This window comes from Chryseobacterium joostei, from assembly GCF_003815775.1.
Lineage (GTDB): Bacteria > Bacteroidota > Bacteroidia > Flavobacteriales > Weeksellaceae > Chryseobacterium > Chryseobacterium joostei.
This window is the reverse complement of the sequence record NZ_CP033926.1, coordinates 3,633,299-3,689,083: the sequence shown is the minus strand read 5'-3', so window position 1 is coordinate 3,689,083 and position 55,785 is coordinate 3,633,299. Positions and strand designations below refer to the sequence as shown.

At 35.7% G+C, this 55,785-nt stretch carries 67 protein-coding genes (2 of these 67 only partly in view); 18 read left to right on the top strand and 49 right to left on the bottom strand.

Annotated elements, in window-relative coordinates; all coding sequences use genetic code 11:
- The 30 genes from EG359_RS16820 to EG359_RS16675 form a co-directional block, all read right to left on the bottom strand.
- On the bottom strand, window positions 1–764 hold the 5' portion of the coding sequence (locus EG359_RS16820) for a DNA-directed RNA polymerase subunit alpha (protein WP_076353270.1). It extends 232 nt beyond the left edge of the window; the window shows 764 of its 996 coding nt (coding positions 1–764); it begins with the start codon at window positions 762–764; its stop codon lies off the left edge, out of view.
- 33 nt (window positions 765–797) lie between these two features.
- On the bottom strand, window positions 798–1,406 hold the full coding sequence (gene rpsD / locus EG359_RS16815; protein WP_047096812.1) for a 30S ribosomal protein S4: 609 nt from the start codon (window positions 1,404–1,406) through the stop codon (window positions 798–800).
- 20 nt (window positions 1,407–1,426) lie between these two features.
- The gene (gene rpsK, locus EG359_RS16810; protein WP_034694697.1) at window positions 1,427–1,816 is read right to left on the bottom strand and encodes a 30S ribosomal protein S11; all 390 of its coding nucleotides are present in this window, start codon (window positions 1,814–1,816) and stop codon (window positions 1,427–1,429) included.
- A 12-nt stretch (window positions 1,817–1,828) separates the two neighbouring features.
- On the bottom strand, window positions 1,829–2,206 hold the full coding sequence (rpsM, locus tag EG359_RS16805; RefSeq protein WP_034738759.1) for a 30S ribosomal protein S13: 378 nt from the start codon (window positions 2,204–2,206) through the stop codon (window positions 1,829–1,831).
- A gap of 9 nt (window positions 2,207–2,215) precedes the next feature.
- Window positions 2,216–2,332, bottom strand: a complete 117-nt coding sequence (rpmJ, locus tag EG359_RS16800) for a 50S ribosomal protein L36 (RefSeq protein WP_007839480.1) — start codon at window positions 2,330–2,332, stop codon at window positions 2,216–2,218.
- Between the two features lie 62 nt (window positions 2,333–2,394).
- Complete coding sequence (gene infA, locus EG359_RS16795) at window positions 2,395–2,610, bottom strand: translation initiation factor IF-1 (protein ID WP_034684855.1); 216 nt, start codon at window positions 2,608–2,610, stop codon at window positions 2,395–2,397.
- Between the two features lie 3 nt (window positions 2,611–2,613).
- The gene (gene secY / locus EG359_RS16790) at window positions 2,614–3,993 is read right to left on the bottom strand and encodes a preprotein translocase subunit SecY (protein ID WP_045491124.1); all 1,380 of its coding nucleotides are present in this window, start codon (window positions 3,991–3,993) and stop codon (window positions 2,614–2,616) included.
- A 9-nt stretch (window positions 3,994–4,002) separates the two neighbouring features.
- Window positions 4,003–4,452, bottom strand: coding sequence for a 50S ribosomal protein L15 (gene rplO, locus EG359_RS16785; RefSeq protein ID WP_034694692.1), 450 nt, complete (start codon window positions 4,450–4,452; stop codon window positions 4,003–4,005).
- A gap of 21 nt (window positions 4,453–4,473) precedes the next feature.
- Window positions 4,474–4,650 carry a 50S ribosomal protein L30 gene (rpmD, locus tag EG359_RS16780; RefSeq protein ID WP_027371710.1) on the bottom strand — a complete coding sequence of 59 codons (177 nt, stop codon included), beginning with the start codon at window positions 4,648–4,650 and terminating at the stop codon, window positions 4,474–4,476.
- 10 nt (window positions 4,651–4,660) lie between these two features.
- Window positions 4,661–5,182, bottom strand: a complete 522-nt coding sequence (rpsE, locus tag EG359_RS16775; RefSeq protein ID WP_042721505.1) for a 30S ribosomal protein S5 — start codon at window positions 5,180–5,182, stop codon at window positions 4,661–4,663.
- A 19-nt stretch (window positions 5,183–5,201) separates the two neighbouring features.
- Window positions 5,202–5,555, bottom strand: coding sequence for a 50S ribosomal protein L18 (rplR, locus tag EG359_RS16770; RefSeq protein ID WP_034694689.1), 354 nt, complete (start codon window positions 5,553–5,555; stop codon window positions 5,202–5,204).
- Between the two features lie 15 nt (window positions 5,556–5,570).
- Window positions 5,571–6,116: a 50S ribosomal protein L6 gene (gene rplF, locus EG359_RS16765; RefSeq protein ID WP_076353269.1), complete on the bottom strand. Its 546-nt coding sequence runs from the start codon at window positions 6,114–6,116 to the stop codon at window positions 5,571–5,573.
- 17 nt (window positions 6,117–6,133) lie between these two features.
- Complete coding sequence (rpsH, locus tag EG359_RS16760; RefSeq protein ID WP_076353268.1) at window positions 6,134–6,532, bottom strand: 30S ribosomal protein S8; 399 nt, start codon at window positions 6,530–6,532, stop codon at window positions 6,134–6,136.
- Window positions 6,533–6,676: 144 nt separating this feature from the next.
- Window positions 6,677–6,946, bottom strand: coding sequence for a 30S ribosomal protein S14 (rpsN, locus tag EG359_RS16755; RefSeq protein WP_076353267.1), 270 nt, complete (start codon window positions 6,944–6,946; stop codon window positions 6,677–6,679).
- A 3-nt stretch (window positions 6,947–6,949) separates the two neighbouring features.
- Entirely contained in the window at window positions 6,950–7,501 is a 552-nt protein-coding gene (rplE, locus tag EG359_RS16750; protein WP_076353266.1) for a 50S ribosomal protein L5, read from the bottom strand.
- 13 nt (window positions 7,502–7,514) lie between these two features.
- Window positions 7,515–7,841, bottom strand: coding sequence for a 50S ribosomal protein L24 (gene rplX / locus EG359_RS16745; RefSeq protein ID WP_076353265.1), 327 nt, complete (start codon window positions 7,839–7,841; stop codon window positions 7,515–7,517).
- A 21-nt stretch (window positions 7,842–7,862) separates the two neighbouring features.
- Entirely contained in the window at window positions 7,863–8,231 is a 369-nt protein-coding gene (gene rplN / locus EG359_RS16740; RefSeq protein WP_002983226.1) for a 50S ribosomal protein L14, read from the bottom strand.
- Between the two features lie 2 nt (window positions 8,232–8,233).
- Window positions 8,234–8,488 (bottom strand): 30S ribosomal protein S17, encoded by a 255-nt coding sequence (gene rpsQ, locus EG359_RS16735; RefSeq protein WP_027387210.1) that lies wholly within the window; start codon window positions 8,486–8,488, stop codon window positions 8,234–8,236.
- 12 nt (window positions 8,489–8,500) lie between these two features.
- Entirely contained in the window at window positions 8,501–8,686 is a 186-nt protein-coding gene (gene rpmC, locus EG359_RS16730; RefSeq protein ID WP_027371716.1) for a 50S ribosomal protein L29, read from the bottom strand.
- A 12-nt stretch (window positions 8,687–8,698) separates the two neighbouring features.
- Window positions 8,699–9,124 carry a 50S ribosomal protein L16 gene (rplP, locus tag EG359_RS16725; RefSeq protein ID WP_076353264.1) on the bottom strand — a complete coding sequence of 142 codons (426 nt, stop codon included), beginning with the start codon at window positions 9,122–9,124 and terminating at the stop codon, window positions 8,699–8,701.
- Window positions 9,125–9,222: 98 nt separating this feature from the next.
- The gene (gene rpsC, locus EG359_RS16720) at window positions 9,223–9,972 is read right to left on the bottom strand and encodes a 30S ribosomal protein S3 (protein ID WP_076353263.1); all 750 of its coding nucleotides are present in this window, start codon (window positions 9,970–9,972) and stop codon (window positions 9,223–9,225) included.
- Between the two features lie 7 nt (window positions 9,973–9,979).
- Window positions 9,980–10,378 carry a 50S ribosomal protein L22 gene (rplV, locus tag EG359_RS16715; RefSeq protein WP_034694674.1) on the bottom strand — a complete coding sequence of 133 codons (399 nt, stop codon included), beginning with the start codon at window positions 10,376–10,378 and terminating at the stop codon, window positions 9,980–9,982.
- Window positions 10,379–10,380: 2 nt separating this feature from the next.
- On the bottom strand, window positions 10,381–10,659 hold the full coding sequence (gene rpsS, locus EG359_RS16710) for a 30S ribosomal protein S19 (protein WP_034702850.1): 279 nt from the start codon (window positions 10,657–10,659) through the stop codon (window positions 10,381–10,383).
- Window positions 10,660–10,661: 2 nt separating this feature from the next.
- The gene (gene rplB / locus EG359_RS16705) at window positions 10,662–11,483 is read right to left on the bottom strand and encodes a 50S ribosomal protein L2 (RefSeq protein WP_076353262.1); all 822 of its coding nucleotides are present in this window, start codon (window positions 11,481–11,483) and stop codon (window positions 10,662–10,664) included.
- Between the two features lie 22 nt (window positions 11,484–11,505).
- A complete protein-coding gene (gene rplW, locus EG359_RS16700) occupies window positions 11,506–11,796 on the bottom strand; it encodes a 50S ribosomal protein L23 (protein WP_047380577.1) in 291 nt (96 codons plus the stop codon).
- A 3-nt stretch (window positions 11,797–11,799) separates the two neighbouring features.
- Window positions 11,800–12,429: a 50S ribosomal protein L4 gene (gene rplD / locus EG359_RS16695; protein WP_045491156.1), complete on the bottom strand. Its 630-nt coding sequence runs from the start codon at window positions 12,427–12,429 to the stop codon at window positions 11,800–11,802.
- Entirely contained in the window at window positions 12,420–13,043 is a 624-nt protein-coding gene (rplC, locus tag EG359_RS16690; protein ID WP_076353261.1) for a 50S ribosomal protein L3, read from the bottom strand. Before rplC ends, rplD begins: the two co-directional genes overlap by 10 nt.
- A 347-nt stretch (window positions 13,044–13,390) precedes the next feature.
- Window positions 13,391–14,218, bottom strand: coding sequence for a GLPGLI family protein (locus EG359_RS16685; RefSeq protein WP_076353260.1), 828 nt, complete (start codon window positions 14,216–14,218; stop codon window positions 13,391–13,393).
- A 73-nt stretch (window positions 14,219–14,291) separates the two neighbouring features.
- Complete coding sequence (locus tag EG359_RS16680; protein WP_076353259.1) at window positions 14,292–14,534, bottom strand: hypothetical protein; 243 nt, start codon at window positions 14,532–14,534, stop codon at window positions 14,292–14,294.
- 161 nt (window positions 14,535–14,695) lie between these two features.
- Window positions 14,696–15,457 (bottom strand): DeoR/GlpR family DNA-binding transcription regulator, encoded by a 762-nt coding sequence (locus tag EG359_RS16675; protein ID WP_076353459.1) that lies wholly within the window; start codon window positions 15,455–15,457, stop codon window positions 14,696–14,698.
- Window positions 15,458–15,573: 116 nt separating this feature from the next.
- Between EG359_RS16675 and EG359_RS16670 the strand changes: the two genes are divergently transcribed.
- From EG359_RS16670 to EG359_RS16640, 7 genes are all read left to right on the top strand, one after another.
- Window positions 15,574–17,172, top strand: a complete 1,599-nt coding sequence (locus EG359_RS16670) for a glycerol-3-phosphate dehydrogenase/oxidase (protein WP_076353258.1) — start codon at window positions 15,574–15,576, stop codon at window positions 17,170–17,172.
- Between the two features lie 7 nt (window positions 17,173–17,179).
- On the top strand, window positions 17,180–18,676 hold the full coding sequence (gene glpK / locus EG359_RS16665; RefSeq protein ID WP_076353257.1) for a glycerol kinase GlpK: 1,497 nt from the start codon (window positions 17,180–17,182) through the stop codon (window positions 18,674–18,676).
- 24 nt (window positions 18,677–18,700) lie between these two features.
- A complete protein-coding gene (locus EG359_RS16660; RefSeq protein WP_076353256.1) occupies window positions 18,701–19,432 on the top strand; it encodes an MIP/aquaporin family protein in 732 nt (243 codons plus the stop codon).
- Between the two features lie 12 nt (window positions 19,433–19,444).
- Window positions 19,445–20,251 (top strand): hypothetical protein, encoded by an 807-nt coding sequence (locus EG359_RS16655; protein WP_084180371.1) that lies wholly within the window; start codon window positions 19,445–19,447, stop codon window positions 20,249–20,251.
- Between the two features lie 126 nt (window positions 20,252–20,377).
- Window positions 20,378–20,797 (top strand): hypothetical protein, encoded by a 420-nt coding sequence (locus EG359_RS16650; protein ID WP_076353255.1) that lies wholly within the window; start codon window positions 20,378–20,380, stop codon window positions 20,795–20,797.
- Between the two features lie 52 nt (window positions 20,798–20,849).
- Window positions 20,850–21,821, top strand: a complete 972-nt coding sequence (locus EG359_RS16645) for a hypothetical protein (protein WP_084180370.1) — start codon at window positions 20,850–20,852, stop codon at window positions 21,819–21,821.
- 111 nt (window positions 21,822–21,932) lie between these two features.
- Window positions 21,933–24,665: a hypothetical protein gene (locus tag EG359_RS16640; RefSeq protein WP_076353254.1), complete on the top strand. Its 2,733-nt coding sequence runs from the start codon at window positions 21,933–21,935 to the stop codon at window positions 24,663–24,665.
- A 72-nt stretch (window positions 24,666–24,737) separates the two neighbouring features.
- Here EG359_RS16640 and EG359_RS16635 read toward each other — a convergent pair whose 3' ends face one another.
- The 10 genes from EG359_RS16635 to EG359_RS16590 all read right to left on the bottom strand — a co-directional run bounded on the left by EG359_RS16635 (window position 24,738) and on the right by EG359_RS16590 (window position 35,985).
- Window positions 24,738–25,238, bottom strand: coding sequence for a low affinity iron permease family protein (locus EG359_RS16635; RefSeq protein ID WP_076353253.1), 501 nt, complete (start codon window positions 25,236–25,238; stop codon window positions 24,738–24,740).
- 101 nt (window positions 25,239–25,339) lie between these two features.
- Window positions 25,340–26,536: a PepSY-associated TM helix domain-containing protein gene (locus EG359_RS16630; RefSeq protein ID WP_076353252.1), complete on the bottom strand. Its 1,197-nt coding sequence runs from the start codon at window positions 26,534–26,536 to the stop codon at window positions 25,340–25,342.
- Window positions 26,537–26,667: 131 nt separating this feature from the next.
- Window positions 26,668–27,285 (bottom strand): hypothetical protein, encoded by a 618-nt coding sequence (locus EG359_RS16625; protein ID WP_076353251.1) that lies wholly within the window; start codon window positions 27,283–27,285, stop codon window positions 26,668–26,670.
- A gap of 18 nt (window positions 27,286–27,303) precedes the next feature.
- Window positions 27,304–29,472 carry a TonB-dependent siderophore receptor gene (locus tag EG359_RS16620; protein WP_076353453.1) on the bottom strand — a complete coding sequence of 723 codons (2,169 nt, stop codon included), beginning with the start codon at window positions 29,470–29,472 and terminating at the stop codon, window positions 27,304–27,306.
- A 286-nt stretch (window positions 29,473–29,758) separates the two neighbouring features.
- Window positions 29,759–30,064, bottom strand: coding sequence for a 30S ribosomal protein S10 (rpsJ, locus tag EG359_RS16615; RefSeq protein ID WP_002661363.1), 306 nt, complete (start codon window positions 30,062–30,064; stop codon window positions 29,759–29,761).
- 16 nt (window positions 30,065–30,080) lie between these two features.
- Window positions 30,081–32,198: an elongation factor G gene (fusA, locus tag EG359_RS16610; protein ID WP_076353250.1), complete on the bottom strand. Its 2,118-nt coding sequence runs from the start codon at window positions 32,196–32,198 to the stop codon at window positions 30,081–30,083.
- A 6-nt stretch (window positions 32,199–32,204) separates the two neighbouring features.
- On the bottom strand, window positions 32,205–32,681 hold the full coding sequence (gene rpsG, locus EG359_RS16605) for a 30S ribosomal protein S7 (protein WP_034677991.1): 477 nt from the start codon (window positions 32,679–32,681) through the stop codon (window positions 32,205–32,207).
- Between the two features lie 23 nt (window positions 32,682–32,704).
- On the bottom strand, window positions 32,705–33,118 hold the full coding sequence (gene rpsL / locus EG359_RS16600) for a 30S ribosomal protein S12 (protein ID WP_002983146.1): 414 nt from the start codon (window positions 33,116–33,118) through the stop codon (window positions 32,705–32,707).
- Window positions 33,119–33,299: 181 nt separating this feature from the next.
- Window positions 33,300–34,247 carry an alkaline phosphatase family protein gene (locus EG359_RS16595; RefSeq protein ID WP_076353249.1) on the bottom strand — a complete coding sequence of 316 codons (948 nt, stop codon included), beginning with the start codon at window positions 34,245–34,247 and terminating at the stop codon, window positions 33,300–33,302.
- A gap of 151 nt (window positions 34,248–34,398) precedes the next feature.
- Complete coding sequence (locus EG359_RS16590; protein ID WP_123867426.1) at window positions 34,399–35,985, bottom strand: glycosyltransferase family protein; 1,587 nt, start codon at window positions 35,983–35,985, stop codon at window positions 34,399–34,401.
- Window positions 35,986–36,195: 210 nt separating this feature from the next.
- Here EG359_RS16590 and EG359_RS16585 point away from each other — a divergent pair, with 210 nt between their 5' ends.
- From EG359_RS16585 to EG359_RS16575, 3 genes are all read left to right on the top strand, one after another.
- Window positions 36,196–36,672 (top strand): Dps family protein, encoded by a 477-nt coding sequence (locus tag EG359_RS16585; protein WP_076353247.1) that lies wholly within the window; start codon window positions 36,196–36,198, stop codon window positions 36,670–36,672.
- Between the two features lie 94 nt (window positions 36,673–36,766).
- A complete protein-coding gene (gene pncB, locus EG359_RS16580; RefSeq protein ID WP_076353246.1) occupies window positions 36,767–37,945 on the top strand; it encodes a nicotinate phosphoribosyltransferase in 1,179 nt (392 codons plus the stop codon).
- 128 nt (window positions 37,946–38,073) lie between these two features.
- Window positions 38,074–38,544, top strand: a complete 471-nt coding sequence (locus EG359_RS16575) for a YciI family protein (RefSeq protein ID WP_076353245.1) — start codon at window positions 38,074–38,076, stop codon at window positions 38,542–38,544.
- Window positions 38,545–38,577: 33 nt separating this feature from the next.
- Here EG359_RS16575 and EG359_RS22510 read toward each other — a convergent pair whose 3' ends face one another.
- Window positions 38,578–38,745 (bottom strand): bacteriocin-like protein, encoded by a 168-nt coding sequence (locus tag EG359_RS22510; protein ID WP_164463073.1) that lies wholly within the window; start codon window positions 38,743–38,745, stop codon window positions 38,578–38,580.
- A 261-nt stretch (window positions 38,746–39,006) separates the two neighbouring features.
- On the opposite strand from EG359_RS22510, the gene EG359_RS16570 reads away from it, so the two are divergent.
- A complete protein-coding gene (locus EG359_RS16570) occupies window positions 39,007–39,243 on the top strand; it encodes a hypothetical protein (protein WP_076353244.1) in 237 nt (78 codons plus the stop codon).
- 132 nt (window positions 39,244–39,375) lie between these two features.
- A complete protein-coding gene (locus EG359_RS16565; protein ID WP_076353243.1) occupies window positions 39,376–40,131 on the top strand; it encodes a DUF5995 family protein in 756 nt (251 codons plus the stop codon).
- Between the two features lie 67 nt (window positions 40,132–40,198).
- Here EG359_RS16565 and EG359_RS16560 read toward each other — a convergent pair whose 3' ends face one another.
- From EG359_RS16560 to EG359_RS16540, 5 genes are all read right to left on the bottom strand, one after another.
- The gene (locus tag EG359_RS16560; RefSeq protein WP_076353242.1) at window positions 40,199–43,297 is read right to left on the bottom strand and encodes an efflux RND transporter permease subunit; all 3,099 of its coding nucleotides are present in this window, start codon (window positions 43,295–43,297) and stop codon (window positions 40,199–40,201) included.
- Entirely contained in the window at window positions 43,297–44,409 is a 1,113-nt protein-coding gene (locus tag EG359_RS16555) for an efflux RND transporter periplasmic adaptor subunit (RefSeq protein ID WP_076353241.1), read from the bottom strand. The genes EG359_RS16560 and EG359_RS16555 overlap by 1 nt, the downstream gene beginning before the upstream one ends.
- A gap of 88 nt (window positions 44,410–44,497) precedes the next feature.
- Window positions 44,498–45,772 carry a TolC family protein gene (locus EG359_RS16550; RefSeq protein ID WP_076353240.1) on the bottom strand — a complete coding sequence of 425 codons (1,275 nt, stop codon included), beginning with the start codon at window positions 45,770–45,772 and terminating at the stop codon, window positions 44,498–44,500.
- Window positions 45,773–45,969: 197 nt separating this feature from the next.
- Window positions 45,970–47,331: a HAMP domain-containing sensor histidine kinase gene (locus EG359_RS16545; protein WP_076353239.1), complete on the bottom strand. Its 1,362-nt coding sequence runs from the start codon at window positions 47,329–47,331 to the stop codon at window positions 45,970–45,972.
- Between the two features lies 1 nt (window position 47,332).
- Entirely contained in the window at window positions 47,333–48,007 is a 675-nt protein-coding gene (locus tag EG359_RS16540; protein ID WP_076353451.1) for a response regulator transcription factor, read from the bottom strand.
- Window positions 48,008–48,165: 158 nt separating this feature from the next.
- On the opposite strand from EG359_RS16540, the gene rmuC reads away from it, so the two are divergent.
- The 4 genes from rmuC (at window position 48,166) to EG359_RS16520 (ending at window position 52,231) form a co-directional block, all read left to right on the top strand.
- On the top strand, window positions 48,166–49,659 hold the full coding sequence (gene rmuC / locus EG359_RS16535) for a DNA recombination protein RmuC (RefSeq protein WP_394343621.1): 1,494 nt from the start codon (window positions 48,166–48,168) through the stop codon (window positions 49,657–49,659).
- A gap of 61 nt (window positions 49,660–49,720) precedes the next feature.
- Window positions 49,721–50,560 (top strand): LytTR family DNA-binding domain-containing protein, encoded by an 840-nt coding sequence (locus tag EG359_RS16530; protein ID WP_076353237.1) that lies wholly within the window; start codon window positions 49,721–49,723, stop codon window positions 50,558–50,560.
- 91 nt (window positions 50,561–50,651) lie between these two features.
- A complete protein-coding gene (locus tag EG359_RS16525; protein ID WP_076353236.1) occupies window positions 50,652–51,443 on the top strand; it encodes a CPBP family intramembrane glutamic endopeptidase in 792 nt (263 codons plus the stop codon).
- Window positions 51,444–51,463: 20 nt separating this feature from the next.
- A complete protein-coding gene (locus tag EG359_RS16520; protein WP_076353235.1) occupies window positions 51,464–52,231 on the top strand; it encodes a TrmH family RNA methyltransferase in 768 nt (255 codons plus the stop codon).
- Window positions 52,232–52,363: 132 nt separating this feature from the next.
- On the opposite strand, the gene EG359_RS16515 is transcribed toward EG359_RS16520, so the two are convergent.
- A complete protein-coding gene (locus EG359_RS16515) occupies window positions 52,364–52,705 on the bottom strand; it encodes a hypothetical protein (RefSeq protein WP_076353234.1) in 342 nt (113 codons plus the stop codon).
- A 183-nt stretch (window positions 52,706–52,888) separates the two neighbouring features.
- Between EG359_RS16515 and EG359_RS16510 the strand changes: the two genes are divergently transcribed.
- Both EG359_RS16510 and EG359_RS16505 read left to right on the top strand, forming a co-directional pair.
- Window positions 52,889–54,070 carry a hypothetical protein gene (locus EG359_RS16510; protein ID WP_076353233.1) on the top strand — a complete coding sequence of 394 codons (1,182 nt, stop codon included), beginning with the start codon at window positions 52,889–52,891 and terminating at the stop codon, window positions 54,068–54,070.
- Window positions 54,054–54,635 (top strand): hypothetical protein, encoded by a 582-nt coding sequence (locus EG359_RS16505; RefSeq protein ID WP_076353232.1) that lies wholly within the window; start codon window positions 54,054–54,056, stop codon window positions 54,633–54,635. Before EG359_RS16510 ends, EG359_RS16505 begins: the two co-directional genes overlap by 17 nt.
- On the opposite strand, the gene EG359_RS16500 is transcribed toward EG359_RS16505, so the two are convergent.
- Together EG359_RS16500 and trhO are read right to left on the bottom strand one after the other, a co-directional pair.
- Window positions 54,584–55,159 carry a 5-formyltetrahydrofolate cyclo-ligase gene (locus EG359_RS16500; protein WP_076353449.1) on the bottom strand — a complete coding sequence of 192 codons (576 nt, stop codon included), beginning with the start codon at window positions 55,157–55,159 and terminating at the stop codon, window positions 54,584–54,586. The two genes, EG359_RS16505 and EG359_RS16500, sit on opposite strands and share 52 nt — an antisense overlap.
- Before the next feature lie 4 nt (window positions 55,160–55,163).
- On the bottom strand, window positions 55,164–55,785 hold the 3' portion of the coding sequence (trhO, locus tag EG359_RS16495) for an oxygen-dependent tRNA uridine(34) hydroxylase TrhO (protein ID WP_076353231.1). The gene runs 755 nt beyond the window's last position; only the last 622 of its 1,377 coding nucleotides appear in the window; the start codon falls outside the window, past its right edge — the gene reads right to left on this strand; it ends in the stop codon at window positions 55,164–55,166.

The following is a 55,785-nucleotide window of genomic DNA, read 5'->3' as shown; positions in this document are numbered from 1 at the left end:
TGTCTTGTGTGAAGTGTCTCTTCATCGTATTGGATAGATGCTTTTACTGCTTCAGTTTCAAGCGTTATTCTCTCATCAGAGAATAACATGAAGTGATAAATTAATATCTTAGAAGCTTCTGTTAAAGCATTCTGAGGGCTAATAGACCCATCAGTTTCTATATCTAATACAAGTTTTTCGTAGTCTGTTTTTTGCTCTACACGATAATTTTCAATGCTGTATTGTACTTTCTTGATCGGTGTAAAAATAGAGTCAATAGCAATAGTACCTACAGGTGCATTGTTTGACTTATTTTGTTCCGAAGGAACATACCCTCTACCTTTTTCAATATTGAAAGTAATTTCGAAAGTTACATCACTATTTAGGTTACAAATCACTAAATCCGGGTTTAAGACCTCAAATCCGTTGATCGATTTTCCTAAATCACCAGCAGTAATAATCGTTTGACCTGAAACTTTAGCAACAACCTGCTCGTTAGCCTGGCCTTCTGCTGAAGCTTTTAATCTAACCTGCTTAAGGTTAAGAATAATTTCGGTAACGTCTTCGATTACTCCTGGAATAGTTGAAAATTCGTGCTCTACACCTTCTATTTTGATAGATGAAATAGCGTATCCTTCCAGAGAAGAAAGCAACACTCTTCTCAAAGCATTACCGATTGTAAGCCCGAAACCTGGTTCTAAAGGTCTGAATTCGAATTGACCTTTAAATTCATCAGAGTTAAGTAAAATTACTTTATCGGGTTTTATGAATTGTAAAATTGCCATATTATTGGGTTGAGCAAAAATTTGATTAAAAAATTATTTAGAGTAAAGTTCGACGATAAGGTTCTCCTTAATGTCCTCCGGAATTTGGATTCTTTCAGGAGCAGAAATGAAAGTACCTTCTTTCTTCTCATCGTTGAATTGTAACCACTCATAGTTTGACTTAGAAGCCAATGCGTTGGTAACAACCTCAAGAGACTTAGACTTTTCTCTTACAGTGATTACATCACCAGCTTTTACCAAATAAGAAGGGATGTTAAGGATTTCTCCGTTCACAGTGATGTGTCTGTGAGAAACCAATTGTCTTGCACCAGATCTAGTTTTAGCAAAACCTAATCTATATACAACGTTATCCAATCTTGATTCACAAAGTTGTAATAGAACTTCCCCTGTTACACCTTTACTTCTGTGTGCTTTTTCAAATAAATTAGCAAACTGTCTTTCTAAAATACCGTAAGTATATTTAGCTTTTTGTTTTTCAGCTAACTGAACTGCATATTCTGATTTTTTAGCACCTCTTCTCTTGTTAGGACCGTGTTGTCCTGGCGGTTGGTTTTTTCTCTTTTCGAAGTTTTTATCATCTCCGTAGATTGCAGCACCAAACTTTCTAGCAATCTTAGTTTTAGGTCCAATATATCTTGCCATAATGGGGTAAATTCTAAAAATTAAACTCTTCTTCTTTTTGGTGGTCTACATCCATTGTGCGGCATAGGAGTCACATCAACGATTTCACTTACTTCAATACCTGAATTGTGAATAGATCTGATAGCAGATTCTCTACCTGCACCTGGACCTTTTACAAACACCTTTACTCTTCTTAAACCAGCTTCGTGAGCTACAGCAGAGCAATTTTCAGCTGCCATTTGAGCAGCAAATGGAGTATTCTTTTTAGAACCTCTGAAACCCATTTTACCGGCAGAAGCCCAAGAGATAACCTCTCCGTTTTTATTTGTTAAAGAAATGATGATGTTATTGAAAGAAGCTTGAATATGTGCTTCACCAATAGCTTCAACTTTTACTTTTCTTTTTTTAACTACTTTAGTTTGTTTTGCCATAATTCCTAACGATTATTTACTAGCTTTTTTCTTGTTAGCAACAGTTTTTCTCTTTCCTTTTCGGGTTCTAGAGTTGTTTTTCGTTCTCTGGCCTCTTAAAGGTAATCCTAGTCTGTGACGTATTCCTCGTTGGCATCCTATGTCCATCAATCTCTTGATGTTCAATTGCACTTCAGATCTTAATTCTCCTTCTACTTTTACGTTTTCAGAGATATATGTTCTGATTGCAGCCAATTCATCGTCATTCCATTCGTTGACTTTCTTGTCTTCGCTGATACCGGCAGCTTTAAGGATTTCAGAAGAAGTATTTCTTCCTACTCCATAGATGTAAGTTAAACCGATAACACCTCTTTTGTTTTTTGGTAAATCAATACCTGCAATTCTCGCCATAATTTAATGTTAACCTTGTCTTTGTTTAAATTTTGGGTTCTTCTTGTTGATTACGAACAGTACACCTTTTCTGCGTACAATTTTGCAATCAGCGCTTCTTTTTTTAATTGATGCTCTTACTTTCATTTTGATAGTATTTATTTTTTAACAAATGCCAAATGGAATGTGTATTCCATTTGGCTAGTTGTTTAGTATCTAAATGTGATTCTCCCTTTTGTTAAATCATAGGGAGACATTTCTAATTTTACCTTATCACCAGGTAAAAGTTTAATATAATGCATTCTCATTTTACCGGAAATATGAGCGATAAGTATATGCCCATTCTCCAGCTCTACACGGAACTGGGCGTTCGAAAGTGCTTCCGTAATAACGCCGTCTTGTTCGATATGTTTTTGTTTCGCCATAAATTAATATCCAGTCGTTCTTGATAATTTAGACTGCATTAAGCCATCATAATGATGGTTCAGCAGATATGTATTAATCTGTTGAACTGTATCTAAAATTACACCCACCATGATTAATAGCGACGTTCCCCCGAAAAATAAGGCAAACGCATCTGTCTGAACAAAGCTTCCATGCACAATTGCAGGAAGGACTGCAAAGATAGATAAAAAAATTGCACCTGGCAAGGTAATTTTTGATAAAATATCATCTAAATAATCAGCGGTCTCTTTTCCGGGTCTTACTTTTGGTACTAAACCTCCATTTCTCTTCAAGTCATCAGCCATTTGGTTTACCGGAATTGTAATTGCAGTATAGAAAAATGAGAAGATAATAATTAATAGCGCAAACAATACATTGTATTGCCAGCTAAAAACATTTTTGAAACCTGCAAGAAAGGTATTAGACTCATCGAATTTTGTTAATAATCCTGGTACGAACATCAATGCCTGAGCAAAGATAATCGGCATTACACCAGCAGCATTTACTTTCAATGGAATCCATTGTCTTGCTCCCTGCATAAGATTTTTGTTTACACCTCCTCTTGCTTGAGCTCTGCTTACATACTGAATTGGAATTTTTCTAACAGCCACTGATAAAATCACGGCTAAAAGAACAACTAACATCCAGAATAATACTTCAATAAGGATCATGATAGATCCCATTCCTCCTTTTCCGTTCTGCACGGCCATCTCCTGTACGAATGCCTCAGGTAATCTTGAAAGGATCCCCACCATAATAAGTATAGAGATACCATTTCCGATTCCCTTATCGGTAATCTTTTCACCTAACCACATTGCAAATACTGAACCTCCTACCAAGATAACAATACTTGGTAACCAGAACATAATTGAATTTGGTTCTACAAAATATGCAGATTGGAACTGAGCATATGGTAAGAATAATTGAGTAATAGAAGTTAAGTAAGAAGGTGCCTGTACCAGACAAACTCCAATCGTTAACCATCTTGTAATTTGGTTCAATGTATTTCTACCTGACTCTCCATCTTTCTGAAGCTTCTGAAGATAAGGAATAGCCATCCCCATCAACTGAACAATAATAGAAGCAGAAATATAAGGCATGATACCCAACGCCATTACGGAAGCGTGGCTGAAAGCCCCCCCCGTAAACGACGAAAGCAAGCCAAGGAGACCTGCTCCTTGCTTGTTACCGCCTTGATTTTTATAATGCTCTAAGAGATCTCCCACCTCTGCAAGATTAATTGCGGGAAGTGAGATATAAGATGCGAATCTATACACAAGGATAATACCTAACGTAAAGAGAATTTTATCTCTTAACTCCTTTAGGCTCCATATATTTTTAAGTGTTTGTATAAATTCTTTCATTAGTAAGTATTATAAGGTAATTGCTTTTCCACCTGCCTTAGCAATAAGCTCTTCAGCAGATTTAGTGAACTTGTCAGCAGAGATTGAAACCGCAGATTTCAATTCTCCTCTACCCATAATTTTCACTAATTCGTTTTTAGAAACTATCCCGTTTGCTACTAAAACTTCTTTCGTGATATCTCCAGTGATGGATTTGTTCTCGATTAAAGTTTGAATAGTGTCAAGGTTAACTCCTCTAAACTCTTTTCTGTTTACGTTTTTGAATCCGAATTTAGGTAATCTTCTTTGTAAAGGCATCTGTCCACCTTCGAAACCGATTTTCTGAGAATAACCAGCTCTAGCTTTCTGACCTTTGTGTCCTTTTGTTGAAGTACCTCCTTTTCCGCTACCTTGACCTCTACCAATTCTCTTTGAGTTGAAAGTAGATCCTGCAGCAGGTTGTATGTTATTTAAATTCATTTTAATTTCTCTTTTATAAAATTATTTTTGAACTTCAAGTAAGTGTCCTACTGCAGCGATCATTCCTAAGATAGAAGGAGTCGCTTCATGTTCTACAACTTGGTGAAGTTTTTTTAATCCTAATGCTTCAAGCGTTCTCTTTTGGGTTTTTGTTCTACCAATAGCGCTTCTTACTTGTTTTACTTTAATTGTTGCCATTGTTTTATTATTAACCGTTAAACACTTTACTTAGAGAAACTCCTCTCATTCTAGCGATCTCTTCAGGTCTTCTGATATCCAATAACGCTTTGAAAGTAGCTTTCACCACGTTGTGAGGGTTAGAAGATCCTTTAGATTTTGAAAGGATATCGTGAATACCAGCTGATTCCAATACCGCTCTTACCGCACCACCGGCGATAAGTCCTGTACCGTGAGAAGCAGGTCTTAAGAAGATATCTGCACCACCGTATCTAGCAGTAGTTTGGTGAGGAATAGTGTGGTTCATTACAGGAACTTTCACAAGGTTTTTCTTAGCGTCTTCAACTGCTTTAGCAATTGCAGAAGCAACCTCTTTAGATTTTCCTAAACCGAAACCGATAACACCTTCTTCGTTACCTACTACAACAATAGCAGAAAATCCGAAAGCTCTACCCCCTTTAGTTACTTTTGTTACTCTGTTAACAGCTACGAGACGATCTTTTAATTCTAATCCTCCCGGTTTTACTCTTTCTATATTATCTAGTCCTAACATATTTTCCGAAATTTAATGATTAGAATTTAAGTCCACCTTCTCTCGCACCATCAGCTAAAGCTTTCACTCTACCGTGGTAAACGAAACCGTTTCTGTCAAATACAATACTTTCGATTCCTGCAGCGATAGCTTTGGCAGCAATAGCCTTACCAACAGCAGCGGAAACTTCAGTCTTAGTACCTTTAGCGTCTACACCTTTCTCTCTAGAAGAAGCTGATGCTAAAGTTTTACCATTTTTATCGTCGATTAACTGAGCGTAAATTTCCTTATTACTTTTGTATACAGATAATCTTGGCAATTCAGAAGATCCAGAGATTTTCCCTCTTACTCTTCTTTTGATTCTTATTCTTTTTTCTAATTTACTTAATGCCATAATACTTATAATTTATTAAGCAGATTTACCAGCTTTACGTCTAACAATTTCTCCTACGAATCTTACACCTTTTCCTTTGTATGGCTCAGGCTTTCTGAAAGAACGGATCTTTGCAGTAACCATTCCTAGAAGTTGCTTGTCGTGAGACGCTAAAGTAATAATTGGGTTTTTACCTTTTTCAGTCAATGTATCAATTTTTACTTCATTTGGAAGTTCTAATACAATACCGTGAGAGAATCCTAACGCTAACTCAAGTTTTTGACCTGTGTGAGAAGCTCTGTATCCTACCCCTACTAGTTCTAGTTTCTTTTCGAAACCTTCTGATACACCTACGATCATGTTGGCGATCAACGCTCTGTATAAACCGTGAAGCGCTTTGTGTTGTTTAGAATCAGATGGTCTGTTTACATTAAGTTCACCATCTTTCTGTTCTAAAGTAATTCCTGCTGTAAGCTCCTGAGAAAGTTCTCCTTTAGCTCCTTTTACAGTTACTACACCGTTATTTTCAGTGACTGTAACTCCAGCTGGAATTGTTATAATTGCTTTACCAATTCTTGACATTTTCCTCTGATTAAAAATTAATAAACATAGCAGATTACTTCACCGCCTACTTTCTCTTCTCTAGCTTTCTTGTCAGTCATTACTCCTTTAGAAGTAGAGATGATAGAAATACCCAAACCGTTTAGTACTCTTGGAAGTTCAGTAGAACCTTTGTACTGTCTCAAACCTGGTCTAGAAGCTCTTTGAATAGACTTAATAGCAGGTTTGCTAGTTTGCTTATCGTACTTTAAAGCGATTTTGATCACTCCTTGAACAGCGTTATCTTCAAACTTGTAGTTTAAGATATACCCTTGATCAAATAAGATCTTAGTAATCTCCTTTTTGATTTTCGATGCAGGAATTTCCACCACTTTGTGGCCTGCGCTTTGTGCGTTCCTTACTCTTGTTAGGAAATCTGAAATTGGATCTGTTACCATTTTTCTTTTATAAAATTATTGGTTATAGACAATCAGTATTGTAAAGACTTGAAGAATAAAATATCAGACTTCAGAAATTCTTAGGTCTGATATTTTTATCTTTAGTATCTGAACAACTTAATTGTCCGGATTAATTTGTAATTGTTACCAACTAGCTTTTCTTACACCTGGGATAAGACCGTTGTTTGCCATTTCTCTGAAAGTTACTCTGGAAAGTCCAAACGTTCTCATGTATCCTCTTGGTCTACCTGTTAGTTTACATCTGTTGTGTAATCTTACAGGAGAAGCATTTTTAGGTAATTTTTGAAGTCCTTCGTAATCACCTGCTTCTTTTAAAGCTTTTCTTTTGTCAGCGTATTTAGCAACAAGTGCTTCTCTTTTGCGCTCACGCGCTTTCATTGATTCTTTAGCCATTTCTTAGTTCTTTTTAAATGGTAAACCGAAGTGAGTTAATAATGCTTTAGCTTCTTTATCTGTCTTCGCAGTTGTAACGAAAGTGATGTCCATCCCTTGGATTTTTTTCACTTTGTCAATTACGATTTCAGGGAAGATAATTTGCTCAGTAATACCTAAGTTGTAGTTACCTCTACCATCGAAACCATCTGCTTTGATACCAGAGAAATCTCTGATACGTGGTAAAGCAGAAGAAGTAAGTCTGTCTAAGAACTCATACATTCTCTGAGCTCTCAATGTTACTTTTGCTCCTACAGGCATTCCTTTTCTAAGTTTGAATGCAGCTTCATCTTTCTTAGAGATTGTACCTACTGCTTTCTGACCTGTAATGTTAGTTAATTCTTCTACAGCATAATCAATAATTTTCTTATCTGCAGTAGCATCTCCTAAACCTTGCGAAATAACGATTTTCTCTAATCTAGGTACTTGCATGATTGACTTGTACCCAAATTCTTCCATCATTGCAGGAACAATTTGCTCTTTATATATTTTTTTGGGTCTTGCTATAAATTCCATGTGTTAATTTAAATTATAAAGTTTCACCCGTTTTTTTGTTGATTCTTACTTTCGTATCTCCTTCGATTTTGTAACCGATTTTGATAGCTTTTCCGTCTTTACCAACTAAAGCTACGTTTGAGATATGAATAGAAGCTTCCTTTTCAGTAATTCCTCCTTGAGGATTTGAAGCTGAAGGCTTAACGTGTTTTTTAACGATGTTAAGTCCTGCAACAATTACTCTAGGGTCTCTACCTTCTTTCTTGATCACTTCAATAACTTCACCAGTTTTACCTTTGATATCTTTCTTACCAGTAGTAATGATTACGTTATCTCCTCTTTTTATTTTTAACTTTGACATTTCTTTAAAAAATTTTAAAAATTAAAGTACTTCAGGAGCTAATGAAATGATTTTCATATATTCTTTGTCTCTCAACTCACGAGCAACTGGTCCGAAAACACGAGTTCCTCTCATTTCTCCCGCTGCGTTTAGTAATACACAAGCATTGTCGTCGAACTTGATGTATGAACCATCTTTTCTTCTTACTGCTTTTTTAGTTCTTACTACTACAGCTTTAGATACCTGACCTTTTTTAGCGTTTCCTGATGGTGTAGAATCCTTGATAGTAACAACGATTTTATCACCAACTGAAGCATATCTTCTTCTGGTTCCTCCCAGAACTCTGATAACTAGTACTTCTTTTGCACCTGTGTTATCAGCAACTTTTAATCTTGATTCTGTTTGTAACATTATTACTTAGCTTTTTCAATGATTCTTACTAATCTCCATCTCTTGCTCTTGCTCATAGGTCTAGTTTCTTGGATAAGAACTGTATCACCTTCTGTGCATTCGTTGTTCTCGTCGTGTGCAGTATATTTTTTTGTTTTCAAAACGAATTTACCGTACATCGGGTGCTTTACTCTTGTAGTTTCACTAACAACAATAGTTTTTTCCATTTTATTGCTGGAAACCACTCCGATTCTTTCTTTTCTTAAATTTCTATCCATTGTAAAATGAAATTATTGTTTGTTAGTTAACTCAGTGTTTAGTCTTGCGATTGTTCTTCTCAAATCTTTGATTTGAATCGGGTTTTCAATTGGGCTGATTGCATGAGCCAATTTCAATTTAGAATATTGAGCTTTTGCTTCAGTTAATTGAGCTTGAATATCACCCGCGCTTAAATTTTTAATATCAGCATTTTTCATTGTATTCAAAGATTATAGAGGTTTAACAAAATCGTTAGCAACGATGAATTTAGTAACTACTGGTAATTTTTGTGCAGCAAGTCTTAAAGCTTCCTTAGCGATATCGTAAGATACACCTCCGATTTCGAACATAATTTTACCTGGTTTTACTACAGCCACCCAATATTCAACAGCACCCTTACCTTTACCCATACGTACTTCCGCTGGTTTCTTAGTAATTGGCTTATCTGGGAAGATTTTGATCCATAGTTGACCTTCTCTCTTCATATATCTTGTAGCAGCAATACGAGCTGCTTCAATTTGTCTTGCAGTGATCCAAGCTCCTTCCGTAGCTTTGATCCCAAAAGTTCCGTAAGCAAGTTGACTACCTCTTTGGGCATTCCCCTTCATCTTCATCTTGTGAACTCTACGGAATTTGGTTCTTTTTGGTTGTAACATAATTTCTAAATTTTAGATTTTAGATTTTAGATTTTAGATTTTTTTTAATTTTAAAAAAGTAACGGTAATTTAAAATTCAAAATTTCTAATCTAAAATTTTAATTATTATTGTTATTGTTGTTGTTTTTTCTAGGTCTTCTGTTGTCTCTGTCTCCACCTCTGTTTCCTCTATCTGACTGACCTCCTTTTTTCTGTTGTCCCACTAGTGGAGAAAGTTCTCTTTTACCGTAAACTTCACCTTTCATGATCCAAACTTTTACACCTAGTCTACCGTAAGTAGTGTGAGCTTCTGCCCAGTGATAATCGATATCAGCTCTGAAAGTTGACAATGGAATTCTTCCGTCTTTGAAAGATTCTGATCTTGCCATTTCAGCTCCGTTCAATCTACCAGAGATTTGAACTTTGATACCTTCAGCACCCATTCTCATAGTACTTGCCATTGCCATTTTAACAGCTCTTCTGTAAGAGATTCTGTTTTCAATTTGCTTAGAAATACTATCAGCAACTAGTACAGCATCTAATTCAGGTCTTTTGATTTCGAAAATATTGATTTGAATATCCTTACCTGTAAGTTTCTTCAATTCTTCTTTCAATTTATCAACTTCCTGACCTCCTTTACCGATGATAAGTCCCGGTCTAGCAGTAGTGATTGTAACTGTTACTAATTTTAATGTTCTTTCAATATAAATTTTTGAAATACCACCTTTAGATAATCTAGCCTCAAGGTATCTTCTGATTTTGTAGTCTTCAGCGATTCTGTCTCCATAATCGTTTCCACCAAACCAGTTAGAATCCCATCCTCTGATGATACCTAATCTATTACCAATTGGATTTGTCTTCTGTCCCATACCTTGATTAATTTTCTTTTTTACCTAAGATTAATGTAATGTGGTTTGATCTTTTTCTGATTCTATACCCTCTACCTTGTGGAGCTGGTCTTAGTCTCTTCAATTGTCTTGCACTGTCTACAAAAATTTCTTTAACGATAAGGTTTGCTTCTTCAATATCAGCACCTTCGTTTTTAGTCTGCCAGTTAGCCATTGCTGAAAGCAATACTTTTTCTAACTTGTTAGATGCGTCTTTTTTAGAATATTTTAGAATGTATAAAGCTTTATCTACTTGCTCTCCTCTAATGATATCAGCTACTAATCTCATTTTTCTTGGAGAAGATGGGCAATCATTGTGGATTGCTTTTACTACATCTTGGTTTGTCAATTTACGTGCTAATGCACTTTCTCTTTTTCTTGATCCCATGATTATCTACTTCCTTTGTTTTTGTTACCACCATGACCTCTGAAAGATCTTGTTGGAGAAAATTCGCCTAGCTTGTGACCAACCATGTTTTCTGTAACATAAACAGGGATAAAAGATTTCCCGTTGTGTACTGCAATAGTTTGTCCTACGAAGTCCGGAGAGATCATTGATGCTCTAGACCAAGTTTTGATAACTGTCTTCTTACCAGACTCTATGTTTGTCTGAACCTTCTTATCTAAAGTATGATGAATGAATGGTCCTTTTTTAAGTGATCTTGCCATAATTATTTACGTTTAGATATGATATGACGGTTAGACGCTTTATTTTTCTTTCTGGTTTTGTAACCTTTAGCAGGCATACCATTTCTAGATCTTGGGTGACCTCCTGAAGAACGTCCTTCACCACCTCCCATTGGGTGATCTACTGGGTTCATTACAACTGCTCTTGTTCTTGGTCTTCTACCTAACCATCTGCTTCTACCAGCCTTACCTGATACAGTTAACTGATGATCTGAGTTAGAAACAGATCCAATCATTGCATAACATTCAGTAAGGATCATTCTTGATTCTCCTGAAGGCAATTTGATGATTGCATATTTACCATCTCTAGAAGTTAATTGAGCTGAAGAACCAGCACTTCTTGCTAAAATAGCACCTTGACCAGGCTTCATTTCAACACAAGAAATAACAGTACCTAATGGAATGTTTTTCAATTTCATTGCATTCCCTACATTTGGTTCTACGCTTTCACCAGAAATTACTTTCTGATCAACCTTGATACCGTTTGGAGCGATGATATATCTCTTCTCTCCATCAGCATACTCTAATAAAGCGATAAATGCAGTTCTGTTTGGATCGTACTCTACAGTTTTTACAGTTGCTTCAACGTTTGCTTTGTTTCTTTTGAAGTCAATAATTCTGTATTTCTTTTTGTGTCCACCTCCGGTGTAACGCATGGTCATTTTACCAGTTTGGTTACGTCCACCTGACTTACTAATACCAACTGTTAGAGATTTCTCTGGTTTGTTGGTAGTAATTTCTTCAAAATTGTTTACAATTCTGAATCTCTGTCCCGGGGTGATAGGTTTTAATTTTCTAACAGACATTACTATTATTTATAATTAATAATTAATTTACAGCAAAAATATCGATAACCTCACCTTCAGCAAGTTTGATTACCGCTTTTTTCAATTTGTTTGTCTTTCCTACTTGAAGACCTTTTTTAGTGTATTTTGAAGAAACCTTCGGAGCATAAATCATTGTGTTAACGTCTGCTACTTTTACACCGTAAGCTGCTTCAACAGCTTTTTTAATCTGGATTTTATTCGCCTTAGGTTCAACTAAGAAAGAATAAGAACCTCTTAAATCTGTAAGGTAATTAGCCTTTTCTGAAATAACTGGTTTAATAATAATAGACATGACTTATTTCTTTAAATTTTCCTGGAATTTTTCAACTGCACCTTCGAAGAAAATAATCTCACCTGCGTTTACTAGATCGTAAGAACTAATTTCGTTGAAGTTCATTACTTTAGTTTTAGGTAAGTTTCTTGAAGATAAATACACATTCTTGTTAGCTTCAGGAAGAACGAATAAAGATTTTTTACCGTTAAGTTCCAATGCATTTAATACATTGATGAAATCTTTAGTCTTAGGAGCACCAAAGCTCAAATCTTCTAAAACTTTAATGCTGTTGTCTCTCATTTTCTGAGATAAAACAGATTTCTTAGCTAATCTCTTAAGAGCTTTGTTCAATTTGAATCTGTAGTCTCTTGGTTTTGGTCCAAATACTCTACCTCCACCTCTGAAAGTTGGAGATTTGATATCACCATATCTAGCAGATCCTGATCCTTTTTGCTTCTTAAGCTTTTTAGTAGAAGCTGTAATTTCGCTTCTTTCTTTTGCTTTATGAGTCCCTTGTCTTTGTGCAGCAAGGTACTGTTTAACTTCTAAGTAAACCGCGTGCTGATTTGGCTCAATTCCGAATACTGTTTCGTCTAGAGTTACTTTTCTTCCGGTCTCTTTTCCTGATGTATTTAATACTACTAGTTCCATTTTCTGATAATTACATAAGAATTTTTAGCTCCCGGAACAGCACCTTTTACTACTAAAAGATTTTGTTCTTGATCAACTTTTAACACTTGAAGGTTTTGAACAGTTACCTGCTCACCTCCCATTCTTCCAGCCATTCTCATCCCTTTGAATACTCTTGAAGGGTCTGAACCAGCACCGATAGAACCTGGAGCTCTAAGTCTGTTGTGCTGACCATGAGTTGCCTGCATTACACCTCCAAATCCGTGTCTTTTAACAACACCCTGGAAGCCTTTACCTTTTGAAGTTCCTGTTACGTCAACATATTCACCTTCGATGAATAAATCAACTTTTACTTCTTCTCCTACTTTCGCATCTGAGAACCCATCATGGAATTCTACTAATTTAGCTTTAGGAGCAGAACCAGCCTTTTTAAAATGGCCAGCTAACGCTTTACCAACGTTCTTTTCACTCTTGTCATCGAAACCTAATTGAACAGCTGTATAACCGTCTTTTTCTAAGGTTCTGACCTGTAAAATCGAGCATGGACCAGCTTGAATAACTGTACAAGGAATGTTTTTCCCGTCTTCGTTAAACAAAGAAGTCATACCGATTTTTTTACCAATAATACCTGACATTGTTTATATTATAATAAAATTTATCCTTTATTTATCCCCATTTTTCGGAAGTCTGAAGTAATTTCTACTTTTGATATAGGCATACTACGCTCCTAAAATGAGTGTGCAAATCTACGAATAATTTTATTACTGACAAATATTTTGACTAAAATATTTTGATTTTTAACCATTTACACATTTTTATAAAAATTGCCATTTATTTTTAAGACAAACCCAACCTATCAAGAAATAATAGAGGCATCAAAAAAAATATTTTACAGTAAGCAATATTAAATGTCACCAGATACTAAAAAAAAGCAAAAGCTTTATGAAATCATAAAGCTTTGTATTTCTGACATCCTAATATATTAAGGAATCAATTCTATGGGATTATTTCTTTTTTTCAATTTATCTTTCACTAAACTTTCCGCACCGGCGTCAAGCTTAAATCCACTTTTAGCCATTTCCTGAACCAGGTTCTCCTGACTATTTTTTAATCCTTTATAGAAATCAGCTTTAGGAACTTTTTTTCCATTCATCCTTTTCTCTGAAATCCACAACGGTTTTTCATCAGCAAAATTTTTATAGCTCAATAATTCAAACTTATAATGCTTTTTATCATCTTCCATTTCAACAATCAACCCCGGCAATCCATAAAACTTATACGGGCCATCCGACACAGGAATATCATTAGTAAACCAAGCTTTATAATTACGCCCGGCATAACTAAGAATGGCAGCCTGGCATTTTAAGGTTCCAATATTCTTTTTTTCACTGGTGATCTTCCAATTAAACCCAGGATTCTCTTCATACGAAAAATCCATTCTGATTATTTTATCGTAATAGTCAATTTTGTTTTTGGCAGGATCCTTAATGATTCGGTAAGTAAAATTGGTCTTTGGAATGTTTGTCAAGTCCAATGTTGACGTCCTTACACTATTGTTAACCAAACCAGCAGCAACAGAATCTCTTTTATAAGAGTTCAAACTCATGAATTGTGACTTCTCTTTCCCTCTCTGCAATATAAAGTATTCCTCGCTTTTATTTTCAACATCCAAGGAATCGCGCTGATTGGTCAATAAATAAACATATTGAGATTTCACTACATCTATATCAACATTCTTTTGGCCATAGAACCCATTCCCCATCGTGCATAAAAAGAAAAACAGCACTGACGCTATAAATTGTTTTTGCATAAAAAAGTATCTACATTAAACCATAAAAGAGGATATCAAATCCTCTCTTATAGTTTGTATTGATTAATATTAATTAATTTCCACACAGTATATCATCTGCTATAATAGCGATATCAATTACATCAGCAATCGTTTCTCCACAAGCCATTCCTGTGATTCCACAAGAAAGGGTTGTAGGTACACAGCCATACGCAGCGGCAGCTTCAACTTTAGCCACAGTTGTGTTTTCTTCTAAGATTTCAGTTTCTGATGAAATAGTGTTTGCACTCATTGAACCAGCAACCATAATTGTTGCCATTAAGAATAATTTTTTCATGGTAATATTTTTTGTTTTAGTTTTACTAAGTAATTAAAAAAAAGACAAATAGCCAAATTTTCAACAAAGAAAATCACCAATTAATGAAAAATAAATAAACATTTAACATAAAATATAAATATTTATTTTCAGCAAACATTATTCAATTCCAATATTAATGGTTATTTGATAACATTAACTCCAACTTCTTCCAATTTTATATGTTCTTCAACAGAAATACCATCATCCGTAATCAGATAATCTACCTGATCCAATAATGCAATTTTACCGAATCCTTTCTTATTTAACTTTGATGAATCTGCCAGAATAATAGTCTGATCTGCACATTCCATCATCACCTGATTCAAATGTGCTTCTGCAGCATTGGAAGTACTAATACCAAATTCTACATCTATTCCGTCTACACCCAGAAAAAGTTTATTACAGGAAAACTGCCTAAGAATTCCTTCTGATATTGATCCTACTATTGAGGTAGAGCTTTTCCTAACCTCGCCTCCCAATTGGATAATATTAATGTTAGGATTATTGCAAAGTTCAATAGCTACCCTAAGCGAAGAAGTTAGCACCGTAAGTGGTCCAAAATTCACCAGCATTCTGGCAAGATAGTGCATTGTAGTTCCGGAAGCCAATATGATACAGTCATTTTCCTGAATCAAAGAAAGTGCAGCCTTTGCAATGGCTTGTTTTGCTTCCACATTAATACTTTCTTTTTCCACCACATTTTTTTCATAGGCATACCTTAGCTGTTTGCTGGCACCTCCATGATTTCTGAAAAGAAGCCCTATACTTTCAAGAAAATTCAGATCCTTTCGGATCGTAACCGAAGATACATTCAGTTTTTCACATAGATCCTGAACAAGAACATGCCCTTTTTCATCAAGTTCTTTTAATATTGCATCATGTCTGGGGATTAGCTTCTCCATTTTATTCGTTTGATCAAAAATACCGCTTTTTTTCCACATCTTAAAATTTCATTTATTTTCTTTTTGCTTTCATTTTTAATTTATATATTTGAAAACGAAACATAAACGAAACATTTATGAAACGAAACGAAGAACTTAGTAAATTAACCAATGTAAAAGAATGGGACTTTATTGTCATCGGAGGGGGAGCCAGTGGTTTAGGCTCAGCATTAGATGCAGTAAGCAGAGGATTCAAAACCTTATTGCTTGAATCTCATGATTTTGCGAAAGCAACATCTAGCAGAAGCACCAAGTTGGTACATGGTGGAGTAAGATATTTAGCACAGGGAGATGTCAGATTAGTGAAAGAAGCCTTAAAAGAAAGAGGTCTATTGGCGAAAAATGCAGCACATATTGTAAAAAACCAATCTTTCATTATTCCAAATTATACCTGGTGGGGAGGAATCTATTATAAGATAGGTCTTTCTGTTTATGATTTCCTTGCAGGAAAATTAAGCTTGGGTAAAACGAAATATATCGGTAAGTCTAAAACTGTTGAAAAGCTACCAACTATTGAACAAAACCATTTAGTAAGTGGTGTTGTTTACCAGGACGGACAGTTTGACGACGCCAGACTTGCAGTTAATTTAACCCAAACTATTATAGAGAAAGGCGGAAGTGCAGTGAACTATGTAAAGGTTGTCAATCTTCTAAAAAACGATGCTGACAAAATTATCGGTGTGGTTGCAGAGGATCAATTCTCAAAACAGCAATATCAGATTCACGCAAAAGTTGTCATTAATGCTACAGGTGTGTTCACGAATGACATTCTTAACATGAACAATCCTAAGCATGGTAAACTTGTGGTACCAAGCCAGGGAATTCACCTAGTGTTGGATAAATCTTTCCTGAAAAGTGATGACGCCATCATGATTCCAAAAACATCAGATGGAAGGGTTTTATTTGTTGTGCCTTGGCATGACAGAGCTTTGGTAGGAACTACTGATACGCTTCTAAAGGATGAAAGCTTTGAGCCGCGTGCCTTAGAAGAAGAGATCAACTTTGTATTAAATACAGCAAGACAATATTTGTCTAAAAAACCGACCCGTGAAGATGTAAAATCCGTCTTTGCCGGACTTCGTCCTCTTGCTGCTCCTAAGGATGGTAGCAAAAGTACGAAAGAGGTTTCCCGAAGCCACAAAGTCATTGCATCTGAAACCGGATTAATTTCCATCATTGGAGGAAAGTGGACTACTTACCGTAAAATGGCAGAAGATACTATTGACAAAGCAATACAGGTACATAAACTGTGCAATACCATCTCTAAAACAGAACATATGTCCATCCATGGAAATGTAAAACCTGAACAGGTAGACAGAAGCAATCATTTGTACGTATACGGATCTGACATTCCTGCTATAAAAGCCTTACAGGAAAGCAACCCACGTTTTTTACAAAAAATACACCCTGATCATCCTTTCACAGTTGCGGAGGTAGTATGGGCCGTAAGAAATGAAATGGCAGAAACTATTGAAGACGTTTTAGCAAGAAGAGCACGTTTACTATTCCTTGATGCCAGAGCAGCTATAGACAGCGCACATAACGTTGCAAGAATTATTGCAGAAGAAAAAGGATATTCTGAAGACTGGGCAACGCAGCAGGAAAACGAATTCATCGAACTAGCAAAAGGATATTTATTAACACCTTATTCACCTAAAGTTATCAACCTTAATTAATCATAATATGAATGAAAAATTAATACTCGCTTTAGATCAGGGAACTACTTCCTCCAGAGCGATTCTATTCAATCACAGCGGAGAAATAAAATACGTATCTCAAAAAGATTTCAGACAAATATTTCCTACTCCGGGCTGGGTAGAACATGACCCGAACGAAATCTGGTCTTCACAAATTTCTGTAGCTGCAGAAAGTATTGCCAAGGCTGGTATTTCCGGATTGGAAGTAGCTGCAATTGGTATTACCAACCAACGTGAAACAACTATTGTTTGGGATAAAGAATCCGGCGAACCTATTTATAATGCCATTGTTTGGCAAGATCGAAGAACTTCAAAATACTGCGATGAACTCAAAGAACAGGGGCATGCAGAAATTATAAAAGAAAAAACGGGACTTATTCTTGATGCTTACTTCTCGGCAACTAAGCTGAAATGGATCCTTGATAATGTAGATGGTGCCAGAGAAAAGGCTGAAGCCGGAAAATTATGTTTTGGAACTGTTGATACATGGCTTGTATGGAAGCTAACCCGCGGGAAAATGTTCATCACTGATGTTTCCAATGCCAGCAGAACAATGCTTCTGAATATTCATACTTTGGAATGGGACAATGATTTATTGGAGCTATTCAATATTCCTAGAGCCATTCTTCCTGAGGTAAAACAAAGTAGTGAGGTATACGGAGAAACAGCTACTACTCTATTTTCTACAAAAATTCCGATTGCGGGTATTGCAGGTGACCAGCAGGCAGCCTTGTTTGGACAAATGTGTACTTCTCCCGGAATGGTAAAAAATACATACGGAACAGGATGCTTCTTATTAATGAACACCGGAAAAGAAGCCGTTGCCTCAAAGAACAACCTTTTGACAACCGTTGCATGGAAAATCAATGGAGAAGTCAACTATGCTCTGGAAGGAAGTGTATTTGTAGGAGGAGCAGCTATTCAATGGCTGAGAGACGGGCTTAAGCTTATTCATTCTTCTGAGGAAGTAAATGATCTTGCTGCTTCTGTTGAAGACAATGGTGGAGTTTACTTCGTCCCTGCCCTTACAGGCTTAGGTGCTCCTCATTGGGATCAGTATGCACGTGGAACTATTGTCGGAATTACCCGTGGAACTACTGATGGCCATATCGCAAGAGCTACCCTTGAAGGAATTGCATTTCAGGTATATGATATTGTAAAATCTATGGAAGCTGATTCCGGAAGAGCAAGCCTTGAACTAAGAGTAGATGGCGGAGCTTCAGCAAGCAACCTATTGATGCAGATACAATCTGATCTTTTCGGATTTAAAATTACCAGACCAAAAACTCTGGAAACAACAGCTTTAGGAGCCGCATACCTTGCAGGTCTTGCTGTAGGATTCTGGAAAAACATTGATGAAATTCAGGAACAATGGATTGTAGATAAAGATTTCCACCCTCAATTGGAAAAGGAAAAAGTAGATACCATGATTCACTTTTGGACTAAAGCGGTATCTCGTGCTCAAAGCTGGATAGAAGATTAACTCACTGACCTTAAAAACTCATATATGACTCCATTTATCGCAGAAGTGATCGGAACGATGCTTCTTATATTGTTAGGCAACGGTGTTGTAGCCAATGTTGTCTTGAAAGATACCAAAGGAAATAATTCCGGATGGATTGTTATTACCACTGCTTGGGCGTTAGCCGTTTTTGTCGGGGTAACCGTTGCAGGCCCTGTAAGTGGAGCTCATTTAAATCCAGCGGTAACCATTGGCCTTGCTGCTGCAGGAAAGTTCTCCTGGGATTTAGTACCTTCTTACATCGCTGCTCAAATGATTGGCGGAATGCTGGGTGCATTTCTGGTATGGTTATTCCATAAAGATCATTTTGCCATTACGGAGGATGAGGGAGCAAAGCTGGCTTGTTTCAGTACAGGCCCTGCTATCAGAAAGGTTTCATCCAATCTTATCAGTGAAATTATCGGAACATTTGTACTGGTATTTGTGATTTTCCACTTCTCAGATCCGAGTATAGCTTTACAAGCGGATCCTAATGCAAAAGTTGGACTTGGTACTGTAGGAGCTATTCCCGTTACATTTCTTGTTTGGGTGATAGGACTTTCCTTAGGAGGAACTACAGGATATGCCATCAACCCAGCCAGAGATCTTGCCCCAAGAATTATGCACGCCATTCTTCCGATAAAAGGAAGCAGTGACTGGAGCTATGCATGGATTCCTGTAATAGGCCCTATTATAGGTGCTGTAATTGCCGCTTTACTATTGATGATTTTAAAATAAAAAGTATAAGTGATGAAAATACTAAAAGGAATCTTCCTCCTACTTCTAGGTACAGGAAAATTATTTTCTCAGGAAAGCAGTGATCCTAAGGAAACGAAAGAAAGCAGACTGGATTTTACAGCCAATATTCAAAACAACCATTTATGGAGAGGTTTGATTATTACAGACAAACCGGTTGTAATGGGTAATCTTTCGTACGCTGTGGATGCGGAAAAGAAATGGAAAGTGGGTATTTGGGGAGCTTCTGCACTGGCAGATGACAAAGACAACACCCATTACAAAGAGATCAATTACTATGTTCAATATTCTAACGGACGTTTTTATATTGGATTATGGGATCTTTACAACTCAAGAAACATCAATACAGCCGTTGCTGCCGATGACATCTTTAGTTATTCACAAAGGAGAACAGCTCATATCATCGATTTAAGAACCAATTATACATTCGGACCGTTATTCCCGATTAATATTGAGGCAGATATTATGCTTTATGGAGGCGCCAATGCAGGAGAAGTTATTCTGGAAGCTGACGGAAGCTATAAAAAGAACAGATATTCCACCTACATTCAGGCAAGTTACCCTGTAATAAGCGGACAGAAAGTGAATCTGGATGCTTTTGTAGGAGCCGGATTTTCACTCAATGGAAACACCTTCTTGTACGGAAATGGAAAAAACAATTTTGACATTGTTAATGTAGGAGTAAAAGCAGGAAAAGTATTAAAGATCACAGATCATTATAGTCTTCCCGTTTCTATGATGGCGATGTGGAACCCGTCTAATAAGTATGCGAGAATTCAACTTGCCGCAACAGTTTTTTAATCTAGCTTTAACTAAATTATATAAATACCGCTCCTTTTGGGGCGGTTTTTGTTATCAATAAAAGTCAATATCAGGGTTTTTACGGCTTCCCGGTTTGGTAAATATTCCTAATTTTGAAAAAAAACTATGAAAAAGATTTTCAGTTTAGCCATCTTGTGCATCAGTATGTTCGCTTTAGCACAGACAAAGACCCCATTTACCGGACACAGAAGTTTTGATATTCTAAAAGGATATAGTGGTACCGGCACTCCTCATTATTATGTGGATATGAAAAAAAATGGCGATGTACATTTTGGATACGTCCAGGTGAATCAGGCCAACGGAAAGGAAACCAAAGAGGAAATAAATGCAGGCAAATACGTTCCCAACAAGGTAATGAAAGTTGTATTTAAAAAGTTTGACGAAACCTTTTTTGTAAAGCTTGATAAAAACAAAATTTATCTTACAGATGAAAAAGGAAACATTCAAAACCTTGAGGGTTGTTGTTCCTCCAGCGAAAGCATAGACAAAGAAACCTGCACCTGTGAAAGTGAGCTGTATCAATAACAATCTGACACTCGGCCAAACCATATTGTGATTGCAAGAGTATTTTATATCAATGAAAATTTTAAGAATTTTACTGCTATTCTTTCTGATGGCTTCATGCAGCAAGAAAGAAAATCATCCTTACACGTTTTATTACTGGAAGACCAATTTGAAATTGGATCAGGAGGAGAAAAAAACACTGGATCAGGCTTCTGTCCCCTATTTATATACACGCTTTTTTGATGTTGACAAAGTTGGAGGGAAGTTTCAGCCCGTTGCTGTCATTACAAAAGACAAGAGTTTTGAATCCAATAAACAGATTGTACCGACAGTTTTCATCACCAATCAGACTTTGCTGGGTATTTCTTCGGAGGAAATTAAATTTCTCGCAGAAAGTATTCATCAATTAGTTCAAAAGAAGTCTCAAGAATATCATTTGAAAATCAATAATGAAATTCAGATTGACTGTGACTGGACCGCGGGAACAAGGGATGATTATTTTAAATTTTTAAAAGAACTTAAAAAGGTATCCGGAAAAGAAATCACTTGTACGTTACGCCTTCATCAGGTTAAGGATAAAAAGCAAACCGGAATTCCGCCGGTAGAAAAAGTGTACCTGATGTGCTACTCGACTTCCTCACCATTGGAAAAGTCCGATAAAAACTCAATTCTGGATGTACATATTCTAAAAAGTTATCTTTCAAAAATGGAAGATTATCCCATCAAAAAAATTGAGGTAGCACTGCCTATTTATTCATGGGGGATTGTTACCAATCATCTTGACAAGCACAGACTGATCAATGCCTTATCTAAAAAGGATCTTGAAAACCCTAATTTTAAGAAAATCTCTGATCATGAAGTTGAAATAATGAAAGACGGCTTCTACTTCGGAAACTATCTTAATAAAGGTTTTAAAATAAAGGTGGAAGAAATTTCCAAGGAACAACTGGAAGATGTCACGAATTTCCTTGAGAAAAAAATCCCACATTTTAATATTATTTATTATCAATTAGATAGTAAATTTGTATTAGATCGAAAATTTTAAATCTTTTACAGATTAAGGCAGATCATAAAAAGCCTCATTAAGCTAAATTATTTTCTGCCCGCACCAACACTACAAACAACTATATAAAATTATAAAAACACTACACACCCTATGAAAAAATACATTCTTTCACTTGCGGTTGTATCTCTTTTCTACACGAATTCTGATGCCTGTGCATGGTCGGATCCTGATTATGAATACTTCAATCTTTTTACACAAAGTATTATCAAGGATAAATCTTACCTGCCTTTTCTGCATACCTACTCCAGCAGATTCTTTGGCGGATACAACCCGTCTCTGATTCCTGATGACAATGTTGAAGCATGGAAAAAATTCTTCAACAATCAGCTTACTTATGCGGAGACTCAAAATCTTGTATATAAATTAAGCATGAATGATCTGAATGCTTTAAAGAACGGCACCCCAACCCAACCCCTTTTACAAAAACTGGGAACCGGTTTTTATCAGAAATATAAAGAGGGGATTGATTATCTAATTGAAGCCAAGTACTTGGAGCCTTACATGAGCATCAATTATGTTGAAACCGAAAACTCTTTCTATTCTTATAGCAGAAATGAAAGCAAGAAAGATGCAACTTCTCTTGATTACAATAAAACAATCGCCGCTCTTACATCTTTGTACAATGCTGCCAGAAATCCTGAGATCAAGCAACGTTACGGATACCAGCTTGTACGTTTGAATCATTATACAAGAAACTATGATTCTGCGGTACAAGCTTTCAAAACCTATATAGAACCCATTAAGCTAAAAGGTACGGTTTACTTTATGGCACTGGACCAGCTAGCGGGAGCTCAAAGGGGATTGGAAATGAACGGTGATGCTAACTGGAATTTCTTCCAGGTATTCATGAACAGTAAGGATCGTAAGGAATCTGCATTTATTTCTATGAAGCTTTCGGATACAGCCTCTTTCAGTAATATCATGAAGAGAGCAAATACGAATGAGGAAAAGAACATGGCTTATTTCCTTTTAGGATATGAAGACTTCAATAATCCGATTCCTATCATGGAAAAGATGTTTGACATCAATCCTGATTCTGAGATTCTGAAAGTAATGGCCGTAAGAAGCATTAATGAACTGGAGAGAAGTTATCTTCCTACTTATTACTATACGTCATCCTCTTTGGGGAAGGTATCTGTACACACAGGAAATACTGAAACCAAAACCTCAAAAGATACTCCTGCAGATAAAGCTACAACAGAAGTAAAAGAAGAAAAAATTTCTTTCTGGCAGAAGATTGTTCGATTCTTTAAAAATCTTTTTGGAGGATCATCTTCTGATAAAACAGGTGATGGAAAGAAAGCTGATCAAAGTGATGATGAATTACTAAATAATCCAAATAGAATTCCTTTTTATACAACCGGATATGAAGGTTATGACCAAACGACCAAAGACTATCTGGATGATCTGGAAAAATTCACCGCAAAAACCAAGGAAAAATCAAAAGATGAATATTGGCAGATTGCAGATGCATACCTTAAGTTTTTAAAGAAAGACTATAAGGAAAGTACTGAGATTCTTAACGACATCAAAACTACCAATCCTGAATATCTGGAGGAAATTAAAAGAATGAAAGTTCTTAATGATATTGTTTCCCAGCCTAAAGTAGATGCAGCCTATGAAGATCATTTAATGAAAGATTATGCTGAATATTTTGTGGAAAAAGAAGTAAAAAAGGACACCGCCAATGTTAATGATTATGACTATTATGGAGATGTTCCGTCTACTGCAGACTTCCTTAAGGATGTGATGGCCAACCGCTATTTCCTTCAGGGTGAGGACGGAAAATCTTTCCTGATGAACAACAAACTTTCTGATCTTCAATACAATCCGAATTCTAATCTGGTAAAGAGTGTTGAAGAATTTTACAGAAAACCTAATAAGTCACAGTTTGAACAGCAGATCATCGCCAAGAACATGGACAGTGTAGGAAACATTGACGCTTTCTTTAATACTATTTATGGTGACAGGGCTATGAGACTTGCAGACTTCGACAAGGCTAAATCGTACTATGAAAAAGCTCAGAAATTTGCAGGAATACCAAGAGTAAATTATGACTGGACGGAAAACAACGGACAAACTATTACTCAGAAACAATATACCCCTACCGAGTATAATGGTTTTAATAATATTTCCAATCTGGTTTTCGGGCATAATGTATGGGAAAGCTTCCAAAGTCCGGATGCTGAAAGTATGAAAGCTGAAAATTATGCAGACTTCCCTTTCATTAAAAATACTATGAATAAGCTTGAACTTACCGATGTCCTTATCCAGCTTAAGAAAATAGGAACCGGAAATGATGAAAAAGCAGCAAAAGCTAATCAGCTTATCGGAAACCTATTGTATAACACTTCTATTTTAGGATATTACCGACAACTGTTTGTAATGGATATTGACAACAGCAACGGCGGAAAATACTACTTCTGGAATACGAATAACAGTAACCCGTACAAGTATTATTACAAAAACTTCCTTGATACTTCTTATATTGAACCGGATAACTTTGATTTGGCTATCAATTATTATCAAAAGGCACTTAAGCTTTCAAACAATAAGGAGGAAAAAGCAAGAATACTTTTCCAAATGGCAAGTGCTGAGCAGGGTAAATACTATCAGTACGAAGCAAAAGCACAGAAAGATTTCGATTACTCTGATCCAAAGTGGTCTGAAAAAGAAGATGCTCGCCAGAAAGAAATGGATAATCTTAAAAATCAGAAATACAGAACTTACTTTGCACAGTTAAAAACTCAGTATTCTGATACTGAAGCAGCTAAAAACCTTATGGGAAGCTGTAGTTATTTTAGCTACTTTATGAAAAGATAATGTAAAGAAGTTATATCTGAAATTTCAGGTAAAACTCAAGACAAGTTTATTATATATCAAATAAAAAAGGAATCACTTAGATTCCTTTTTTTGTTCTTGCTTCTTTAGCCATTCTTCATGCTTCTCTCTGAAAAAATCATGCTTATAGTCCTGATTTCTTTTTGCAGCATCAATGGAATGAGACGTATGAATATCAGCATCTTTCCTGGCAAACTGGGCCAGGTTTTCATAATAGCGGTGAAGCTGATCCAATTCTTTTTCTGTAAGCTCTTCAATATCTACAATTCTATTGCTGGCTTTCTCATGAGCAGCAATGAGTTCATTCAGTTTAATCTGTGTGGCTTTTGAATCTTTATTCTGCGCTTTCTGAATAAGAAAAACCATTAAAAAGGTAATGATTGTAGTTCCGGTATTGATAACAAGCTGCCAAGTTTCCGAATAATCAAAAAAAGGCCCGGAAAATGCCCAAGCCACTACGATAGCCATCGCTCCTAAAAAAGCATTGGGGCTTCCGGTAAATCCTACAGCCCAGTTTGAAAATTTTTCAAAAAGATTTTTATTTTGATGGTCCATAATAGGGTTATTTTATATAATAAATGTATAAAATTAACCTGAACGAATGAAAGAAATATTTAAAATCAGGATGTAGGCTCAAATACCAGGTACCTACCCTCCTATTTCATCTTTCGGAATCTATGCCACCAGATCAGAAAACCCGTAATAGGTAAAGAGCAGCCAATAAGAGAGACTATGAAATACAGAATAATACTTGGCAAACCCATAATTTCTCCTGTATGCAGAGGTTTAGCCAATGCCGTGAATTGCTTGTTTAACGGTTTATCAGAAAACAGCTCCTTTGTTTTAAAAACTCCAGTTTTATCAAAGGTTACTTCATCAGGAAGCATCATTCCCAAAAAGTTTTGCCTATTGGTTTTTATCACTACATATCGTGGATTTTCCTTGTTGGGAAGCTCAATACTGGTTGTAGCGGTATATGGAAGGTGCTGGTCTGCTAATTTTAAAATCTTATCGATGGATGCCGATTCTGAGTTTTTAAGGTTTTTCTTTTCATCCTGCTTCTGAAGCATATCTTCTAAAAGTCCTCCGAAAGCATCATCTGCACTGTCTTTATCTTTTGAAATATTATCGATGGATGATCCTCCCAAGCTTACAATAAGACCATTCTTTACCCACGGATAAGTTACATACAACCCAGTAACGGCAATAAAGAAAAGCATCATGAAAGTATAAAATCCGAGTGTGTTATGCAGATCGTAGTTAAGTCTTTGGAATTTTGCCTTGAACATTACAGTTAGTCCTTGCTTCAGGAACTTTAGTTTTTTAGGTAACCAAAGTATTAAACCTGAAATCAGCAGTACACAAAACATCAATATACCAGCTCCCAATATCTGACGCCCCACATTTCCCATCATCAGATTTCTGTGAATATCAAGAACAATTTCAAAGAAACGGCTTGACCCCACATCTGCCTGCCCAAGGATTTCACCTGTATATTGGTTATAATAAGTAGCTTTATCCAATTGCTTTTCTCGGTAACCTACCACGTAGCTTCTTCCCGCATCATCAGGCATCAGTAAGGAGGTTAATTCCTTACCGTCATTTAAAAGTTCAGCCTGAATCTGGTCTGTACTTTTAACCTGTTTGGATGACGAAGTGATATACACCTTATCTCTGTTACTAAAATCAGTAATCTGGTTTTTAAAGGCATAAAGACACCCTGTAAGACATACCACAAAAACAATAATACTTGATAAAAGTCCCAACCAAAGATGGATGATCCACATTACATATTTAATGACCGATTCATTCTTCCGTCTTTTCCTGTAAAGGCTTTTAAACAATGTTTTCATTTTTGTTATAATAGCAAAAACATTAAGACAGTTTTGCCGTCTTAATGTTTTTAAATTGATATGAATAAATTAAAAAGTTAATACGAATTTAAGGAAAGATTACTTCCAGCTTAAACCAGTATTAATATCGGTTATTTTCTTCCTTTAAACTGAACATCTTTTACAATCTCCTCAAATTTTGTAAAGTGTTCCGGAGTTAATGCCTTTTGGATGGCAGCTTTTCTTTGGGCATCAAATTTTTCCCAGTATTTCTTAGCTAGATCATTATTCCCATGATATACATCGTGAGCATCATTGAATGCTTTTTCAAAGGCATCATTCGCAGCATTTACCATCTTGAATTCATCTTCAGAAAGTTGAGCTTCTGCTTTTATTTTCTCTAATAAAGCATTGTCATATCTTGGTCTTTTTCTGGAATTTTCATCAACAAACTTATTGAATTTTTCCATTTGTGGAACATCCAATACTTTAGCCATTTCAATAGCCTGTTGCGCTCTCAGTTCCTCACCTTTAATACCCAAAGCAACACGGTCCATATTCCCACCCTGAGCTTTTGCAGCCTGAAAGTTCTGCTCCTGTAATTGCTGGTACTTTGTCGTAATTTCATCAAAACTTTTTTCCTGCTCGGGAGTAAGCTTTACTTCTGTTTTGAATTGATTATAATCTACACCTTTCTTCTTATCTCCTGAACATGATAGAGTAATTGCTCCAAGAACTAATGCTAAGATTACTGTTTTTACACTTTTCATAATTGATGATTTTGTTGATTAGAATTTATAGTTTACCTGTACAGCAAAGTTTCTAGGCTGAATTTGATCAATATATCCACCTCTGAAGTAAGAGTTATATCCTACTGAATCAAAGATATTATTGAAGAACCCTCTTAATCCTACTCCATTTTTGAATGTATATCCTATCTGAGCATCAACAGTAGTATAGTCAGGCATGTTAAATGGTCTTTCACCAGGTTGTGTTCCGTTCACGTGACCATTATCTAATATTACATCAAGTTTATAATCATCAACAGGTCTGGTTCCTACATAATAAATACCGGCCCCTATGTCAAACCCAGTTAAAGCTCCTGTATTAAATTTATAATTTAACCAGGCATTTGCAGTATGCTTCGGCGTGTTTATCGGCGCTGAACCATTTACAAATGAAGGACTGTCCTGATACTGTGCATCTACATATGCCCATCCTGTCATAACCTGAAGATTAGGTAGTATTTTACCGATTAATTCAACCTCTACTCCTTGTCTTTTCAGTTCTCCGGCAAAAGCATATTTTCCTATCCCCTGACCATTGCTTCCCAAAAGTTCGTATGAAAGGTTATCGGTGTAGATATTAAAGTAAGTAACATTGAATCTTAATCTTTCATTAAGCCAGTCTGATTTGATCCCTGCTTCCCACTGTTTAGTAGTTGATCCACCAACGGTACCTCCTGTAGCTAACTGATTGTTAGAATTTCTTAAAGAAGTAGTGCTTGTATAGGAACCAAAAATATTCATGTTTTCAATTGGAGAAACCATAATTCCAAATGACGGGTTCCAAGCAAAGTCTTTTTCTTTATCAGAACCAATCAATCTGCTGTAACGAAGTCCTAAATGAGCTTTTAAATATTTATTGAAAGTAATAACATCCTGTGCCATTAATCCCATTGTTGGAGCCACCGTATTAACAGAGCTAGCAGTAGATGTTTTTATCTCAACCCCAGTAGGAAGAATATTGTTAATTTCATTTAAAACATTAATTTGATCAACATTTTCGGCTTTATATGAAGTTGTTGTAACGTTAGATTCTTTCCAATCGAAACCTACCTGAAAAGTATGTTTCATAAATCCGGTCATCACATCTGCTCCTATGAAGTCAAATTGAAATACTTTATTCAAATCCTCTCTATCAGACCTGGTTAATGTTCTATTACGGTATTCAGTTGGATTATCTCTCTTTAAAGGAGCTAATGCTGCTCCAACGATTTCAGACTGGTAAGAAGAGCTCATAAAGGCAGCTCTTAATTTTAACTTCTCAGTAAGCTTTCTTGTAGCTGTAGTTGAGAAATTAAATGTTTCAATTTTTGCATTATCTGTAGAAAAACCAAGGAATTTTCTTCCAGGTATTTTATAAATTGCCTCAACATCTCCTTTTGCAAGGTTTATTGTTCCTCTATCCGGAGTGGTATTATTGTGCATATAATCCATCTCCACAACAATTTCAGTTTTATCGTCCGGACGGATTGCAATAGATGGATTTACATAGATACGATCTGTATTAACAAATCTTCTGAAACTATTATTACTTTGGTAAGCAGCATTTAATCTTACTGCTACTTTTCCTTGAGAATCTAATACTCTCTGGAAGTCAACTGTTGGTCTGTAGAAGTCCCAGCTTCCATATCTGAAACCTACATTTGTCTGATTAATAAATTTAGGAACTTTTGTCACTACGTTTATTACCCCACCTGCGGAACCAAGACCATCACCGATACCTTGTGTAACGGCAGCAGATCCTTTTATCACCTGAATACTTTCTACTCCCTGCATATCGGTAAGCATTGCCCCTGTACGGAAGTCAGAATCCATCTGAACTCCGTTTTTCAAAACAGGTACTCCTCTGTATCCTCTAATAGACATACTTTCTCTGATACCACCATAACTACCAAACTGAGTAACTCCCGGAACATTTTTAGCAACATCTGTTACTGTCAGTCCACCCAAATCTTCAATTACTTTATAAGAAATTACGGAGATGCTTTGGATCTGGTCTCTGGGCTTCAATGGGAGTCTTGTAATAGCTTCAAGACCTTCCGGCTGTTTTTTTCTTTCACCAAAAAGTTCTACTTCTTCAATTTTTTTATGCTTGATTGAATCGTTTGTCTTCTGTGCATTGGCAAGAACCCCACCTAATAATAGCAGAGAAAAGGATACTACTTTATTCATCTGATAATTTTTTGCAAATTTATTATTTTTAATAATTCTAAATAAACAAATCAAACTGACATATGTCACTTGAAAAAGAATAATCATTACCAGATTATTAATCATTACATCTTTATTATAAAAATATACCAACAGGATCTATTAATCATTAGGTTATATCTTCATAAGAAAGCATATGATTGTAAAAAATTAAATTAAAAAAGTAAAGTTTCTGATTAATTATATGCATAAAAAATCCGTTCCTAAAAAGGAACGGATTCTATAATTATTGCAAAGTATGCAATTATCACACTTTAATTTCAACGTCTACACCGCTTGGTAACTCTAATTTCATTAGAGCATCAACAGTTTTAGAAGAAGAAGAGTAGATATCCATTAGTCTCTTGTGAGCTGATAATTGGAACTGCTCTCTTGCTTTCTTGTTTACGTGCGGAGATCTCAACACTGTGAAGATTCTCTTGTTCGTTGGCAATGGAATTGGACCGTTTACAACAGCACCAGTAGCCTTTACCGTTTTTACGATTTTCTCAGCAGACTTGTCTACCAAGTTATAATCGTAAGATTTTAGTTTTATTCTGATTCTTTGTGACATTTCTTTAATTTAAAAATTAACCTTTTGCTTTAGCTATGATTTCTTCAGCAACGTTTTGTGGAGTAGCTTGGTACTTCTCTAATTCCATAGAAGAAGTAGCTCTTCCTGATGAAAGTGTTCTTAGAGTAGTAACATAACCAAACATTTCAGAAAGTGGAACTGAACCTTTGATAACAACAGCACCGTTCTTTTCTTCTTGTCCACTGATTGTACCTCTTCTCTTGTTAAGGTCACCAATGATGTTACCCATGTATTCTTCTGGAGTTACAACTTCCAGTTTCATAATAGGCTCCATAATTACTGGCTTAGCAGCACGTCCCGCTTCTTTAAATCCTAATTTAGCAGCCATTTCAAAGGAAAGAGCATCAGAATCCACCGCGTGGAAAGATCCGTCTTTAAGAACAACTTTAATACCTTCAACTTCGAAACCAGCCAAAGGACCGTTTTTCATTGCAGCTTTAAAGCCTTTTTCAATTGCAGGAACAAATTCTCTAGGAACGTTACCACCTTTGATCTCATTGATGAATTCTAAACCAATTTTACCTTCGTCAGCAGGTCCTAGTTCAAATACAATGTCAGCAAATTTACCTTTACCACCAGATTGTTTTTTGTAAACTTCTCTGTGGTTAGCAACTTTTGTTAAGTTTTCTTTGTACTCTACCTGAGGTTGTCCTTGGTTTACTTCAACTTTGAATTCTCTCTTCATACGGTCAACAATGATATCCAAGTGAAGCTCACCCATACCAGAGATAATCGTTTGTCCAGAAGCTTCGTCAGTTCTAACAGTAAACGTAGGATCTTCTTCAGCCAATTTAGCTAAAGCATTACCCATTTTATCTTGGTCAGCTTTAGTTTTAGGCTCAACAGCGATACCAATTACCGGATCAGGGAAAACCATCGATTCAAGAACGATTGGGTTTTTCTCATCACACATAGTATCACCAGTTTTGATAGATTTGAAACCTACCGCTGCACCAATATCACCAGCTTCAATATATTCTACTGGGTTTTGCTTGTTAGCGTGCATCTGATAGATTCTTGAGATTCTTTCTTTATCTCCTGAACGGGTGTTCAAGATATAAGAACCTGCATCTAGTCTTCCAGAGTAAGCTCTAAAGAATGCTAATCTTCCCACGAACGGGTCAGTAGCAATCTTAAATGCTAATGCTGCGAAAGGCTCATCTACAGATGGTTTTCTTGTAATTTCAGCATCAGTTCTTGGGTCAGTACCTTTGATGTCATCTTTATCCAATGGAGAAGGCAAGTATTTACATACTGCATCCAACATAAACTGTACTCCTTTGTTCTTGAATGAAGAACCACAAGTCATTGGGATAATAGATAAATCGATAGTAGCAGCTCTCAATGCAGCATTGATTTCTTCTTCTGTAATTGAATCCGGATCTTCAAAGAATTTCTCCATTAAAGTTTCGTCATACTCAGAAACAGCTTCTACCAATTTCTCTCTGTATTCAAGAACTTCAGCTTTCATGTCTTCAGGAATTGGCACTACCTCGAAAGTAGCTCCTTGTCCTGCTTCATCCCAAATGATAGCTCTGTTTTTAATTAAGTCAACTACACCTTTGAAATCTTCTTCAGCACCGATTGGTAAAACGATTGGAACTGCGTTAGATCCTAACATTTCTTTAACCTGGTTTACCACGTTAAGGAAGTCAGCACCTTGTCTGTCCATTTTGTTTACGAATCCCATTCTCGCTACTTTGTAGTTGTCAGCAAGTCTCCAGTTTGTTTCAGACTGAGGCTCTACTCCATCTACTGCAGAGAATAGGAATACCAATCCATCCAATACTCTAAGAGATCTGTTTACCTCTACTGTAAAGTCAACGTGTCCCGGTGTATCAATGATGTTGAAGTGGTAAGGTTTAGTATCTGCAACAGGTTTTCCTTGATCCGTTGGAAAGTTCCAAGAACAAGTAGTTGCAGCTGAAGTAATGGTAATACCTCTTTCTGCTTCCTGCTCCATCCAGTCCATTGTAGAAGCACCATCGTGAACTTCACCAATTTTGTGGTTAACACCTGTATAGAATAGAATTCTTTCTGTAGTGGTAGTTTTACCTGCATCAATGTGAGCAGCAATACCAATATTTCTTGTGAATTTAAGATCTCTTCCCATTTCAGATTAGAATTTGAAGTGTGAGAAAGCTTTGTTAGCTTCCGCCATTTTGTGAGTATCAGATTTCTTTTTGAAAGCTGCACCTTCTTCTCTTGAAGCTGCTACAACTTCATTAGCTAATTTCAAAGCCATAGACTTATCATTTCTCTTTTTAGAGTAGCTAATTAACCATTTCATTGCCATAGAAATTTTTCTATCAGCTCTGATTGGCATAGGAATCTGGAAGTTAGCTCCACCTACTCTTCTAGAACGTACTTCTACGTGAGGCATAACGTTTGTTAATGCATCTTTCCAGATTTCAAGTGCAGTTTTCTCAGTTTCTCCTTTTTTAGTTTCTACGATATCTAATGCATCATAGAAAATTTTGAATGCGATTGACTTCTTACCGTCAAGCATTAAGTTGTTTACGAATCTCGTTACCAATTGATCATTAAATTTCGGATCTGGTAACAACGGTCTTTTTTTCGCTTTTGTCTTTCTCATTGCTTTTGTACCTTATTTAATGATTATTTTTTCTTTCCTTTTGCAGGAGCAGCAGCTGCTTGTCCTGGTTTAGGTCTCTTAGCTCCGTACTTAGATCTTCTCTGAGTTCTTCCATTTACACCAGCTGTGTCTAAAGCACCTCTTACGATGTGGTAACGTACTCCCGGTAGGTCTTTCACCCTTCCGCCTCTAACCAATACTATCGAGTGCTCTTGAAGATTATGTCCTTCGCCCGGGATATAGGCGTTAACTTCTTTACCGTTAGAAAGTCTTACCCTTGCAACTTTTCTAAGTGCAGAGTTAGGTTTCTTAGGTGTAGTAGTATATACTCTCGTACATACACCACGTCTTTGTGGACAAGAATCAAGGGCAGCCGATTTGCTCTTCTTGGCAAGCGTGGCTCTTCCTTTTCTTACTAATTGTTGAATAGTAGGCATTTAATTGCTTTTTATTTTAGGGTGCAAAAATAATAATATTTTTTTAATTGACAAGCAGTTATGTAATTTTATTTCTTATCTTTTTTTCCTATTTGTTTTCCATAACGATCTGAAACCACGATGAATTTTATATTATTCAATCATTTTTGGATCATGAAAATTGACATTAAAAAATTAAAATTTATTTAAAGGCATCCTTTATTACTTTTCCTTTCATGTATTGTTTAGGTATTCCTAAAAGTTCAGCCATTGTACTGGCAATATCAATCTGTTCGTAATTCCCTGTGCTGATGGTTGTATTCTTTTTAAAATCCGGCCCTATTGCAAAAAACTCAATATGCCTGCATCCTGCACAGTCATCTCCATGTTCTGCAAAACCTCCATTGGCATCCAGATGTCTTCCGTGATCGTTAGAAACAATCAGAGTTGTTTTATCCTTATAGGCAGGAAGCGACTGGATATACTCCCAGATCTCCTTAATGGAAGCATCAGTAGTTTTTATAGCCTTAATATACTCGTTCCAGTTATTAGAATGTCCATAAGAGTCTACATCCTTAAGATTAATCACCATCACATTTGGGCTATACTTCTTCATTACTTCCTTTGTATTAGCTATTGTTACAGCATCAGCTCGATATCCTGAACCATTACCGCTTACTCCACAATCTACACTTGGCTGAAACTTTCCATTCCATTCTTCAAGTTTACAGTTATTTAATACTTCTAACTTATCCTTGGAAGCAATAACCCAAGCCTTTGTCTTTTCTGCTCCGGTATATTTTAGCCATTGTTGCATTACAGATGGAAACCCAGGCAACTCGGTACCGTTATTTTTAATATTTTCATACACTCCCGAACACATGGCACTATGACCCGGATTGGTATTGGTGGTTCCGTTGTTTCTGAAATTACTGATAAAAACACCTTGGCTCAACAAACTTACTCTATTAGGTATATTCTCTTTATTAGCGGCTTCCCATGTTTCTGAAATACGAGGTCCGTCTACAACCAGCAGAACTACATTTTTAGTTTGGTATTTTTCCTCGGTTTTTGTTTGTGCTTCTGTATCATTACTACTGCATGAAAGTATTGAAAACAACAAACTGAAATACAAGAAGATCTTCTTCATAGCTTTTTTACTTTTTTATAGATTTAAAGTGCAAAGCTAGAAAACGGACACTGAGGGTTTATTAATAAATTATTATCTATTCCTTAAGAAATTAAGTTCAGGCCTTAAGAGAGTAGTAAGATTTTCTTAACTGGAAATACCTGTCAAAACATTATTCTATAATGGTAACAGTAACTTTTTTGTTCCAGTTAAAGTTTCTCACCTGCTCTTTTAAAACATTATGAATTTTGGGATTGATGGAGTAAATATACAAATGATCTCTCCCCAGCATGGCACTGCTTCCACTGATTGTTAAAACAGCAACTTTTTTCCAGTTTTTTGGGGTATGTCCCTCCAGCCATTCTTCATATGCTATTGCAAGCTGGTAGTTATTTTTAATTGTATATTCCGTTAAGAATTTTTCAAATTGATCATCTATTCCTATTATTCTTTTTCTAAAAGGCATCACTTCCTTTGATCCCAATCCTTCAAAATCCAATAGATGGATATCGGTAAAATAACAGATCGCGCCGATATCGTTAGCCACCACCTTAGACTCGTTGTAATATTTCTTTAGAAATCTGGCGGACTGCATCTGTTGTTCATAGATATTTCTACTTCCAACCACAATCAGATAACTAACGATTCCTATTTTCAAAAGTAAAGTTAAGCACGATAATAAAACCAATGAAGAAATAACCCTATTTTCCTTTAACAGAAAGCTTCGTTGTTCAAAAACAAACCCAAGCCTCGGAATAATAGCCATGGCAAAGCCTATCAATATATAAGCTTCATATCTGTATATTTTAGTCAACTGGCTGAAAGTCACATGTAGAAATAATGTGATGCACCAAACGATAATAAGAAAATTTTGTTTTATAATTTTTTGAAAGTTCAAACCCTTTTTAATATCCTTTACAATTAAAAATGCAGAAATTAACAATGGCAGTAAACCTGCAAAGTAAAAATAACGATTATTGAAAAATTTATTAAACAATATACTTGCTGCCTGTTTGAAATAATTACCGGAAAAGTCAAACTTGGCACCCTTTACAACAACTGAATTAGGAAAGAAATACCCTGTTTCCTGAAAATTAAAGTATCCAAAAATCAAAATAGGGATAAAGCCAAATGCCAATACCAAGATTATGTGCTTCCATCTTTTCAACAGTAGAAAAGCAAAGGCAATTGACAGAAAATAGAACATACTGTCAAACCTAATCAACCCAAGCAAAACAAGGGTACCATAAAACCAACCCAAATAATAAGAATCTTTGCACGCAGACCTCAGCCATCTTTCAAAGCATAGAACATTTACAACTACTACCAGCACCTGCATCACATGCTCCATTCCCGAGAAAATAAGCAGGGCAACAGAAGTAAAAAGCAACGTGAAAAGACTGCTCAATACGATGAGTTTAGATTTACTGAAGTAATCAGCATAATATTTATTCAGAAAATATATGGTGAAAAAGGCACATACGACATTAAAAGCTAAAGGGATAAGCTCATGATCTCCCAATATATAAATTAGCCCACTTAAAACCACTGTGAAAATAGGTGAAGACGAGGTAGAAGAAAAGGCATACTTCGTTACACCCCACACTCCATGAAAGGCAAGATTTTTTGCTATTGCAAGATGGATATAAGCATCATCCAATAGATAAGTAAAGTAATTCTCAGTTTCCGAAAGCATTAAGAACGTGTATATCATACACATTCCAAAAAATAATACAGTAGTTGTCAGGAAGCTTTTCATTATTTGCAATATTAATACTTCCAAACTATTTTAAAAAATTTTCTTATAGTTATCATCTATCAATAAGCAAGGGAGTTCGGCATGAAATTTCGTAAATTTGAGATATATAAATAATAAGCCCATAAAATTGCTATTATCACAACTTCATACCCAATAACAGGAATGAGGACAGCAATTAGAATGTAACCCATAAAAAATAAATATATACATATGAAAAACGCTAGTATTATTGGCCTTAAAGAAGCCGACTGCAAGAAAATAGCAGAAAAGTTAAATGTACTGTTAGCTAACTACTCTGTATTTTATCAGAATACAAGAGGTTCACACTGGAATATCAAAGGAGATCAGTTCTTTACGCTTCACCCGAAGTTTGAGGAATTGTACAACAGTCTTGTTCTAAAGATTGACGAGATTGCCGAAAGAATACTTACTTTAGGAGCTACCCCGGCACACAACTACTCTGATTATTTAAAAGTAGCAACTATTCAGGAAAGCAAAGAAGTAAGTGATGGAAACAAAAGTGTTGAGCAAATCTTAAATTCATTCAAGGTTGTACTTGATCTTCAGAGAGAGCTTTTAGATATTACAGATGAAGCAGGTGACGAGGGTACAAACTCTCAGATGAGCGACTATATCACGGAGCAGGAGAAAGAAGTTTGGATGTACAATTCCTATTTAGGAAAATAACCGATATAGATCATCGAAATATTTCAAAAAAATCGCCTTACATTTAGGCGATTTTATTTTTTATTTTTATATTTGCGTTAAAATTACACATATTATGAACGACGTAAGACTCAACTCTATTCTAGATAACGATTTCTATAAAATAACCATGCAAAATGCCGTGGTAAAATTATTCCCTGGTTCTATTGTAAAATATGAATTCATCAACAGAGGGAAACATCACTTTCCGGATGGGTTTGATGCAGCCTTAAAAGAGGCAGTCAATAAAATGGCTGAATTGAAGCTGACTAAGGAAGAGAAGAAATTCATGGCAAGAACCTGCCCTTATATTGACCTTCCTTACCTGGATTTTCTGGAGGGCTATCATTATGACCCATCTGAAGTAAAGATTCATCAGGAAGGAGGTGATCTGTCCGTAACCGTTGAAGGGCTTTGGTACAGAACCATCCTTTGGGAAGTTCCTCTATTGGCACTCATCAGTGAGCTTCATTATGAAATGAACCATATGGAAAGGGATTCTAATGAAGTTGTTATGAGCAAAACCATTGAAAAGGCAGAATCTCTGGGCAGACTTGGAGTTACATTTGCAGAATTTGGGACAAGAAGAAGGCATTCCTATAAAGTACAAAATCTTGTAATGGAGGCTTTGACAAAGAAAAAAGAATCCACATTTATAGGAAGTTCAAACGTACACTTTGCCATGAAGTACGGTGTAAAGCCTATTGGAACACATGCTCATGAATGGTTTATGTTCCACGCAGCCGAATATGGTTTCAAAATGGCCAATGAAATGGCGTTGGAACATTGGGTGGATGTTTACAGAGGAGATCTTGGAGTAGCACTATCAGATACATATACTACCGATGTTTTCTTCCAGCAGTTTGATAAGAAATTTGCCAAGCTTTTTGATGGAGTGCGTCATGACAGTGGTGATGCATTAGAATTTGCAGATAAGACGATCGCTCATTATCAAAGAAACGGCATCAATCCGATGTTTAAATACATCATTTTCTCTGATGCCCTAAATCTTGAAAAGGTAGAAGAAATCACCAATTATTGCAGAGGAAAAATCGGAATTTCTTTTGGAATAGGAACCAATCTTACGAATGATGTAGGATTAAAACCTATGAACATTGTTATGAAGCTTATCGGAGTTCAGGCTCCCAATAAAGAATGGATTCCTACCGTAAAACTTTCTGATGAACATGGAAAATATACCGGTGATCCAAAAATGATTGAGCTTGCTAAAGAATTTTTAAGAATAAAAGATTAATGTAACCTCATTAAGACTATTAAATATAACCTCGTAACCATCGAGGTTTTTTTGTTTCATAACATCATTTGAAATTCACATTTCAGAAATTTATAGGGTTTTTATTATATTTATCAAAACAAAGCAATATGATATCAAAAACATTACTTATCGCATCCCTCCTCACCTCAACACTTTACTTTGCACAGGAAAAGAAAACCGAAAAGGCTAAATTCAATCAAGAACTAGCCACTTCTCTTGGTGCAGACCAATATGGCATGAAAGCTTACACCATTGTAATGCTGACAACTGGTTCTGCAAAAATTGAAGACAAAACTCAAATGAGTACTTTGATGAAAGGACATATGACCAACATTGGTAAACTAGCAAATGAGGGTAAGATTATCGTGGCTGGACCTTTTCTGGAAAAGAATAAGGAAAACTACCGTGGAATGTTTATTTTCAATACAAAATCTAAAGAAGAAGCTGAGCAATGGGTAAAAACTGATCCTGCAGTTCAGGCCGGAGTTTTCAGTTATGAAATCTTCCCTTGGTATGGATCGGCGGCACTGCCTTTATACCTTAAGCACCATGAGGAAATTTCAAAAGAAAATCCTTAGAAATAGAAATCCCTCAGTTGAGGGATTTTTTTATTAATCAAAACAGATATACGGTTTTCTTGGTGGATAACAGCAATAAGGATTACTACAGAATGTGTATCCTGCAGAACAACCTCCATCTACAGGAGTTTCACAAGCTAATGCTGCACCTCCCAAAACAGTTTTCAACTCTTTTCTGTTTAAGCTTTTTAAATTTTTCATGATTAATTTTGTTTAGTTTAATTTCCTACTCTTAAAGATTTTCGGATTTCTCTTTACTATCTCTCTTTATATGGAAATAAATATACAATTTATTTTTTAATCAATTAAATTTCATATAATTACATACAAACAACATAAAAATATCAACAAATATTTCTTTTTTTAATGAATTAATTTAATTATTTTAGCTTATTAGCTATTCCACTTATCAATCTAATTGTGAGTAGTTTGCAAACAATACCATAATTAAAAATTAATTCCATGAAAAAAATTAATGTATCAAAACTTTCGAGAACAGAACTGAAAGATGTATTCGGCGGGTATTTATATCTGCCAGAATGTCCCGGAGGATGCCATGGTGAAGGCATGATCAGATGTCCTGACGGCTCAACCACAATGACTAATTTTATATGCATGGGGGGAACATGCCAGCCGGCTGCAATGTGCAAACCACTGGTTCTTGAACCTTTCCCTGGTCCCATTGAAATCACTCCATAATCTGATGAACAATACATAAAGTGAGCTTTCCGGCTCACTTTTTCATTATAAAAAAAATTATTACACTCGTTTTCAAAGTAATACACCACTGATCATCGGTTTTTATTATCTTTAAGTAAACAAAAAACCACCATGAAAACCATTGAGGAAGTTTTACAAAAACTGGATGCTATTATTATCTGGTGCAAGGAAAATAAAAGCACAGCAGGATATTTCGCCTGTACTTACCGTATTATGACGGCACAGGTTTTAAAAGGAATTCAGCAGAAAAAGTTTGAGGATAATCCAAGAATGACAATGCTTGATATTGCTTTCGCACAAAGATATCTTGAAGCATGGGAAAATTACAGCAAAGGAAAGAAATGTACAAACTCATGGTATCTGGCCTTTGAAGCAACCAAAAATAAAGACCTGTTAATTCTACAGCATATCTTCCTTGGCATGAATGCCCACATCAATCTGGATTTGGGAATTTCAGCAGCCTCCATTATGCCTTACCGGAAAATAAATCCTTTAAAAAGGGACTTTGAGAACATTAATAATGTTATTGCATCTATCAACCAGAAAGTTCAGGATTCTTTGAGTAAAATATGTTATCCCGTGGATCTTATTGATCAGCTTTCTAATGGAAAAGATAATGCCATATTGGATTTTGCGATATCCAGAGCGAGAGAAACCTCATGGGCAACGGCAGTAATTGCATCAAGCACTCCAAATTTCCTCAGAGAATCGGTTATCAATATTGTAGATTATGCAGCAGCAAAGATTGCCACCCAAATTGTGAGCCCCAGAATCCTCACTCCTACTCTTCTCAAGGAACTTAAAAAGTGTGAAAGTGGTGATGTGATAAAAAATATCGAAATATTGGAATCAACAAAAACGGTTTAAATCAAAATAAAAAGGTCGGGATCTTCCTCACGGATCCCGACCAAATAATGAACAAATAAAAAAGAAACTATATTGTTTCCTTATGCTTTTTACGATAGGCATAATGAAATACAATCGGTAATATTGTAAATGACAACAGCATACAGATGATAAGTCCGCCTACAATCATAATGGCTAAAGGTTTTTGAATTTCAGAACCCATTCCGTTTGACATTGCCGCAGGAAGAAGTCCCATTGATCCCATCAATGCAATCATCACTACAGGACGAATTCTGCTTTTAACCCCCTCTGAAATTGATTCTTTAAGGGACATTCTGTTTTGCAGATTTTCTTTCATTACCCCAATCAGAACAATCCCGTCAATGGTAGCCACTCCGAAAAGGATAATGAAGCCAATACCTGCCGAAATTCCAAAGATGGTGCCTGTAAACCACAGGGATAAAAATCCTCCAATAAATGCAAAGGCCAAGGTAATGGAAGAGATCAGTGTATCTTTTAGGTTTCCAAAGTTGAAATACAAAAGCATCAGAATAAGAACAAGGGAAATCGGAACTACCATTGCCAACTGTTTTGCAGCTCTTTCTTTACTTTCAAATTCTCCGGCCCAGGTCATTTTATGATTCTTTGGAAGCTTCACCTCTTTATCCACCTTAATCTTGGCTTCTTCAATGGTGCTTCCCAGATCACGTCCTTCAATATTGAACCCTACACCAATATATCTGCTGTTTCCTTCACGGTAAATAAAGGATGGACCGGTATGATAATCTATGGTAGCAATTTCTTTCAACGGTACTTTTTTATTATCCTGAGTAGGAATCAAAATATTTCCCATTTTTTCCGGAGTATCGCGGTATTCTTTTTCAAACCTAAGCATCACGTCAAACATTCTTTCTTCTTCATAGAACTTGGTTGCAGCCTGTCCTCCAATCGTCATTTCAATTACAGCCTGTGCATCTGCTGTAGAAACGCCATACTTTGCCATTTTAGAATCATGAAGCTGTATTCTCAGTTCCGGAAGTCCTATATTTTTAAAGACATTTACATCTGAAATTCCCGGAACAGTTCTGATAGAATTAGCTACCTGATTGGCATAATTCTCAAGCTCGAATAAATCATTTCCAAATATTTTAATAACCAACGGAGCTTTTACCCCGGCAACATATTCTTCCACGTTATCCTGAATCGGCTGGCTAAAACCGAAATTGATTCCCGGATATTTTTCAAGGGAAACTCTCATTTCCTCAAGAAGTTCTTCTTTGGATATTTTTTTCTTCCATTCCTTTTCAGGTTTAAGCTGAATATTAAATTCAATATTAAAGAATCCTGTGGGATCCGTTCCGTCATTGGGGCGACCGGTTTGGGTCATCACAAATTTCACTTCATCGTACTTCATCAAAATCTCCTTCATCTCTTTGGTCAATCGTACAGACTCATCAAGATTTACACTATTGGGAAGTGTTGCACGTACATAGATTGCCCCTTCATTCAGTTTGGGTAAAAATTCTGACCCGTAGTTTGAAAACCTCCATCCACAAACAGCAAGCAATGTTATAAAACCAATAATAAATCCTTTTTTATGGTGAATACTAAACTCGTAGATTCTGTAAATATTTACTCTGAAGAACCTTGAAATAAAGTTTTCTTTTTCTTCAATATTTTTGGTTAATAAAAGCTTACACATTGCCGGAACATACGTCAAACTCAAAATCAATGATCCCAACAAAGCATAACCGAGTGTAAATGCCAGAGGAGAGAACATTTTGCCTTCTACCTTCTGGAATGAGAAGATTGGCATCAGGGCAACAATCAGGATCAATAGGGCAAAGAAAATATAACTTGCCACACTTCCTGCGCTTTTCTTAATGATTCCCAGCTTTGATATCTTATTAAATCTCCGCAGCCCTATTTTTTTGGCTTTAAGTTCGAGGGCGACAAATACATGTTCTACGATGACTAAGGTTCCCTCCAGCAGCAATCCAAAGTCAAGTGCTCCCATGGAAATTAAATTTGCCGGAAGCCCCTGAATTTTCAGCATAATGATTGCAAAAAGGAAAGCCAGCGGAATTACAGAAGCAACAATAAACGTTGTTCTCCAGTTATACAGGAATATGAATACGATAATGGAAACTAAAACTACTCCCTCAATCAGGTTCTTGGAAACGGTATGAACGGTTGTATTTACCAGTTCTGTGCGGTCGATAATAGGAACAATCTGAACATCTCCCGGCAATTCTCCGCCATTCAGCTGTTCTATTCTGTCTTTAAGTCTTGCAATCACTTCACTTGGGTTTTCACCACGAAGCATAATCACAATTCCTTCTACAACATCATTTTCTTTGTTGTATCCTACCTGCCCCAGTCTTGGTTTTGCAGAAACCTTTACTTCAGCAACGTGCTTTACCAAAATAGGGGTAGAACCTTTTACCTCAATCTGAATGTTTTCAATATCTTCTTTTTTCTCTAAAAGACCAATCCCCCGCACTACATAAGCCTGATCTCCTTTTGCCACTACATCTCCGCCTACATTAATATTACTCTTCGAAACTGCTTCATACACATCCAGGGGGGAAAGGTCGTAATTGTGTAATTCTGTAGGATTAATTTTTATTTCATATGTTTTTTCTTCTCCACCAAAACTTACTACATCAGCTACTCCCGGAACTGCCAATAGTTCTCTTTCTACCACCCAATCCTGAATGGCCGTAACTTCTTTAATAGGTAGCTTACTTTTGATAATATACCGGTAAATTTCACCGGTAGCTCCGGATGGAGGCTCAATGCTATATTCTGCACCACCGGGGAGATTTACATTTCCTAATTTATTGGAAGCATATTGCTGGGCATAAAAATCATTAACATGATCATCAAAAATCACCGTAACTACAGATAATCCAAATAAAGAAATAGAACGTACCGAGGTTTTATTCGGGATCGCATTCATCTCCTTGGAAATCGGAAGTGTCACAAATTTTTCTATTTCTTCAGCACTTCTTCCCGGCCATTGGGTAATGACCCTTACCCTTGTATTGGTAACATCCGGAAACGCCTCAATAGGAGTGTGTATATAGGAATAGATTCCTCCTGCCAGCAAAAGAAAAGTCCCTAAAAGAACAATCAGTGAATTTTTTAACGAAAAGGAAACTATATTCTGTACAAATTTTCGCATTACTTGGTAGACTTATTTAATTGATTTTTCAGGTTCTCATAGATCAGTAACCCATTAGAGGCAATTACATTTTCTCCCTGCTTTAAGTTTCCTTCTACATAAATATGCTGGCTGTTGGAAGCAACTTCCGTTACAGGTCTGATCTCCAGTTCACAGTCTTTTTTATACACCACTACATAACTTTGGTTATTGTCAAAGATCAACGCCTTCGCAGGAATAGCCAATGCATTTTTATTTTGAGAATTAACAGGCAGAACAACATCCGCAGACATTCCCGGTCTTAGCTTCATCCCGTTATTATCCATAATAATCTTGGCTTTCAATACCCTTTCATTTTCATTAAATACCTGTGAGATATTGTTGATTTTCCCCGAAAAACTATCATCAGGATAAGCCAGTGTCTTTACCACAACAGGTTGGTCTACGTACACATGCCTCATATTGGTTGCATATACATTCGCCATTACCCAAACCTTATCCAAATTGGAAATAGTAAAAAGCTGATCTCCACCGGCGGTAACCGGCATTCCCTTGGAAATATTTTTATTAATAACATATCCGTCTGCAGGAGCCTTTATCTGAATGGTACTTCCCCCCGCAGAATACAGCTGCATATTTTTTTGAGTCTTGGAAATATTGGACTGCAATATGGTTACTTCAGCTCTGGCTTCCTGAAGATCTTTTTGGGAAGCGATATCGTCTTTATACATGGCTTCTACAGATGCCAGTTTTCTTTTAGCTACAGCTAATTGCGCTTGTAGTGTTTGAGTATCATCCTGCATTTCGTTAACCGCTGTACTTTTTACACTAGCCAGAGTTTGTCCTTTTTTCACGTAGTCACCCAAAGAAAAATAGGTATCTGTAACCACTCCATCTACAAGACTTACAAAGGGAACTGTTTTATCAGAATTGCTCTCCACTTCTCCGGTAAGGGTAATACTTTCTTCTATGGGAAGCATTTCTGCCTTAGCCAGTTTAATATCTTTTTTTAGTTCCTTGCTGATACAATATGTTTTCTCTGCTTCCTTGTCCTGCTTTTGATCTTTACAGCCTGTAAGCGTAACCAGGGCAGACAGATATATTACTATGTATTGGGTAGTATTCATTTTCATAAGTAGATGTTTGTATTTTTTATAAGGTAATGGATAAGTATCACTGGTATCCTTATTTGATGGGATGTTTCAATGACAGGTTTACATCTTATAAATCTTGTCCTACAACATATTGCAGGTTTTCGTAGTATTGATTAAGTTCCTTTTTAGTATCCAGTATGATCATTTTATTGCCGATGTAGGTATCCAGAAAATCCATGTACTCAAGCATGCTGATATTTCTTAGCCTAAAGTTTTTCTCGTGGCTCACCAGCAAACCATCTAATGTAGCTTCATAAGCATCATCAATTTCCTCAGAAACTTCCTGGGTACGGATATAGTTTCTGAAAACGGAGACAATTTCATTCTCAGATTTCATCATGCTTTTTCGGGTTTCATTCTTGCTTTTCTCTATTTCAAGCTTAGCTTCCTGAATGTTTCCTTTATTTCTGTCGAAAATTGGAAGATCAACTGAAATACCTAATCCAATAAAGTCTTTCATAATATTTCCCCCACGGTCATAACCTATGGAAACAGCTACATCGGGAGTCTTCATTGCATTTTGAATTTCCAGATTCTTGGAAGCATGCTTTTCTTTATTTTTCGAAATCAAAATATCCGGGCGGTTTTCCTTTGCCTTTTCCAGCCATTGCGTCAATTCTATTTCCGAAAGTTGTTTTTCCGGCATTGTAAATGAATCTGAAATAACAAGGTAAGAATGGGACGGAATCATCAGTAAAGATTTCAGTTCCACTTGCTGATCTTCAATTTCCTGCTTCAATGAAACAAGCTTTTTCTTGAATTCAATTTCCTGGGCCTTTAAACGAACATATTCTGCCTTGCTGATATTTCCCAGATTTAATTGGTTGTGATAAGACTTTGTTAATTTTTCAATGGATGCAATCTGACCCTGATAGATCTTTTGTTGTTCCTGATTGAATAAAATTTCAGTGATTGTATTCCTCAACGTTTTTTTGAGTTCACGCAATACTTCCTGCAATTCATATTTTTCTCCCTCAACTTCAATTTTCTGCAATTCAATATTTTTTCTTCTTTTTCCGGCGGTCTGAATTACCTGCTCTATTTCTGCGGAAATCTGTGTATTTTTTCCCCAGTTTCCAATCAATGCAGGCTGCTCTTCAATATCATAAGTTCTCCACAAGTTAACTTCACTGATGCTTAATTTAGGATTGGGCCAGTATTTAGCCTGAACAGCCCTTGCCTCTGCCTGGGAAATTTCAAGTTTTTGAGCAATGAGATCAAGGTTATGGGCAAGAAAAATCGTTTCAGCTTCCTTTCTGTCAATTTTCAGAGTATCTGAAATCTGTGCTGAAAAGAAACTGAAACAATGAATATAAAATAGTGTAAAAAAAATTTTCTTCAAGGTCTCTTATTTAAGACCACAAAATTATTTTTCTAACATTAGAGGCAATTTCGAGTGAAATTAAAATTCAATTAGTTCAACATTAGAGTTTGATTAGAATGATTTTTATTCCGGGAAATTGTATTTGATTAATTATGTTTTGGCTAAAGCCGAATGATTATGAATCAACTCAATCAGTAAAATCTGCGAGAGAAAAATCAGGAATGAACAGGAAATTCGAGAACAACACTCGTTCCAACATTTACACTAGAAGTAATCTTCATCAGGATATGATGATGATCAAAAATACTTTGGGATAATGACAATCCAATCCCACTTCCTTTCACATTCTCTACATTTTGTCCCCTGTAAAAAGTTTCTGTGATCTTTGAAAGGTCATCAGAATGAATACCCTTACCCTGATCTTTTACCTCTATATTCAACTTGCTATCTTTTTCTGATAAATTGATAACAATAGGATGATCCTGAGAATACTTAATGGCATTTTCTACAATATTATATAGCGCCAAATATAAAAGAGTCTCATTTCCGGGAAACTCCAGCAAAGCTGGTTTTGTAACCTGGAGCTCTACTTTAAGAGTAGATTGCTTTTCTTTTGCCTTAGGTTCTAGTTTTTCATAAATTTTCCAGATCAGCTCATCTACCCTTACCTGTTTATGAGAGGCTTCAAGCTTCGTCATTCCGGACATTAGAAGAAGATTATTGAGGATGTTTTCAATTTCAAAAACATTCTCCAGTGATTCCTTGGCCACCTTTTTATATTCTTCCGGAGTTCGGTCCCTTTGGGCAAATACTTCCAGATTTCCAGAAATTGCAGCTAAAGGAGTTTTAAACTCATGAGACACATAATTGATAAAGTTCTGTTGTAACAGGACATTTTCAGAAATACGGCCCAATAATTTATTATAAGATTTGATCAGGTCTTCAATCTCATCATTGGTATTGGTAGAGGTAATAGCTGTAGAAATATTATTGTAATCTACTTTGTTAATCCGCTCTACCACATTGGAAATTGGTTTGTATACAACCTTTGAAAGATATCTGCTTAAAAAATAAATAGCAAGCAAGCCGATAATAAGCACAGAAACCATAATAATGGCAAGTCGCCAGATCTGTGATTGAAATGAATCATTAGGTGATTTTACAAAAACAACAAAGTCTCCCTGATTATCCGGGTAAAAAATACCATAATAGAACTCATTACCAGACATAAATTGGGTTCCCTTATTGTTTCTGGCAGCCTGTAAATGAATGGGCTTAATATTCTTGTCATTCAGATTGTGGCCAAACGTAACCTGATTATTCTGATTATAAACTGCTACCCTATTATTTTGAATAAGATGATTATATTCTTGTTTAATCTGGGCATGCCTGTTCTTGGGAAGTTCATCCTTTTCAAGATAATAAATAGCTGAAATAAGCGCTGTATTTCTAAGCTTTTCAAAATAAAAGATCTTCGTACTGTCATAATAGGCAAAAAATATCACCGCAGATGTGATGATAGAAACAATACCAAACGAAAGGCTGGAAATAAGCGTAAACCTGTTTCTAAGAGTCATTTCAGTCTTTAATTAAATATCCTGTTCCCTTTACGGTATGGATAATCTTCTGTTCTGTTTCATCAATTTTATTACGAACATAGGAAATGTATACATCCACCACATTTGTAGTACTGTCAAAATCTATTCCCCAAACATTATGTAGAATCTGGGTTCTGCTCAATACCTTATTTTTATTTTCCATCAAAAAAGTAAAAAGCTTATATTCTGTAGGAGAAAATTCAATTTCTTTCTCATTTTGGGTTACCTTGTGAAGATCCGTATCAATTATAATCGTACCGCATGATAAATATTGATCTTCCTTTTGATAACTTAATTTATTACGTCTAGTTAAAGCTTTAATCCTGGAGATCAGCTCTTCAAAATGAAAAGGCTTGGATAAGTAGTCATCTGCTCCCAAATCCAGCATCTTAATTTTATCATCCGGACTGTTCAGTGCACTTAACACTAAAATTGGAGTATAATTTCCCTTAAACCTGATGATCTGAGTAAGCTGCATACCATCCAACCCCGGAAGCATTATATCCATCAGTATAATATCAAAATCATAGGTATGAAGAATTTCTCTGGCTTTTTCCCCGGAATCAGCAAGTGTCATATTATGGCCGGCCTCAGAAAGCCCTTTCAACAGGAAACTGCTAATTCTTTGATCGTCCTCTACCAATAAGATATTCATAATATTTCTGAAATTTCCCATAAATATAGGGATTATGGTTGAAGAAAGGAAGCCAGAAACAAGAAGCGAAAGTTTTTCTAGGCATTAAAATAATAACTGCAATCCCATTTGGAAATTAATCAATAACAACTTCCAGCCTTTTTTCATAATTTTGAGAAATGGAGATGACATATTTAATTATTGGATGTATTGCCGGCGGATTATTGGGAGCCATTATTTTATATTTTGCATTGAAATCGTCTACGGTTTCAAGAAGTTCTTATGATGAGCTAAACACCTTACACATTAAAAACAAGTCGGATCTGGAAAACTCAGGTTTGAAAGTTCAGGAACTGAATCAAAATCTTACCAAGGAAAAGGAACTAAATATACAACAGCAGGATCTTTTGAACGATCTGAAAAATGAATTTGCCAAGATCTCTGCCCAACATTCATCTTTGAATACACAGTTTCAGGAACAAAAGCAATTGAATTTAAAACAGGATTTTCAAATAGAAACGCTTATCGCCGAGAAACAGGAATTCTTTGCTAAAAATGCTGAGCTTTCTGCACAAAATGAAAGCCTCCAAAAATCTCTTTCTACCCAAAAAGAAGAAATCACAAAAATACAAGATGAATCCAAACTTCAGTTTGAAAATCTGGCGAATAAAATCCTTGAGGAAAAGGCTGAGAAGTTCACTACTTTAAATCAAAATAATTTAAAAAATATCCTTGATCCATTTCAGGAAAAAATTACTGACTTAAAAAACAGGGTTAATGAAGCCTATGAAAAGGAAAACAAAGAACGTTTCTCCCTTGCTGAAAAAGTAAAAGAACTTGCAGAACTGAACCAACAGATTTCTGAAGATGCAAAAAAATTAACCAGAGCCTTGAAAGGTGAAAGTAAAACCCAAGGAAACTGGGGCGAAATGATTCTGGAAAGCATCCTTGAAAAATCAGGGTTGGTAAAAGGCAGAGAATATTTTCTGGAACATGAACTTCGCGATGAAGACAACAAAGCTCTATTTTCTGAATTCTCAGGAAAAAAAATGCGTCCGGATGCCGTTGTAAAATATCCGGATGAAAGAAATGTCATCATTGATTCCAAGGTTTCCCTTACTGCATTTACTGAGCTGGTAGATGAAACAGATCAGGATATTTATATGATGAAGCTTAATCAACATTTAGGCTCTATCAAAAACCATATCATGCAGCTTAGCCAAAAAGCGTATGATGATTATGGAAAATCTCTGGACTTTGTCATGATGTTTATCCCAAGTGAGCCTGCTTATATTGCAGCCATGCAGGCAGACCAAAACCTTTGGAACTATGCCTACGACAGAAGAATTCTTCTCTTGAACCCAAGCAACCTGATCACGTCCCTAAAACTGATCGCGGATCTTTGGAAACGTGAATATCAAAACAAAAATGCTTTGGAAATTGCAGAGCGTGGCGCTAAACTGTATGATAAGTTTGTGGGATTTGTGGATAACCTTGAAAAAGTGGGGAGAAATATTGATCTCGCCAAAAATGTTTACAATGATGCCTACAAACAGCTTTATACCGGAAATGACAATCTTGTCATTCAAACTCAAAAACTGAAATCATTGGGAATCAAAAACAAAAAAGACTTGCCTCAAAGCCTTATCGACAACACTAATTTAATAGAATAAAAAATACAATTCTACTGAAATACAGTGTAAAGGAAATTAAAATTTGATAAAAACAACAGATATGTTTTCCCTTGTACCTTATTCATATCCAAAATCCAAATCGGTAAAAGAGATATTGATCTCTTCCATGGCAGCAGGAATTTTGGTTTATCTTTTCCTGATTATTTTTCAGCCTTTTGGTACAGAGAACTATCATCATCCTTACAAATACTTTATTCTTTTTCCGTACACTCTTATTTTTGGAGCAGCCTTTTTTATTTCAAGCCTCTTTGTTTTCAGATTCAAAGATTGGAATATCGGCTCTGAACTCTTGAAAATATTTGTCATTTTAGTACTTGGGTCCATCTTTTCCTACCTTTACAATACATTATTTATAAGTCATGTAGAACTTAGCCTTGAAAATTATGGCTATATGTTGCTCTACTCTTTAGCAGTAGGCATTCCCATTTCCACTATCTATATATTGTCAAGATATATTTATTTAAAAAATATTCATGAAAATATTGCACGGGATATTGTTCCTCAACTCATAGGAAACATTGAAAATTCCAAAGAAAAAATTCTGACAATTACCAGTAATAATATTGAGTTGGCAATTGCTGAAGAAGATTTCCTGTGTGCTCAATCCATGGAGAACTACTGCACTTTATACTTTTTAGAAAACAATACAATAAAAAAAAATTTGCTCCGAATAAGCTTATCCAATGTTTTATCACAAGTGGAAACAGATTCCATTAAAAAATGCCATCGCTCTTTTATTGTTAATCTGAAAAAAGTAAAAAACCTTAAAGGAAATGCTCAGGGCTATAAATTAATTCTCCCTGAAATCGACTTTGAGATTCCGGTTTCAAGAAGTTTTATCTCAGACATTATTCCTCAATTACAACAATCTAAAAGTTAAAGACTTGTTGTTCGTCACTATTCCTTGACATTCATCACATTCATTTGATTCTCTTTACGGAAAGCAACATTTTTGCTCAAAAATAACTGACATGAGCAAAAACATTCGCTTCTTTTTAATCTTTATTCTGGGGTTTACCATTTATTACTTCTTTGATTTATTTTGTTTTAAAAACATACAGCAATTCTCAAAGAACCTTTTTCACAGCAAAGCTGTTGCCCATATTATTGCTTATGCGGTGACCTTAATCCCATTGGTAATAACATTAAAGGTTTTGTTTCCTAAAATGAATATTCTTAACTTATTTTCTTTGGATAAATCCATCATTAAAGGCTTTGCATTAGCTTTTATCGGTACATTACCCATGCTGATTGGATATTGCAGACATTTTAAAATAAACAGTACAATAAACACTGAATCTTTGTTCATCAATACTATTTCTTCAGCATTTTTTGAAGAGATAATCTTCAGAGCATTTCTCATTGGAACATTGTTAAGATTCACAAAACTCGGATTTTTATCATCTGTATTACTGGGATCATTACTATTTGCGCAGGTTCATTTATACCAAAGCCAAAAAACTACGGAGCTTATTGAAATATTTGCCATTACATTTTTGGGATCTATATTTTTTGCCTGGGTATACTTTGAACAGAATTTTAATCTCTGGTGTGCCGTATTTCTCCATTGTCTCATGAATCTCTATTGGGAAATCTTTCAGGTTTCGGAAAATGTTGCCGGAAACCTTTATGGAAATCTCTATAAATTTCTATCCATATTTTTAATCATAGGCATCATTATATATCATAAAAGAAAAAATAAAATCCCTTTTCAAATCACATGGAGAAGTCTTTTTATAAAAAGCACAGAAGTTCAATCATAAATTTTGCATAATTTTGCGAAATGTTGATAGAAAGTTTTCAAAACGAAAAAATAAAAAATGTCACTAAGCTACTTACTGACAACAGGTTCCGTAAAAAATCAAAGGTTTTTGTCGTAGAAGGACAGCAAGAGAATGAAAGAGCTGTACAATACAACTTTGAACCATTAGAATTCTTTATCTGTGAAAATATCTTTAAGGAAACCATTCCTGATGGAAAAATTCATTATGTAAGCGACAAAGTTTATGAAAAAATAGCGTACAGGGGAAGCTCTGAGGGAATTATCGGAATATATCAAGCCAAAGAAATACCTCTTTCATCATACATTCCCAAGGATAACTCAACAGTTATTATAGTTGAAGGCGTTGAAAAACCAGGTAATCTTGGTGCAATTTTAAGAAGTTGCGAAGCTTTTGGTATTGATGCACTGATTGTTGCAGATGGTAAAACAGATTTCTATAACCCCAATGTGATCAGGTCCAGCGTGGGCTGTCTTTTTGGAATGGAGGTTTATCAGGCGGAAAATGACGAAACATTAGCATTCCTGCAAAAAAACAACTTCAACATTTACACAACATTGATGGACGAAAGTGCTGAAGATCTTTATAAAAGAGATTTCACGCAGCGTTCTGCTGTACTATTTGGTACAGAACATTCCGGGTTAAGTGATTTCTGGATTGGAAAAGGGAAAAATACGCTGATTCCTATGGCAGGAAGTATTGACTCCCTAAATCTGAGTAATGCTGTAGCTATTACTTGCTATGAATCCTTAAAACAGAAGAAAGGATAGAAGACCTAAAACCATTAAGATGATATGATACTTTAAGACTATTAGGTATCATCTTATTGTTTGTGATAGTAAAACATAAAAAAACCGTCTCACTGAGTGAAACGGTTCTTTTATTTTTAAGCTAGGCTAAAATTATTTCTTAGCAGCGTCTTTTGCAGCATCTTTAGCAGCGTCAGCAGCTCCTTTAGCAGCATCAGCAGCTCCTTTAGCAGCGTCAGCAGCTCCTTTAGCAGCATCTTTAGCAACTTCAGTTCCAGCAGCAGTAGTAGCAGCAGCAGCATCTTTAGTAGCTTCTACAGCAGTAGTTGCAGCAGAATCAACAACTTTAGCAGCAGAATCAGAAACTACAGCAGCAGAATCAGCTACGTTAGCAGCAGCAGAATCAGTTGTACCTTCAGTAGCAGTAGCGTCAGTTTTTTTACAAGCAACTAGAGAGATTGCAGCGATAGCAGCTACGAATAATGACTTTTTCATAATAAATTAAATTTAATTTTGTTAATATTGTTTTATAAAATTTTCTTCTGTTCTGTTATTTGAACAAGACAAAGGTAGAGCAGTTAGGAAATTTGTTTATGAAAAATAATTGTAATACCTTTGTAAAATAGTTTTACAAAAGAATATAGCTGATAATCAACAATTTAATTATTTTTAAAAAAATTGACAGATTTAGATTTATTACACTTTGAACAGCTAAAAAAGGACGTTCAGGGTCAATATTTAAAAGAATATACCCCTTCACAGGATGACATATCCAAGTGGAAGGGTATAGATATCATATATTTTCAGGAAGACCTACGCAAAAAAGCGAAAGGTAACATCAGTGAAAAGTCATTTTATACCTATTTCAAAAATTCACCGGTCACAAAATTACCAAGGATAGATATGCTCAATTTATTGAGTATTTATGCGGGTTACGACTCTTGGTACGAATTCAAGAAACAGCATCTTTTTGCTGGGGAATTATTACTGGAAAATGAAAATCTGGATGAAGAAGAAATTGATGAATTAGAAAAAACAGTAGCTTCAGCTCCCGAACTTCCAAAAAATGAGTTTCAACCTAGAAAAACTGAACCCAAGACCCCTGAAAATGTTGATTTACAAAAATCAATAACTGAAATTCAACAAGTTAACAAATCCGTTACAAAAAATAATGAAACTGAATTTTCAACACCACCACCTAAGAAAAATTTCTTCAAAAAGAATGCTTGGGCACTTATTACTTCCGTTTTAATTACCATTACCGGTCTGCTAGGATTTAAAGATGTAATTTTTTCAAAAAGTTATAAGTATTGCTTTATTGATAAGGACAGAGGAGTTTCCGTAATCAATACATTAGAAATTATGGTTGTTAAGGAAAATGAATCTCCTTTGATGTATAAAATAAAGCCTGGTGATTGTTTTTCTTATTCAACTAAGGATAAGAATTTAAAAATGCGCATCAGTGCTCCTTTCTATGAGCCTTTAGAAGTAAACAGAAGCCTGGAAAATGCCCCTGAAGAAGAAAAGATAGAACTAAAACCGGATGATTACAAGATGGCGGTCTATTATTTCTCCATAAAAGACATTAAAGGCGGAAATCCTGAAGAACAGGTAGCCCTTATCAAGCAGAAAAGAAATCAGCTGGAAAACCTGATTAGCAACAATGCCATTATATCTCAGGTATATGACAATGACACCTATGGAATTGAAAGACTTGACAAACAAAAGTACATCACCCTTGTAACCACTCCTACTACTTCACTGAAAAACCTGAATGTAATAGAAATGAAAAAGGATAACAATGGCAAAATTGTATCCATTAAATTTAAAATTACCACCACAGATGAAAAGAATAAATAACTTTTTAATTTTCGCGGTACTTCTTACTTTATTTGTTGCCTGTAATAATAAAAAAACAGAGGTAAGCGACCTGGACAAACTACGAAACAGCAACAATGCAAAAAGCTATCCTGCTGTACAAATGGACAGCATGCAGGCGATTAACTCCATCACTAAACAAAAAGTTCAGGAACTTCTTGACCTTTCTACCTTATATTTATCCGGAAACAGAAATACGGAAATAGATACTGTAATTTATTCACAGATGGAAAGCTACTTCCACAAACCAGACTCTTTAACATTTAAAAGGCTATTGACAGAATTGGACAGTCTGAAAGTAAAATCCGTGAAAGTAAACAACTTGAATGTCTACAAAGAATTCTATAAAAAAGACACACTGGATTACGCGAGGTTCAATGTAGAGTATTTTGACGGCAAGAATAAGTCATTAGGAAATTTTGAGAAGAACGCACAGTACATATTACTGTCTACGTCCAAGCTTAAAAAGGAATTTAAGTTTTATTTTTTAGATTTTTATTCCAAACCCATTAAAAAAGACAGTACTTCTGTAGGAGTAACCAAATAGTCTAGCGGAATATCATTTTCCCAGACATCATCAATACATTCATCGGGGTCAAAGTAATTGACTCCGATTTTTTTTGTCACTGATGACATCCTCTGAAAAAGACCATCATAGAATCCCTTTCCATATCCTACCCTATTTCCTTTTTCATCACAATATAAAAGAGGGGTAATCACATAATGATAATCATTTTCCTGGGAATCCTCATTGGAAACAGGTTCTGAAATCCCCCAACTGTTGGTTTCAAATAATGTATCTTCAAAAATTTCTATATTGATGAGCTTATCTCCGACAATTTTAGGCACAAATACGCGGATATTATGTGATAAAAAATACTGAATGAAGATTTGGGTATCAATTTCCATTCTGGACAAAATCGGAATAAAAACATGTACTTTCTCTCCCTCTTTTGGATTGAAATAATGAATGAAATTTTCAAAAATCTTTTCAGATAACAAGAAAGCCTCATCAGAAGACAAGGCTTTTCTTTTTTGTATATATTTTTTTCTAAGTTCTGCTTTTAGCATACTCTTATGCATTTTCAGCTTGCGCAATTTTATATAATTTATCAGACAAACGAACTCTAAATGGAAGTTCAAAAGTAATCTGATCCCCTACATTTGCTATTTCACAAGGACCTCCGTTTACATAAATCTGGGTAATTGTAACCTCCTGCTCTCCTGTAGTTGGTCCTGAAATCAAAACTTTATCACCTATAGAAAGTTCTTTGTTTTCAATTAAAAACTGTGCAATCTTTGATTTTGAATAATAATGTTCAGCCTTTCCAATGAATGTCTTTTTAACTTTTATTTTCTGGCGAATATCCTTTGTCTCAGCTTTCGTAGCTTTTCCTAAAGGCTGGGTTGATAAACCTCCTGAATTTTTAAATTTCAGAGCATCAGATTTTCCTTTTCTGAACACTTTATTTCCAACCTGTAATCCTTTTCTTAATCGAACCTGCTCTTCTAGTGGTAAGTGTATTGTTTCCAAACATTCAGTAGAACAAGTATTTTCCATTGCGGCTTTACATTCATCACATTGAATAAATAATAAATGACACGCATCATTAGCACAATTGGTGTGATTGTCACAAGGCTTTCCACATTGATGACATTGGGAAATAATATCGTCGGTAATTCTTTCACCTAAACGG

What these genes read in the sequence shown, in the direction of transcription:
- EG359_RS16595 (WP_076353249.1), bottom strand. Translation starts at nt 34,247, where the DNA reads ATGAAGAAGATCTTCTTGTATTTCAGTTTGTTGTTTTCAATACTTTCA.
- rpsK (WP_034694697.1), bottom strand. Translation starts at nt 1,816, where the DNA reads ATGGCAAAACAAACTAAAGTAGTTAAAAAAAGAAAAGTAAAAGTTGAA.
- EG359_RS16570 (WP_076353244.1), top strand. Translation starts at nt 39,007, where the DNA reads ATGAAAAAAATTAATGTATCAAAACTTTCGAGAACAGAACTGAAAGAT.
- EG359_RS16645 (WP_084180370.1), top strand. Translation starts at nt 20,850, where the DNA reads ATGAAAATTTTAAGAATTTTACTGCTATTCTTTCTGATGGCTTCATGC.
- rpsN (WP_076353267.1), bottom strand. Translation starts at nt 6,946, where the DNA reads ATGGCTAAAGAATCAATGAAAGCGCGTGAGCGCAAAAGAGAAGCACTT.
- pncB (WP_076353246.1), top strand. Translation starts at nt 36,767, where the DNA reads ATGAACGACGTAAGACTCAACTCTATTCTAGATAACGATTTCTATAAA.
- secY (WP_045491124.1), bottom strand. Translation starts at nt 3,993, where the DNA reads ATGAAAGAATTTATACAAACACTTAAAAATATATGGAGCCTAAAGGAG.
- EG359_RS16680 (WP_076353259.1), bottom strand. Translation starts at nt 14,534, where the DNA reads ATGAAAAAATTATTCTTAATGGCAACAATTATGGTTGCTGGTTCAATG.
- rpsE (WP_042721505.1), bottom strand. Translation starts at nt 5,182, where the DNA reads ATGTTAGGACTAGATAATATAGAAAGAGTAAAACCGGGAGGATTAGAA.
- EG359_RS16620 (WP_076353453.1), bottom strand. Translation starts at nt 29,472, where the DNA reads ATGAATAAAGTAGTATCCTTTTCTCTGCTATTATTAGGTGGGGTTCTT.
- rpmD (WP_027371710.1), bottom strand. Translation starts at nt 4,650, where the DNA reads ATGGCAACAATTAAAGTAAAACAAGTAAGAAGCGCTATTGGTAGAACA.
- EG359_RS16660 (WP_076353256.1), top strand. Translation starts at nt 18,701, where the DNA reads ATGACTCCATTTATCGCAGAAGTGATCGGAACGATGCTTCTTATATTG.
- rplB (WP_076353262.1), bottom strand. Translation starts at nt 11,483, where the DNA reads ATGTCTGTTAGAAAATTAAAACCTATCACCCCGGGACAGAGATTCAGA.
- infA (WP_034684855.1), bottom strand. Translation starts at nt 2,610, where the DNA reads ATGGCGAAACAAAAACATATCGAACAAGACGGCGTTATTACGGAAGCA.
- EG359_RS16590 (WP_123867426.1), bottom strand. Translation starts at nt 35,985, where the DNA reads ATGAAAAGCTTCCTGACAACTACTGTATTATTTTTTGGAATGTGTATG.
- rpmJ (WP_007839480.1), bottom strand. Translation starts at nt 2,332, where the DNA reads ATGAAAGTAAGAGCATCAATTAAAAAAAGAAGCGCTGATTGCAAAATT.
- rmuC (WP_394343621.1), top strand. Translation starts at nt 48,166, where the DNA reads ATGGAGATGACATATTTAATTATTGGATGTATTGCCGGCGGATTATTG.
- EG359_RS16685 (WP_076353260.1), bottom strand. Translation starts at nt 14,218, where the DNA reads ATGCAAAAACAATTTATAGCGTCAGTGCTGTTTTTCTTTTTATGCACG.
- EG359_RS16555 (WP_076353241.1), bottom strand. Translation starts at nt 44,409, where the DNA reads ATGAAAATGAATACTACCCAATACATAGTAATATATCTGTCTGCCCTG.
- rpsM (WP_034738759.1), bottom strand. Translation starts at nt 2,206, where the DNA reads ATGGCGAGAATTGCAGGTATTGATTTACCAAAAAACAAAAGAGGTGTT.
- EG359_RS16515 (WP_076353234.1), bottom strand. Translation starts at nt 52,705, where the DNA reads ATGAAAAAGTCATTATTCGTAGCTGCTATCGCTGCAATCTCTCTAGTT.
- EG359_RS16675 (WP_076353459.1), bottom strand. Translation starts at nt 15,457, where the DNA reads ATGGAGAAGCTAATCCCCAGACATGATGCAATATTAAAAGAACTTGAT.
- EG359_RS16640 (WP_076353254.1), top strand. Translation starts at nt 21,933, where the DNA reads ATGAAAAAATACATTCTTTCACTTGCGGTTGTATCTCTTTTCTACACG.
- EG359_RS16560 (WP_076353242.1), bottom strand. Translation starts at nt 43,297, where the DNA reads ATGCGAAAATTTGTACAGAATATAGTTTCCTTTTCGTTAAAAAATTCA.
- rplC (WP_076353261.1), bottom strand. Translation starts at nt 13,043, where the DNA reads ATGTCAGGTATTATTGGTAAAAAAATCGGTATGACTTCTTTGTTTAAC.
- rplD (WP_045491156.1), bottom strand. Translation starts at nt 12,429, where the DNA reads ATGGAACTAGTAGTATTAAATACATCAGGAAAAGAGACCGGAAGAAAA.
- EG359_RS16635 (WP_076353253.1), bottom strand. Translation starts at nt 25,238, where the DNA reads ATGGACCATCAAAATAAAAATCTTTTTGAAAAATTTTCAAACTGGGCT.
- rpsC (WP_076353263.1), bottom strand. Translation starts at nt 9,972, where the DNA reads ATGGGACAGAAGACAAATCCAATTGGTAATAGATTAGGTATCATCAGA.
- EG359_RS16525 (WP_076353236.1), top strand. Translation starts at nt 50,652, where the DNA reads ATGAGCAAAAACATTCGCTTCTTTTTAATCTTTATTCTGGGGTTTACC.
- rpsL (WP_002983146.1), bottom strand. Translation starts at nt 33,118, where the DNA reads ATGCCTACTATTCAACAATTAGTAAGAAAAGGAAGAGCCACGCTTGCC.
- EG359_RS16530 (WP_076353237.1), top strand. Translation starts at nt 49,721, where the DNA reads ATGTTTTCCCTTGTACCTTATTCATATCCAAAATCCAAATCGGTAAAA.
- rpsG (WP_034677991.1), bottom strand. Translation starts at nt 32,681, where the DNA reads ATGAGAAAGACAAAAGCGAAAAAAAGACCGTTGTTACCAGATCCGAAA.
- EG359_RS22510 (WP_164463073.1), bottom strand. Translation starts at nt 38,745, where the DNA reads ATGAAAAATTTAAAAAGCTTAAACAGAAAAGAGTTGAAAACTGTTTTG.
- rpsH (WP_076353268.1), bottom strand. Translation starts at nt 6,532, where the DNA reads ATGGTAACAGATCCAATTTCAGATTTCCTAACAAGAGTAAGGAACGCA.
- EG359_RS16545 (WP_076353239.1), bottom strand. Translation starts at nt 47,331, where the DNA reads ATGACTCTTAGAAACAGGTTTACGCTTATTTCCAGCCTTTCGTTTGGT.
- EG359_RS16540 (WP_076353451.1), bottom strand. Translation starts at nt 48,007, where the DNA reads ATGAATATCTTATTGGTAGAGGACGATCAAAGAATTAGCAGTTTCCTG.
- rplV (WP_034694674.1), bottom strand. Translation starts at nt 10,378, where the DNA reads ATGGGATCAAGAAAAAGAGAAAGTGCATTAGCACGTAAATTGACAAAC.
- fusA (WP_076353250.1), bottom strand. Translation starts at nt 32,198, where the DNA reads ATGGGAAGAGATCTTAAATTCACAAGAAATATTGGTATTGCTGCTCAC.
- EG359_RS16630 (WP_076353252.1), bottom strand. Translation starts at nt 26,536, where the DNA reads ATGAAAACATTGTTTAAAAGCCTTTACAGGAAAAGACGGAAGAATGAA.
- EG359_RS16655 (WP_084180371.1), top strand. Translation starts at nt 19,445, where the DNA reads ATGAAAATACTAAAAGGAATCTTCCTCCTACTTCTAGGTACAGGAAAA.
- rplF (WP_076353269.1), bottom strand. Translation starts at nt 6,116, where the DNA reads ATGTCAAGAATTGGTAAAGCAATTATAACAATTCCAGCTGGAGTTACA.
- rpsQ (WP_027387210.1), bottom strand. Translation starts at nt 8,488, where the DNA reads ATGGATAGAAATTTAAGAAAAGAAAGAATCGGAGTGGTTTCCAGCAAT.
- rplR (WP_034694689.1), bottom strand. Translation starts at nt 5,555, where the DNA reads ATGGCATTAAGTAAATTAGAAAAAAGAATAAGAATCAAAAGAAGAGTA.
- rplX (WP_076353265.1), bottom strand. Translation starts at nt 7,841, where the DNA reads ATGTCAAAGTTAAAAATAAAAAGAGGAGATAACGTAATCATTACTACT.
- EG359_RS16565 (WP_076353243.1), top strand. Translation starts at nt 39,376, where the DNA reads ATGAAAACCATTGAGGAAGTTTTACAAAAACTGGATGCTATTATTATC.
- EG359_RS16520 (WP_076353235.1), top strand. Translation starts at nt 51,464, where the DNA reads ATGTTGATAGAAAGTTTTCAAAACGAAAAAATAAAAAATGTCACTAAG.
- EG359_RS16505 (WP_076353232.1), top strand. Translation starts at nt 54,054, where the DNA reads ATGAAAAGAATAAATAACTTTTTAATTTTCGCGGTACTTCTTACTTTA.
- rpsD (WP_047096812.1), bottom strand. Translation starts at nt 1,406, where the DNA reads ATGGCAAGATATATTGGACCTAAAACTAAGATTGCTAGAAAGTTTGGT.
- EG359_RS16585 (WP_076353247.1), top strand. Translation starts at nt 36,196, where the DNA reads ATGAAAAACGCTAGTATTATTGGCCTTAAAGAAGCCGACTGCAAGAAA.
- rplO (WP_034694692.1), bottom strand. Translation starts at nt 4,452, where the DNA reads ATGAATTTAAATAACATACAACCTGCTGCAGGATCTACTTTCAACTCA.
- rplP (WP_076353264.1), bottom strand. Translation starts at nt 9,124, where the DNA reads ATGTTACAACCAAAAAGAACCAAATTCCGTAGAGTTCACAAGATGAAG.
- EG359_RS16625 (WP_076353251.1), bottom strand. Translation starts at nt 27,285, where the DNA reads ATGAAAAGTGTAAAAACAGTAATCTTAGCATTAGTTCTTGGAGCAATT.
- rpmC (WP_027371716.1), bottom strand. Translation starts at nt 8,686, where the DNA reads ATGAAAAATGCTGATATTAAAAATTTAAGCGCGGGTGATATTCAAGCT.
- EG359_RS16500 (WP_076353449.1), bottom strand. Translation starts at nt 55,159, where the DNA reads ATGCTAAAAGCAGAACTTAGAAAAAAATATATACAAAAAAGAAAAGCC.
- EG359_RS16575 (WP_076353245.1), top strand. Translation starts at nt 38,074, where the DNA reads ATGATATCAAAAACATTACTTATCGCATCCCTCCTCACCTCAACACTT.
- rplE (WP_076353266.1), bottom strand. Translation starts at nt 7,501, where the DNA reads ATGGAATTTATAGCAAGACCCAAAAAAATATATAAAGAGCAAATTGTT.
- glpK (WP_076353257.1), top strand. Translation starts at nt 17,180, where the DNA reads ATGAATGAAAAATTAATACTCGCTTTAGATCAGGGAACTACTTCCTCC.
- rpsJ (WP_002661363.1), bottom strand. Translation starts at nt 30,064, where the DNA reads ATGTCACAAAGAATCAGAATAAAACTAAAATCTTACGATTATAACTTG.
- EG359_RS16670 (WP_076353258.1), top strand. Translation starts at nt 15,574, where the DNA reads ATGAAACGAAACGAAGAACTTAGTAAATTAACCAATGTAAAAGAATGG.
- rpsS (WP_034702850.1), bottom strand. Translation starts at nt 10,659, where the DNA reads ATGGCAAGATCACTTAAAAAAGGACCATTCATTCATCATACTTTAGAT.
- rplN (WP_002983226.1), bottom strand. Translation starts at nt 8,231, where the DNA reads ATGTTACAAACAGAATCAAGATTAAAAGTTGCTGATAACACAGGTGCA.
- rplW (WP_047380577.1), bottom strand. Translation starts at nt 11,796, where the DNA reads ATGTCTATTATTATTAAACCAGTTATTTCAGAAAAGGCTAATTACCTT.
- EG359_RS16650 (WP_076353255.1), top strand. Translation starts at nt 20,378, where the DNA reads ATGAAAAAGATTTTCAGTTTAGCCATCTTGTGCATCAGTATGTTCGCT.